The sequence below is a fragment of the Paenibacillus sp. J45TS6 genome (assembly GCF_018403285.1).
Taxonomy (GTDB): Bacteria; Bacillota; Bacilli; order Paenibacillales; family Paenibacillaceae; genus Paenibacillus.
The window spans coordinates 57672-115342 of sequence record NZ_BOSJ01000011.1 but is presented as its reverse complement, the minus strand read 5'-3'; the positions used below and the strand labels follow the sequence as shown (position 1 = coordinate 115342).

Below are 57671 nucleotides of genomic sequence, written 5' to 3'. Positions count from 1 at the left end.
ATTACAGCGAGGTAGTAAGCAAGGTAGCAGAGGATAAGATAAAAAGAACGATAGCTCTTAAAGGGCTTCGTTCTTTTTTTATAGGATCTTATTGGTATTTCTCATTTCGCTCAAATCATGAACAATTCCAAGTTTCCATAGAGCGAATCGGTGCCGGTAACTCACATCAAATATACGCGGTCTCCTTGGAAGGTTGAGGTGGCCAAGTGTGTCTGTATGAGGAGTATGCGTAAGCCAGTCTTCACGGGTTATTTTCTCATAGGGCATATCATACCAAGCTTTATATAGTGTAGGACTGTATATTTTATTGTCTGTAGAAAGAACATCTTTATTACTTAGTGCAGCTGTGAGAAGGGACTCCTCCCGTTTCTGACCATAGAGTGAAGTATAATATTTAGGCCAATATTCACTTCGGGAACCTTCGTGAGGTATTTCTTTAGAAAAGGCGGTGGCTCTCTCTAGTACCTGCGAATACCCGAATAGCAGGGCATACAGTGCTTTGCCGAACTCAATCCGTTCATGCAGTTTGTTGAAATGAGTAATGGTCAAACCGACCAATTCCTGATCCACGCCAAGCGGAATAATAATATGATTAAGCCCAGCCAGTTCATGAGAACGAAAAGAGAGGGTAGCCATGACATGATGCTGATAATAGGGATTGCGAATGACCCGGTTCTCGATATAATTTTGCTCGTTAATAATGAGACCGACGGTCAAGATCTCGCTGCTACGTTCAAGCCAGAATTGTTCCCAAAAAGGACTCATAAAGGCAGAAACATGAAACTCGGATAGCAAATGAAAATAGCTTCGACCTTTTTCCCGGCTTTTCATATATAACATCAGCTGCGGATAGGCATCTTGAAAAATAAGTGCATTACACCGTTCTAAGAGAAGATAAACTTGTTTATTATCCTGATTTTTAAGTACATTAAGCAAAAGCTCGCTCTTTAGATCGGTCATATTGTAGCCGCCGTTACGAGATACAAAATGAGCAAGCAGAGCCCAGTGAAGCTCCGGGTAAGCTTCATAGCAAGCCAGATAAGCAGCAGTTCTTGTTAAATTGCTTTGATTATGCTGCTGAGTTTGTTCCATGATCTCGCGCACGAGATTCAGCTCTTCCACACTATAAGGATCGAGCTGACTGCTCCGCATGGAAGCAGGCTGGACTCCGCTGGCCCGTACACTAGCAAGGGTTTGTTCTAGTTCATTCTGTATCCAGGAAGCGGATGAAGTAGGCCAGGTGAGTGGACGAAGCGGATGACGCAGCCTTTTCGATGACCGAATAGCGGCCTGTTTCCCGCGAATCACTTCTGCTGCAGTTATAGGCAAGGTCTTTAACATTTGCCAAATTGCGTCTAAAGAATGGACAGAAGATTGCTGACTTTTCATCTATTTCTTGCCTCCTCTTTTGCTACAGACTTTGCCTGGTTATATAATAGTATGTACGAATGATTTGACTTCCACTCGTCAAGAATGATTCACTAAACCAGAAAGTCTATACGAGCTGTAACTAGAGAGGATGAATAAGGATGAAAAAAATTACTTCTAAAGCGGAATTCGATGTGTTAACCCAATCTTCTAATTTGACGGTCGCTGTCTTTAAAGCAGACTGGTGCGTAGACTGCAGATTTATTGATCCTTTCATGCCGGAGGTAGAGCAGGAGTTTTCCCAGCTGCTTACCCTGATTGAAGTCGATGTAGAACAAACCGGTGATCTAAGTCAGGAACAGAACATTCTAGGAATCCCTAGTTTTGTGGCTTATGCTGATGGACGCGAGCTCATTCGTTTCGTAAATAAAAATCGCAAATCACGTGAGGAAATTGTAGAATTCCTTAAGCGGGCGGTTGAAGTGTATCAAACAATGCGCAGCTAAAATGATCATAAAGTAATTAAAACACCGTACTCTTCGATAAGGAGAGAACGGTGTTTTTTGTGCTGGATAGAATAAATTTGGATAGGATCTGGGGAAACAATGAAAAATGTTACGTTTTAACAGCCGTTAAGATATTGTCACAATCCCCTTATGTTTCGAATTCTTTTATCCGTTATAATAATTAGAGTTGCTGAGAATTGCTTATACAATCAGCATGCGGAGAGTTTTCTCCGCCATATCATATAATTGCAGGTGAATAAGGTTGAAGCATATCAGACTTTTAAAATGGTTTAGTTTTGTGACTACGCTGTTCATGTTTTTTGCTACATTTGGCGGCGGGGTAGTTACACGTACGGATTCGGGCCTTGGTTGCGGGAATGAGTGGCCATTATGTCACGGGGAATTTGTGCCTGCGCATACACTTGCTTCGCTCATTGAATATTCACACCGGATTGTCAGTACGTCAGCAGGGCTGCTTTCCATTACCACATTTGTACTCTTTATGCTGTTTGCTAAACAGCGCCGTGATCTACAAATTTTTTCACTTTTAACATTGTTCTTCGTTGTTATTCAAGGGATGATGGGAGCACTCGCAGTTGTATTCTCTCAGGTACCCGCTGTTATGGCACTACATCTTGGTTTTGCCATTATTTCGCTTGCAAGTTCCTTGATGACTACCCTTGGTGCAAGGCAAGAACAGAAATTTGGCGGACTTGCTAAGTTCGACAGCCTGCCGCGGGTAAGCAAACAATTTCGTAATTTAGTGTGGCTAACGATGATTTATTCTTATATCGTTGTTTATACAGGGGCTTTCGTCAGCCATACCGAGTCTGCAGGCGGCTGCAGCGGATTCCCGCTCTGTAATGGAGCTGTGATTCCTGAACTCTCCGGCGGTGTAGCTGTTGCATTCCTGCATCGTGTTGCTGCATTTTTCCTTGTCGTCATTATTGCAGTCCTCAGTTACTATGCTTACCGTTATAATAAAGGGAACAGGGAGTTACAAATGCTTGGGATTACAGCGATCTCGCTCGTAATTATACAAGTGTTGTCCGGTGTAGGCCTTATGCTGACCATGGATCGTCCTGAGATTTACATGTTTGTTGTACTTGCTCATATGACCATTATTTCGGTATTGTTCGGGCTTCTTGCCTACATGAGTTATGTAGTGTGGAAACTGGCTAAACCGGCAGGTATTCATCGCTCATAAAAGGTAGATAAATAACTGGATACAACAGATGTATCTTGGAAAAAAATAGCGGGACAGTGTACAATAAATGCTAGTGCCTGTCCGAAGGCTGCATATGTAAATGACAAAGTCCACGAATTAGATTTCGCAGGGCTTTGTTTTATAAAGGAGGATCTTCCACATTGATTTATTCAAATTTACGTGAGTTTGTAACCAAATTACAACAGGAAAAAGACCTTGTTATTATCGACGCGCCTGTTGATCCTTACTTAGAGATAGCAGAAATCCATAGACGTGTCATTGAGGAGCAGGGACCTGCTTTGTTATTTACAAACGTAAAAGGAACTCCTTTTCCGGTACTCACGAATATGTTCGGCACGAGCCGTAGAGTAGATATGGCATTTGGACCAAGACCTGAAGAACTCATGAAATCCATTGTTGGTGCAACGAAAACGCTTATGCCCCCTACACCAAAAGCACTCTGGAATGAACGAGGCTTGATTAAAGAGGCGCTAAAAGTAGGTTTAAAAACAGTGCAGCGAAGTGAGGCACCCATTTTATCTGCAAATCAAACAGAAACCCCGCTGAAGATGCTTCCGAAGGTAACGAGCTGGCAGCTGGACGGAGGTCCATTTTTAACATTGCCGCTTGTTTATACAGAACATCCGGATGATCATAAAGATCATAACCTTGGGATGTATCGGATTCAAATTTATGATGATCATACAACAGGCGTGCACTGGCAGATTCAAAAAGGCGGCGGATTTCATTACCATGAAGCTGAACAGCGCGGGCAAGGGTTACCGGTATCTGTCATTCTAGGTGGACCTCCCGCTCTCATTGCGTCTGCGATTGCTCCTATCCCGGAGAAACTTCCGGAACTGCTCATGGCATCTCTAATCATGGGGGACAAGCTGAAAATGGTTGATGACCCGTTCGGGGGACACCGCATGCCGGCTGAAGCAGAATTTGTAATCAAAGGAATTGTGCCGCCTCACGAGCGTAGAATGGAAGGGCCATTCGGCGACCATTTCGGTTATTATTCTTTGGCTCATGAGTTTCCCATCTTGAACGTGGAACGGATGTGGCACCGCAAAGATGCGATTTATCCGATGACGATTGTGGGTAAACCACGTCAAGAAGATTACTATCTCGGAGAATTCGTGCAGCGCTTATTATCTCCCGCTTATTCCATTGTCATGCCGACGGTGAAAGATTTGTGGGCCTATGCGGAAAGCGGAGTTCACGCGCTTGCTTCTGCTGTTGTACGGGAAAGCTATTCGCGTGAGGCATTAGTCTCCGGATTCAGCATACTTGGACAAGGACAATTGTCTTTGACCAAATTTTTGATTTTAACCGATCAGGCGATTGATTTATCTAACTTTACGACATTGATTGAAACGGTACTAGAACGGTTTGATCCCAAGACGGATCTGTTTATTTTTGATCATACTTCACATGATACGCTGGATTATACCGGTCATAAGCTGAACCATGGAAGTAAAGCCATCCTAGTCGGTGTTGGAGAAAAAATGCGCGATCTTCCTCGCACATACGAAGGTGGATTTGTGAATGAAATATCCGATATCAAACCTTACTGCGGCGGGGTATTGCTTGTAGAGGGAGCTTCCTATGAGGAAGAACCAGAACTTGCAGGCCGGCTCGTAGAACGTTTTGGGGCACTCGAACAGACTTGGCCGCTCGTCATTCTGGTCGATCATGCACAAGAAACAGCGAAAAATCAGATGTCCTTCTTATGGACCGTGTTTACTCGCTTTAATCCAGCAAGTGACATGTATGCAGATACTTCAGTGAAACGGAATCATATTGGGTACTCCTTGCCGATCGTGATTGATGCACGGATGAAGCCGGGTTACCCTGAAGAAGTCATTCCGCGGGAAGATATTGTGGAACTCGTCGATTCGCGCTGGAAATCATATTTCGCAAAGGTCCAATAAGAAGCAGGGATTCTGTGTGCCTGGATGGGGAAAAATGAGGTGCAGGGAGGATGTTCATATGCTGCGTACTTTATTAGGTGAACCACCCCGGGTGAACTCGGGATACTTGAAAGAAGCCATGGATGCAATGGCGCGTATGTTGCAGTTACTTATGAATGAAATAAAAGAGAGTACTGACCCAACACATGATTATCGTGAATTGGAAATATGGACCCGCGGACTAATAACATCTTTAGATGAGCTCGAACAAAGTTCGTTTGCTGCTTCTATTTATGCGGCGAAGGTCCATGCTGCATCAACGGATGATATGGGGCCGGATGAAAAAGCCGATTATGCCAGATACGTATACTTTTACAAGGACGGCTTCATCCGTATGTTTGCAACCTTAGACAAACTGGGTAATGTTCTAGATGACTGGTATCATTTAGAAACATCCAGAATCAAAGCACATTTTTCCTATTTCACGGTTCTGAAACAGCTCGAAGGGCAACCAAAGCATAAGACGCTTCTCATCAAATTAAGCAGCCTGAAAGATAAGTATCATCAGCCCATGAACCGTCTTCGTAAAAGGCGAAACACAGAGATTCATCATATGAATGTGGAGATGCAAGATGATTTATGGCAAAGGCATCAAGCACTGCATGGAAAAGTGAAACTGGAAGACCTTAAAGCATTTACTTCCGATCTGGAACTTGGTGTGGATTTAGTCTCGAGAAGTTTACATGAATCCTTTGAGTACATGATTAGCACTTGGAAAAAACAAACGGTTCGCTCTTAATATTTTCCTTTGACAAGTGTTATGAAATATCATATACTTTCACTAAGTTTCTGAAACAATTAATTTGTTTAGCAAACGTCAACATTCGACATTATCATTATTCATAATTGCATATCATTCTTATCGAGAGTGGCGGAGGGACAGGCCCTATGAAGCCCGGCAACCGATTCTTTATAGATCGTTTTTCTATATAGGATGACATGGTGCTAAATCCTTCAAGATCATACGTTTTGGTCTTGGCAGATGAGAAGGAGTCGTTTAACTATTGATGCCCTCTTTTTCTGTGAAAAAGGGGGTTTTTTGTGTCTATGAGTCAAAATGAGAATGACCGCAAGGCAAGGAGGTACCGTATTGATTGAATTAAAAAATATCCGCAAAGATTACGGACAAGGAAAGCAGGTAACCACTGCGCTTTCAGGGCTTGATTTGTCTATTCATAAAGGCGAAATCTTTGGTGTGATCGGTCATTCCGGAGCAGGGAAAAGTACACTGATTCGGTTGATTAACTTATTAGAGCGTCCAACATCGGGTGAAGTATATGTAGACGGCATTAATATGACGAAATTAAATAAATCGCAACTTCAAGCGCAGCGGCGCAAAATAGGGATGATTTTTCAGCATTTTAATCTGCTGAGTTCTGCTACCGTTTACGAAAATATCGCATTCCCGCTTCGTTTAGTAAAAACGGACAACAAGAAAGTGGATCAAAAGGTGAAGGAATTACTTGAACTGGTTGGACTTACAAACCACAGTAACAAATATCCTTCTCAACTGTCCGGAGGACAAAAACAACGTGTAGGTATTGCAAGGGCGCTGGCAAGCGATCCTCAAGTTCTGTTGTGTGATGAAGCGACCTCAGCGCTTGATCCGCAGACAACGAACTCCATACTTAAGTTGTTGCTTGATATTAATCAGAAGTACAATCTTACGATTGTACTCATCACCCATGAGATGCATGTAATTCAGACCATCTGTGATCGGGTGGCTGTTATTCATCAAGGCGGGATTGTAGAAGAAGGACCGGTGGCAGAAGTATTCCTGAAACCGCAACATCCCGTTACCCAAGAATTTATTTTACGGGAAACGGAAGTTAGCGATCTAATGGTGGAAGCCATTCAGGCTTCGCATTTAGAGCATTCACAAACGGTAAAAATCACCTTTCTGGGAAGTAAAACCTATGATTCGATTTTATCGCAGACTGTGCGGCAAACCGGAGTGGATTTTGCAATCTTGCAAGGAACAATCTCTACAATCAAGCAGATGCCGTATGGTCAGTTGATGGTTCGTTTAGAGGGACATCCTGAACAGATTTTAAGAACGGTTGAATCCTTGACAATGCAAGGTCTTGAAGTGGAGGTGCTAAATAGTGGGTCTTGATTTTTCCGTAATTAACTGGGATGAGATTCAAAAAGCTACCTTAGAGACACTAAGTATGCTGCTTGTATCCGGTATCTTTACTTTTATTATTGGATTGCCGGTGGGCATTATCCTGTTTTTAACTTCACGATCTGCTTCTATGCCAAATCGTGTCATATACACTGTACTTTCTTTTATCGTAAATATCTTACGTTCGGTTCCCTTTATTATTCTGATTGTTGCCATGCTTCCGATTACAAAAGCGATTGTTAGCACAACAATCGGGGTGGTGGGAACAATCCCGCCGCTGGTCGTAGGTGCGGCACCTTTCTTTGCAAGGCTCGTGGAGACTTCTCTGCGTGAAGTAGACAAAGGTGTTATCGAAGCATCGCAAGCGATGGGTGCTTCAACTGGGCAGATTATAATGAAGGTGCTCATGCCCGAAGCTCTTCCTGGGTTACTTGCAGGAATTACGATCACGGTGGTCACACTCATATCCTACACCGCAATGGCCGGGATGGTTGGCGGCGGGGGACTTGGTGCTCTAGCCATTAACTATGGATATTACAGGTATGAACGAGAAGTGATGATTGTTGCGGTTATCGTTATGATTATTCTGGTACAAGTCCTGCAGATGGCAGGGGACAGATTAGTCAAACATTTTACACGTAAATAGCAATTCGCTTTAAGAGATAGGGATTTACTAAATTAGGAGGGTTTAACGATGAAAAAATGGTTATTGTCTGGTCTTACACTCGCATTGGTACTAGTTCTAGCTGCATGTGGAAATGATTCTGCTGGTAATGATACGACAGGAAGTGGCGATAGCGGTCAGACAGATAAAAGAGTCACCCTTCGAGTAGGAGCATCACCTGTACCGCATGCTGAAATTTTGGAGCAAGTAAAGCCGATCCTTGCAGAAGAAGGTATTGACCTGGAGATCACCATCTTTAACGATTATGTACAGCCTAATGTGCAATTGTCTCAAAGCCAACTGGATGCAAACTTCTTTCAGCACAAGCCTTATCTCGACGATCAAAATAAAACACGTGGTTTGAATTTGGTTGCTCTTAACAATGTTCATGTAGAACCTATTGGAGCTTATTCCAACACCGTTACATCTGCAGATGAATTAAAAGAGGGTGCGAAGATCGCCATCCCTAATGATGCTACGAACGGTGGTCGTGCCCTGATGTTGCTTGATAAAAACGGAATTATTAAACTGAAAGACAACACGAATGTAGAGTCTAAAATCAGTGACATTGCGGAGAACCCGAAAAATGTGAAAATCGTTGAACTGGACGCAGCTATGCTTCCAAGACAACTGGGTGAAGTAGATCTCGCTGTAATCAATGTGAACTATGCACTTGAAGCTGATTTAAATCCACTTGAGGATGCCTTGTTCATTGAAGATGAAGAATCTCCTTATGCGAACTTGCTTGTCGCTCGTGAGAACAATCAGAATGATGAGGCTGTACAAAAGCTTAATGCTGCTCTGAATTCCGATGAAATCAAGAAGTTCATTGAAGATAACTATGCGGGAGCGATCGTTCCTGCATTCTAAAAATGACGAAGAACCTGCGCTCTGTTCACAGAGGCAGGTTCTTTTTCTGTAGAAATCCTTCCTTTCTTTTCTTATTACTCCAGCTATATTATACTGAGTAGGAACCGCTCTTTTTAGGAGGAGGAAGGGATATTGGACAACAAAGTCGCTCTGATTACAGGAAGCGCAAAGGGACTTGGCAAGATGACAGCACTTCGGCTTGCAGCAGAAGGGTATGATATTGCTCTGAATTATGTGCATAGTCAGAAGGAAGCAGAGGAATTATGCGCCGCCGTCAAAAAGCTGGGAGTTCGTTGCATCGCAGTACAGGCGGACATATGTAAGGCAGAAGATATCGAACGGTTGATCTCAACAGTAGAGCATAAGCTTGGTGTAGTGGATATACTTATAAACAACGCCGGTCCTTTCATTAGGGAGCGGAAGCTGTTTTCGGAATATACGCAAGAAGACATTATGATGTTAACGCAAGGAAACCTGGTAGGGACGATGTTGTTAGATCACCGGGTGCTTCCGGGTATGCGGAAGAAAAATTGGGGACGTATTATCCATTTCGGATTTAGTCATGCGGGTGAAGCGAGATCTTGGCCACAGCGAGCGGTTTATGCCTCCGCGAAGGTAGGGCTTGTTTCTTTTACAAAGACGCTTGCGGTCGAAGAAGCACCTTATGGTATTACCGTAAATATGATTTGCCCTGGTGATATTCGGGGAGCGCATAAAGAGATGACCATTGAACAAGTAAGTGGGTTAATTGATAAGGAGACACCAAGAGGAAGACCAGGAAGCGGAGAAGATGTGGCAAGAGTTATTCATTACCTATGTCAGGATCAATCGGACTTTATAACTGGGAATATTATGGATATATCGGGAGGACTCGATCCTATTCGTCCAACCATTACAGAATAAAGAAGAGAGTCCCCTATTCGGGACTCTCTTATATGCTGAGGGGATGATTAGAATACTTGAACTACTTCTTGTACGCCCTCTACTTCTTCAACGAGTGCGCGTTCAATCCCTGCTTTTAATGTAATGGTGGAGCTTGGGCAACTACCGCAAGCACCCATTAGTTTCAGCTTAACGATGCCGTCTTCAACATCAACCAATTCCACGTCACCGCCATCGCGTTGCAGGAATGGGCGAAGTTTATCAAGAACTTCTAGAACTTCATCATACATGGTGCTGCTTTGTACGTTTTCGCTCATATTGTCAACTCCTTTCCTTCCCTTTATTATAGTACAATTGAAGTCAAAATAAAATGGTCAAAACTAAAGCAGGTGAATAATTTGAGACCCATTATTGAATTTTGTACCAACAACATGCATTTTGGAACGGATGAGGTCTTTGAGGCACTGGAAGAAAACCTCGAATATGATGTAATCGAATACGGATGCCTCACTAATTGCGGACAATGCAGCAGTACTCCATTTGCTCTTGTGAATGGGGAAGTTGTCACAGCAACAAGTGCAAAGGAACTACATGAAGCCATTTTGTCCAAAATTGCAGAAATTGACGCATGGAATGACCTGGATCTTTAAAGGGAGAGCCTCTCTTTTTTAACCCAGATGACGTTTTGACATCCAGAGGACACCGCTTTTCAGAATCCGCGGAACACGTCCCATCATCGATGTCTTACCCATAAGCCCAAAACCAGCTTTCTTGCCAAGTGCTCCTAGAGTACCGCGCAGTTTGAGAGCTTCGGTTTTGGGTTTTTCATTCTTCCAAAATGCATGAATGATATGTGCAATTTGTTCTCCTTGCACTTCTGCAGCCTGTGCGCTTGGTGCAAAAGGAAGGCTCGCACAGTCACCCACAACATATACTTCAGGATATTCAGGAATTTGATAATACTCATTAAGAGTAACTCGGCCTTGGGGATCTTTCTGTACATTTAGATCACGGACGATTTTTACAGGCTGAATTCCTGCTGTCCATATTACCGCATCAGTTACGATTTCTTCATCCCGATTATAAATGGCATGGGGTTCAACCCTGGATACCGAAATATGATTTTTAATCTCTACCTGATGTTCTGCAAACCATTCTCCTACATAAGCAGATAATCGCTGCGGAAAAGCAGAAAGAACACGATCACCTCGGTCTAAGATGGTTACATTTAGATCTGAACGGCTTTCTCTGATTTCAGCAGCGATTTCGACTCCGCTGAGTCCTCCTCCTACAATGTGAACTTGGCCATAAGGCTTGATTTCACTAAGGCGCAGATAGGTCTCACGTGTGCTTCGGAAGCTTTGAATGGTATTACTATATTCTTCTGCACCCGGGGTTCCATGAAAACGGTCTGTGCACCCAAGACCAATAACTAATTGATCATAAGGAAGGGGGTCCTCATTTTGAATTTGAATCACTTTTCCTTCTAAATCAATAGATTCAACTTCACCATATTTATAGGTCAGACGTTCATGAACAGGGTACTGCACACGCAGATCATAATCAGATACAGTCCCTGCAGCAAGTGCGTAATATTCAGTTTTAAGCCCTTGAAAAGGCATGCGGTCCACGAGGACAATTTGGGTATCATTTGGGATAGAGCCTTCAAGAAGATGTTTAATTACGGTAAGACCGCCGTAGCCGCCTCCGAGGATAACGATATTTTTCATGACGATATAACTTCCTTTCTTATGCGATCTTGCAAAGATGTTAGTTTACGCTCGGTCATGATAATAAGGCCGATGGGATGATGGGATAATGAATGTAAATTGCGGAAACAATAAATTGGATTCAGCTCTTTGGTAAAGAGCTGAATCCAAGTGGGAACTCTTTCAAGTATCAGATCATTATTCGAAAACTTCAATCTCATTGTAGAAGGTGTCGCGTTCAACGGGAATACGGCCCGCACCTTTTACAAGCCAGATCAGTTCTTTACGAGTCAGCCCTGCAGGTGTAAGCGCACCAGCAGCGTGGCTGATCTGTTCACGTACAATCGTACCATGCACATCAGAAGCACCAAAGCTGAGTGCTACTTGCGTTAATTGAGGACCAATATTAATAAAATAGGCTTTCACATGATCGATGTTATCAAGCATGAGTCTAGATATCGCGATGGTTTTAAGATCTTCATAGGCTGAGTTACGGCGCATAATACCGGCATTTTTACTTTTCGGCTGCATCGAGAGCGGAATAAAGACCATAAATCCACCCGTTTCATCTTGGAGCTCACGAATTTGAAGCATATGCTGAATTCGATCTTCGTAGGATTCAACAGAACCATAAAGCATGGTTGTGTGTGTCTTCATACCAAGCTGATGAGCTGTCCGGTGGACTTCGAGGTAGCGATCAACATTGGCTTTGGTTACTTTCATTTTCTGACGATATTCATCAGATAGAATTTCTGCCCCGCCACCTGTGAGGGATTGGAGTCCTGCGTTTTGCAGTTCTTGCAAAACTTCTTTGACACTGAGGCCGCTAATTCGTGTGAAGAAGTCAATTTCAGCTGCCGTATACGCTTTAAGCGTAACATTCGGATATTTTTCGTTCAGAGCGCGCAGGGAATCAACATAATACTCGAATGGCACATGAGGATTATGTCCACCAACAATGTGGAACTCCCTAACACCAGGATGGATGTGCTGTTCTACATAGTCAATCATCTCTTGTCCGGAAAGAGTATAAGATCCTTCTTCCCCCTGGTCTTTTCTGAAGTTACAAAATGCACAGCGTGCTTCACATACATTCGTAAAATACAAACTCATATTTTCGATGAAATATACTTTTTTACCGTTTTTGCGAAGATTTGCTTCATTGGCAAGTTGTCCGATCGTAAGAAGATCATCGCTCTCATAAAGATAAACACCGTCTTCCAGTGTCAAACGCTGTCCATTCTGTACTTTTTCGACGATGGCAGCCATTTTGGTATCTGTAAATGGTGTGATTAATGTAGACATGCTAATTCCTCCTGAGTCATGACTTTATGTTTTCCATAATAAAATGATTCAAAGACCAAACGGTAGTCATGTTAAGAATGTGAAAAAAGTTACAACTAAAATTACGGCTACAAAAGCAGATTTTTGTGACAATTCTTCGACATTTCCATGTACAATTCCCTACTATTATAAACCTCACATCCGAGCGGTTCAATACATAGGTGTAAAAAGCTTGTTTACTTAGGGCCTTTATTCCATGTTCATCTCTTGAGGTAGGAGAACAGGTGGAGTATAATTCTACATAAGATATAGGAATTCAACTTATTTTTACGTCACTTTGAACGTGAGATGATTGAATCTTATTAGATAGAAGGAGGTATGACCGATGATTACCATTAGTGATACAGCAGCAGAGCGTTTGAAAGAGATGCTCGAGCAACAAGAAACACCAAATATGTTTTTGCGTCTTGGCGTAGCACCCGGTGGCTGTACCGGATTTTCATATGCAATGGGATTTGACGATAACGAAACAGATCAAGATGTATTTATGACGATTCAGGATATGAAGGTAGTTGTGGAGAAAGACAGTCTTCGTCTGTTAGAAGGTCTGGAAATCGACTTTGAAGAATCCGGTATGACCGGGGGATTCACGATTCATAACCCGAACGCGATTGCCACTTGTGGCTGCGGATCTTCTTTCCGTACGGCAACAGATGCAGGCAAACCAAACGAAGAGCCTTGCTAAAAGCGGTTTTCATACAATAAAAATTTCATATTGGTTTTAAAATGTGTAGGACAATACCTCCTGAACCTGAGTATAGCGAAAGTGATGCTTAGTTCAGGAGGTTTTTTGTTTTTTTATGAATGATTTAGACTCATCATAATGATCGTACTCACCGATATCTTTTATATAAGCAGGTCTTTGTACATAGAAAAAGGGGATAATATGATGGCGAATAACATAAATAGGGTCCTACGAACTATCCTTGTCATGCTGATTATTTGTGCAGTTCTATTGATTCTGGTGAAAAAGGTAGTTGAACCTGTATTTTCGGATTACATTGCACAGCCCATCTCAGAACATATAGTAAAAAAAGCTTCAGATTACTTAGAGTTTCCGCCCTCATCTGTGGCGCTTAGCGAGTTTAAACAGGAAGCACTGGATAATGATTGGTATGATTCAGAAGGTCAGTTAATCGTGGAGTATAAGCAGCTTCCAAATGCTACAGAAGGAACGATTACGGTATCGTACACTGAGACGTTTTTGAGCTTTATGAGACTAAGCTCTTCTTCCAATAAGGTGGTTTATTATCAGGAACCTTATACTACGGAATTTCTTGTTTCGACAGAAGATGGGGATATAGAGCAGATTACGACTGAATATGCAGATGGTACAGATACGGATCAGCCTGAAAAGACCGATGAGTTTACTACAGAGAGTGAAACCGTAGAGAGTGAAGCCGTAATAGCAATAGAAGAAACTGCGCCGCTACTGAACGTATTCTCGCAAGAAACAGAACAACCCAGCAAGGACAGCGCAGAGGCAATTTTGACGAATGCAGAAACTTCTACCGAAGTGCCTTCCGAAGAACATGGTGTTGCTTTATATGTAGATGGTTCCTATTTTGATGCTTTTTTAAATAAACAGGATGCGTTACAGCTTGCCGCTTTTGTCGAAAATGCAACAATTATCGATTTGGTCACGAGTCGTGTCGTGTGGGAGAGTAAATAATAGGGTTCTTATCGTACCTAACACCTATGATCCATCCACTGGATGGACTCTAGGTGTTTTTTTATATTGTTTTATTATACAAAGGTTTATTCAAGGATAAGAAAATATTATCCCAGGATTGCAGGTTTATTCCCCTTTTTATTTTTTTATATCAGATCCATTATTAAAGTAACTCCAGTTGGTCATTTTACAGCCGTACGGAGAGGAGGGAATAAGCAGGAAATGCCACATTTACGGAGGCGGTCATTAGTATTGTAGATAATCTAGTAAACGCTTTCAAAAAAAACGTCCTACATCGCTCGTATTCAATCCTCATGCAGGTACTTCTTTAAAAAATTCAATTCACACCCACGCTAAATTTCCGATAACAACCTACCAAATCTATGAACGGCTTCAGAGGTTAACTTAATTTACAAATTTAATAACTTGATAGAGGTGAAAAAAATGAATTCATTTTTGAGGAAAAAAGAAACCAAATGGATTAATTTCTTCCTTGCATTTATCTTAATTTTCACACCCTTGGTCCAACCTTCTTATGCTCATGCGGAAGAAGGAATAACATCTGCTTCATCTGCCCCTGTCACAACTTCAGCGGATGATGCTATTTCTGAAAGTGAATTGCCAAGCGAAAGTATAGTGCCGGATGAAAGTGGAGTACCACCAAGTGAAACTGAAGTTACTGATGAAAGTGAAGTCACTGTTGAAGATGAAGTTCTTGATGAAGAAGTTGATATGACCGCTCCTCAGCATCTAAGATTGGCAGAAGATGGTCTGAGGCATAATACAGCTAAAATCGAGTGGGATTTCCGGGAAGATGTCGAGGATAACGACATTCAAATCTATAATGCGGATACAAATGCCTGGATCACATGGGGAAGTTATTACACGCGAACCCTTACCGGACTGAATCCGGAAACTACATACCGGATCTACATTACTTGGAACGGCGATGCGGGGAACAAAAGTGATATTCTAGAGTTCACAACTCCTGCGGATACAAGTGAATATCCGGATACACCGCTCACACCACCGAGCTCATTAACGCTTAGTGATGTTTCGTCTGATGCGGTGAACCTCAGCTGGGGAGCAAGCCCTGGAGCAACCGGATATGATGTCTATGTAAATGGAGGATGGGTCGGTGGAACTTGGAACGAACAGGATACATTGTATGAGTACAAACCTGACGGTGGACTCACCCAAGGAAAGACATACAAGTTTGAAGTTGCTGCTCAGAAGACAGATTACCCTGTCTCAAAGAACAGCAATGCCGTAACGATCACATGGGGGGAGCTGGTTGCTCCTAAAGGACTTAGTGTCATTACTGCTACGAGGTCGGAGGTAAGTCTTGGCTGGGCGCCTGTCCCTGGAGCTGCGGAGTATGAGGTATACCAGAACGGAGTTCAGATCGGAACGACTGCAGACGTTCGTTATGTTGCAGATCATGCAGCGGAAGGACAAAAGTATGAATACTACGTTATTGCCAAAAACAGTCTTTGGACATCAGAAGCAAGTGGCAGAGTTTCTGCGGTACCTGGAAGCAGCTACAGCCATGTGTCTTATTTTCCTGCCTGGGCTGTATATCCCGATGGACGTAATTTTCAGCCTGAAGATGTAGCCGTTACAAAGCTTACTCATGTCAATTATGCTTTTGCAGATCTTTGCTGGAAAGGCATCAATAGTAAAGGAGAGCCTTGTCAGGATGCAGCCATTCCACTCCAATCAGATTATGTGTTTGATGGGGAGATGATTATCGGTGATAAGGAGAAAGACATCCAAAATTTCAATCGCTTTAATGCAAAAAAATCGGAAAATCCGGACTTCAAAATGATGATATCTGTTGGCGGTTGGTCCTGGTCAGATTATTTCTCATTGATGGCGAACTCCGAAGTTACTCGTCGGGCTTTTGCGAACTCTGCAGTAGATTTCCTGAGAGCATACGATTTAGATGGGCTCGACATTGACTGGGAGTATCCAGTAGAGGGCGGGGAAGACAATAATTCACGCGGTCCGGAGGATACGGAAAATTTCACACTTCTCATGAAAACTGCTCGTGAAGCTTTGGATGCAGCGGGTGCTGAAGACGGCAAGTATTATTTACTAACGATTGCATCAGCACAAGGAGATAATTTCGTGGTAAATGCGGATTTGCAAAACTCCGTCACTTACCTTGATTTCATCAATATTATGACCTATGACTACAGCGGAACGTGGGAACAATTAGCGAATCACAATGCGCCGCTGTATTATGATCGTAATCTTCCTAAAAGTTCTGCTCCTCGTAACAATGTGCTGGGTGCTTTACTCGGTCATTTAAACGGAGGTGTTCCTGAGTACAAGTTGTTAGCAGGCGTACCATATTACGGTAAAGGCTGGTCTGATTGTCCTTCGCCAGGAGAATATGCAGTATGTACTGGCGCTCCGCCGAAAGGATCTTGGGAAGCCGGCATCTATGACTTTACGGATATCGAGAACAACTATGTGAATAAAAATGGATACATTCAAACGTGGAATGAGGCAGCCAAAGTATCTTACGTATACAATCCAGAGACGAAGATATTCTTAACTTATAATGATGAAACCACAATGAAATATACAGCTTCCATGGTTAGATCACTGGATATTGCCGGTTCAATGAACTGGGATGTAACAAGTGATCGCAGTCATACACTAATTAATGAACTGGCCTCCAATCTTCCAATGGACGGGTCTGTGAATACAGAAGAGCTTAAGGCTCCAACGAATGTTAGCTTTGAAAAAGTAGAAGATCAGAAGTACCAAATGCATTGGAACACTGTGCCAGGGGCGACCCATTACGAAGTATTTATAGACAATGAATATATCGGGGCAACGGAGAAAAATAGCTATACCATTTCTGTAGATGCAAGCAAAGATCATGTGGTACGGCTGCTCGCAACAAAGAGATCGGGCGATTCCGTGGAAAAAGTATCGAATTTTATAACTCAAAAAGTAAAAGTGACTTCCCCTGGATCTGACCCGCAGCCGAATCCAAATCCTAACACCAACACAAGCCCATCTACTCCTGTTACTGTAACGCCAGCTCCACCAGCACAGGAACTGGGGACAAATCAGCTAGAGACGAAAGTGGTCATGGATGGAAGTACAGCAAAAATTACAGTCGTTACAGATCAGGCTCTAAAAACCATCCGTAAAGCAGCGGAAACGAACTTTAGGGTGATCGTAAAAACCAATACGGATCAGAATGAAGTTACACTTCCGCAAGCAATAATTGAAGAAATCCGTAAGAAATCTGCATCAGCAAAACTGATCTTGGTCATTAACGGAGCGGAACAACATATTCCTGTGTCCCTATTATCAAAAGCAGGGGATAGCAGAGTAATGGTTTCAGCAATTTCCGAAACAGAGGATAAGGGACTAAATGCTTGGCTTAAAGACCTGAGGACTGTGAATAAGCCAATGCACCTGAAGGTAGAGCACATGAAAGCTCAAGGAACAGCAGAGGAGGTCAGTAGATTCGGCACCTTTTATATCAGCGAACTCATTACACTGGATGCAAAAGAAGTAGATAAGAAAAAACTGAGCGGGTTCGTTTATCTTCAAAGTACGAATGAAATTCGTCCTGTACCGACATTGGTAACGAGCTCTGCTAATGGCAAGGTTATGGTAGAGATGAAGAAAACAGCAAGCGGTATTTACTTCTTGGCACAAAGCAGCAGTATATTCACAGGTTCAGTCTCGAAGTGGGCAGGGGAAGATGTGGAACAGGCTTTGATGAAGCAGATTCTTCTGTCTGATGTAAAAGGCAGTATTCAAGGTAAAGAAACGATTTCACGCGAAGAGGTCATTTCTATTCTCGTAAGAGGTCTAGGGCTCCTTCCAAATGCAAACGACACTAACTTCATTGATGTAACTAAGGGATCAAAGTATGAGAAAGAGATTGCTGCCGCCAAAGCAGCATCCCTTGTAAAAGGAAAAACGGATGGTACATTTAATGGAAAAGCGGATATCACTCGTCAAGAGCTTGCGGTGATCATAGTGAATGTACTTCATTATGCAGGTAAGCACGAAGAGGCTGACGCAGCTTCCCTTGCACCATTTAAGGACCGTGGAGATATTTCACCTTATGCCCAGACGTCCGTAGCACTGCTTGTTGAAAAGAAACTGCTGAATGGAGTATCTTCGAGTCAGCTGGCTCCACATAAAAAGGTAACGAAAGAAGAAGCCGTTGTCATTCTGATGAGAACACTTCGTTATTTGCAACTGTCTAATTAAATTTATTATGGATTACAAGGAAAGGCTGTCACCATCACTACAGAGATGGTGACAGCCTTTCTGTATTTTTTACCTGCATCATAAAAAAACAAATAGTATATCGATAATCCGTGATTTTATGTCAACAAGAAGCGCAGGATGTGTTAGCATAGCATTACAGACTATTTTGTAATATATTTCCTATATAGATACACAAAAGAAATAGAAGAGGTGTAACCATCGTGATTGAAATGGAACGAATCCATCATGTGAGTTTGGCTGTTCGAGACTTAACGAGGGCTCATCAGTTCTATTCTGAAAAATTACAATTAAAACAGATAACGCGGCCTCCTTTTGATTCAACAGGAGTTTGGTATGCGATCGGAGAAGGGTATCAGCTGCATCTATTGCAACACCCCACAGGAGAGACACTTCGGATCAGCGGCGTGGATACAACTGACGGACACTTCGCTGTGTGGGTAAAAAGTTATGAAAAGACAAAACATTGGCTTGAATCAGTAGGAATCCCCTACGAAGCAAGACCAAACAGTGTGGCTGGATTTGCCCAAATTTTCATACTCGATCCTGATCAGAACATCATTGAATTTGATGCACCCTATTCATCCTAACCTGTAAGTAATAAAAAACGACTACATTACAACGGATAACTGCTTCGTGTCGTGTAGTCGTATCTATATATTAAACCTCGGTTTGAAATATAACGGTATCTCTGGAGTAATGGTGTTCCATCCCATCCTCACTTCTAACTCGAACCTGATCATTAGAAAACATTTCTACATATCCGCGAGCGATTTCGCAATATACGCCTGCGGAATCTTCCTGCCAGACGGAAACGACGGTTTGAGATAAGGCGGCGGTAAAAAACTCTATGTTTTTTTGCAGCGTTCTAGATTTGTTAGAATTCATCGTATCCTCCTTCTATTAGGTGTTAATTACGTTCTAATGCCCTAAAGAGAGCTGACGTAAACACTTTACCTTCTCTCTACTCTATTGTAAAGCATTCGATAGAATTTGGCAGATTCGTGCTCGAAACTTTATGAATTCTTCATTCTATCTATGATATATATATGCAACTGAATGGAAGATTTTACATGATATTTACATAAATTTAACATAGGGCTGATGATTGACTCTTTTAAGAAGGTTTACAATAGAATAAGCTACTACAATGATTCTTACTGTGAGGGGTCTTATGAAAAAAGAGAATGTGATTCTAGAAAACAGGACGGAACGTGAAGTATATTCTTATTTGAATCGAGATTTAAGCTGGCTCGAGTTCAACCGAAGAGTACTTCAGGAAGCACAAAATGTGGATACACCTCTATTAGAACGTGTTCGTTTTTTATCCATTGTTACCTCGAATCTAGATGAATTTATGAGTGTGCGGGTTGCCGAAACGAGAGAGAAGATAAAGGCAGAGCTGATGAAAAAAGATTTTTCGGGTTACACACCAACGGGTCTATACAAACGATTAATGAAGCGGATCTCTAAGATGATTCAGGAACAGTACCGCTCCTATCGGGATCTCATGAGACAGCTCTCCAAAAAAGGCATTGTATTTATGGAGTATACAGATCTGAATGCAACCCAGCAGAAGGCAATGGAGCAATATTATCATGACATTGTTTTTCCTGTGCTAACACCTATGGCTGTAGATCAAAGCAGACCTTTTCCCCTTGTGCATCATAAGTTTGTTTATCTCGCTGTCGTCTTGCGGAAAGAAGGAGACGCAAATGAATTTTATTTTGCTATCGTCCAAGTCCCTTCCAATATTCCAAGAGTGATTCAGGTTCCACTCCGTTCGAACAGTAAGAAAAAATCATTTATCCTTACCGAAGAGCTGATAAAACATCATATTCATACGCTGTTCAGCGGGTACATACCAGAGTCGGTTCATGGCTTTCGGTTAACCCGAAATTCGGATCTTTATATTAATGAAGAAGAAGTAGAAGATTTACTGGAAGAAATAGAAAAAGAGCTAAGACGCCGCCGGCGGGGAGCTCCGGTATGCCTTGAAGTGGAGGAGGGCATTCACCCGAATGCGCTTGCGTACTTAAAGCATGAATTCGGTATTAAAGACGACCAGATGTTTGAGATTCAGGGTCCGCTGGATCTTGGGTTTCTAGGCAGTTTTGTTGACCAGCTTGAAGGATACAATCATTTAAAATATCCGAATCTGAAACCGGTATATCCAGAAATTTTTCATACGGACGAAAGCTTTTTTAAAATTTTACGCAGACAAGATGTTCTCTTATACCATCCCTATGAATCTTTTGATGCGGTGACAGATTTTCTGGAAGAAGCAGCAGAAGATCCAGATGTAATGGCGATCAAAATGACGTTATATCGGGTCAATGGAGACTCACGGTTAATTCCTGCATTGGCACATGCTGCGGAGATGGGGAAACAGGTCACCGTCGTCGTAGAACTCAAAGCAAGATTTGATGAAGAACGAAATATAGCTTGGGCCAGAGAACTTGAAAAAGCCGGCTGCCACGTAGTTTATGGCTTATTAGGTCTCAAAACGCATGCGAAAATCATTCTAATTGTACGCAGAGAACAAGATACACTTCGCAGATATGTTCATGTAGGCACGGGTAACTATAACGCGAACACGGCACGGATCTATACGGATATCGGGTTATTAACCTCGAGTCCACAGATTGGTGAAGATGTTTCACAGGTATTTAATGAGATTACCGGTTATTCAGAAGCTCAGGGGCTGGGTGAAATTCACCTCGCACCAGAGGGTCTGAAAAATAAATTGTTTGAGATGATCCAGCGAGAAGCAGTAAATGCCAAGAACGGCAAACCGGCAAGAATGATTGCCAAGGTGAACTCTCTTTCTAATCAGGAAATGATTGATGAACTATATGCAGCTTCACAAGCAGGAGTACAAATTCAGCTTATCGTTAGAGGGGTTTGCTGCCTGCGTCCGGGCCTTGAAGGGATCAGCGAGAATATACGAGTTATCAGTATTGTCGATCGTTTCTTAGAGCATTCGCGTATATTCTACTTTGAGAATGGAGGAGACTTCGAAGTTTATTTATCGAGTGCAGACTGGATGACAAGAAATCTGGATCGCCGGATCGAACTCATGTGCCCGGTTAATGACCGCAAATTAAAAGAAATACTGGTGAATACGCTGGAACTTTCGCTTCAAGACAATGTAAAGGCCCGCCTGTTATTATCTAACGGAACCTATGTCCCGGTGAATAACAAGGAGCCTTTACTTCGGAGTCAATTTGAGGCGATTCAGATTAAGACTTGGAAGAAATCGAGATAGTCCAATATAAGTGTATTTTCCAAGCTTTTTCTACTTCTTTTTTTATGTCTTCCATTTCTTTCTGTTCCATAGACGGCATTCTGCGGCAAGTTAAATGTAGCTGCAGGAAGTCGTCCTTTTTGTCTATTGTCATCGATTCTACGGCAGTTCCTCCGTTTCCATACAAGGCAGAAGCAAGTTTTAGCAGTGAACCAAGGCGAATAATTCGTTTATAGTCTTCTGAATATAAGATGTCTTGATGAAAATCGATCTCAGCAGGAGTACGGCCTTTTGGATGATAGTCGGCTATGATGGCAGTGATGATCGTTTCACGGTGGCTAAGGCCCCATACTCCGTGATTCTTAATCCAGTAGAGTGAGTGCTGGCTTGCTTTATGATGCTGAATTTGTTCCCCAATGCGATACAGCATGGAGGAGGCATACATAATTCTGCTGTCGGATACCGAAGCTTCCCCTTCAAGCATCTGATACAGCTGCTGCATACAGGAATGGACTTGGTTCATATGCCCTGCGGGGGCAATGGAATGAAAATGAAGCAGATTCCAAATACTTTTTGTTAATACTTCCTGTTTCATGTAATCAGGATAGTCTTTTTGCATGAGTTCATAGAAGAGCCCATCCCGAAGCCCTGCTCCACTGACGATGTAATGTGTAGATTCCAACCAGTCGAAGATCGTTTGCAACAAAATTACACCAGGTATGATCAGGTCAGCCCGGTCTTTTGATAAGCCGGGTGTTTTTTTTCGTTGATCTGAAGGAATATAAGGAAGGGTATTATAAAATACGCGAATATCTTCCGGTTCCATTCGGTAATTGTGCATGACGGGAAGAGAATATTCTTGTTTTTTCTGTACCATCTTAGCTAGAGAACGAACCGTGCCTCCAAGACCAACCAGTGTAAGACCTGGATGCTGCTGTGTCCAATCGTGTTCTTTTAAAAAGGTATGTATGGAACTACGAAAATCGTCTACCATCTCACGACTCCAGTGAGTAGAAGTTCCATAGCGGGCATGCGCATTTACAGCACCGTATGGAATAGAAAGACTTTCCTCATATTGCCCGTTTAGAAAAAGAGTAATCTCCGTACTTCCTCCGCCGATATCAATAATAAATCCGTCAGATAAGGAAATGGACTCAATGACACCCAGAAAGCCGAGGCGCCCTTCATCTTCGCCAGAGATCAGTTGGATTTCAAGACCAGTTTCTTCCTTAATCCACTTCGTTATGTCGCCGCTATTCTGTGCATTGCGTATCGCCGCTGTAGCGGCTGCTCTGACATGAGTTACTTGGTAGCTTGCACATATATCCTGATAACTGCGAAGTACCGGCAGAATAGAGCTGATTGCTTCATAGCTGATCGTCCCGTCCGTATTTACCTTTTGACTCAGTCTTGCCGCATACTTTTTCTCAAATAAAACCCGGTAGGCTCCCATATTCAGCACTTCATAGATTACAAGTCTGATGGAGTTTGATCCGATATCAATGATTCCCATACGCTCCGACATAGGTAGCACAGCTCCTTCTTTCCTCGTTTTTGTTATTGTAACCGAAAAAGAGATATACGAAAAAACCACCTCTCTCTTATTTGGAGAAGATGGTTCCCTGTGATCCAATGCTTAAGCGCTAACTAACTTAATGGCTTCTATAATAATTACGGTAAAAAGAATGGAAAAGCCAATACAGCCGATTCCAAATCCGATATGTTTTTTATCACGAATAAACTTAATGCCGGTGATAAAGGTGAGGAGGGTGACCGCCACGAGTACGATGGCCATGGCAAAATAGGCAACCCCATAAAAACTTTCAATAAATTGAGCCACGAAGTAATAAGCTCCTTTCCTAATCGTAATCTACCTCTTAATATAGCCTATCTTTGGTAAAAATCCCAATTCTCTTTTCCCTCATAAAAAGGCGTTTCTATAAGGACAGACATACAAGAGAAGAAAGAGTTACAGAAATATATATATATGAGGACTCGATCTGACTTCATTTTTTATGTTCTGAAGGAGGGAAACGTATGAATCGAACTATTGGAAGTAAGTGGATCAAAACAGAAGTTCTTCAGACAAATCCTTATATCGCAAATCATATCCCAGAAACAGCGATATTTACCGAGCAACATTTGAAAGATATGTTACAGAAATATGGAATGGTATTTGTTAAGCCTGTGCATGGCGGGGGTGGGAACGGAGTTATCCGTGTGAGTAAAGAGGGAGAGAAATATTCCTTTACGAAAATGTCTCATACGTATAGCTTCTCTAACTATAAATCGATGTATCGTTCACTTGCAAAAAATAAATTGAGAAGAACTTATCTTATTCAGCAAGGCATTACTTTGGCTCGTATGAAGGGACGTCCTATTGACTACCGAGTAAAATTTGTGAAGAAAGAGACAGAGTGGAAGATTACAGCCATGCTTGGAAGGCATGCTCGAAAAGGTCTCGTCATAACCAATGTATGTAAAGGAGGAACGCTTCTGAAATGCCGGGAGGCTTTACGTCGTTCCTTACCTCATATTGATGCGAGAGTGAAACAGCAAGAGATGCGTAAACTTACACGGACCTGCACCGTACTTCTAGAAGAAAGGTTCCCAGGCATTGGTGAACTTGGCTTTGACTATGGGCTCGATCACTCCGGTAAAATATGGATTCTGGAAGTGAACACGAGACCGCAATGATTTGATAAAAAAGTGATTAGGGAAGATAATTAATGGTTAATAAGTTCGGGTGTTTCTTTTTTTCTAGTCATTTCACTTTGAATCTAGCTAATTTCTCTAATAATAATTAAAATATATTTTTTTGGAAAATGACTTTATTGTCCTGTGTATAAATTTTGTCCACATATCCTTCCTTTTAGAACTTCGGATTTTTCTATTTATTAACAAACTATACACAGGATTTCCACATTTGGTTGTGGATAACAGAACGCTTGTTCTACTTTTTGATCTTTGATAGAATAGAGACGAGGAAAATAAAGAAAGGTTGTGTCGGAGATGGCTATGCTTTCAGATGAGATGTTGCTCGATTCTTATCACATGGCAATCGAGCTTCAGCTTGAACGCGATTTCATCGAGTTATTATTAGGTGAGATCCTCAGGCGTGAACTGAACACCGACGTCCCTGCCATTTTTCATTAGAGATCCTCGTGGTTTGACGGTCTAATATGACCTTGCACTTCCCATGTTTCTACAGCATAGGAAGACTGCGTCAGACAGTGAGGACAGAACATGAGGTGAATGCAGTAGCCTTTAGCTTCTGGTATCGTAAGATAATCGGAAGATGACACATATGGGCTGTAAGGCCCGGCGTAATCTTCCGTTAATCCGTAATCCACGATAGGCTCACCACAGGTGGGGCAAGGTTGTGCAGCAGGTATATTAAGACCGTTACATAGTGGGCACATATAAGACAAAGGGTATCCCTCCTGAATGGTTGTCAGGAGTAAGATACCCTTTTTTATTGGTGTATTATTCTTCAATTATCATTTAACTAAATATTACATTTTCATATTGCTGCTGTGTCCAGGAGATAATTTGGCACTCGGGTCCACATATACTTTGGCATTATTGACCGCTGTAGGTGCTTCACCGAAGCCGACAGCAATCAGTTTTAGTTTGCCTTCGTATGTGGTAATATCGCCCGCTGCAAATATGCCAGGTATGCTTGTCTCCATTCGAGTGTCAACAACGATGGAGTTACCTTGAATATCAATTCCCCATTCAGCAATAGGACCAAGAGAAGAGATGAAACCAAAGTTTACAATGACATCATCGACTTCGATTTCTTGTGTTTCTTTGGTTTTTACATGAGAGAGAGTAACTTTTGTAATGCGATCTTCTCCGTGCAGCTCAGCGATTTCGGTAGGAGTGATCACATTTACTTTGGAAGCCATCAGATTCTCAACACTATGTTCGTGTGCACGGAATTTGTCTCGGCGGTGGATTAGTGTAACTTGTTCAGCAATGGGCTCAAGCATAAGTGCCCAGTCAACAGCCGAGTCGCCGCCGCCGCTGATCAGCACTTTTTTACCTGCGAAACGGCTCAAGTCACTTACAAAATAATGAAGATTTGCTTTTTCGAAACGTGCTGCGCCCTCTAGATCCAGTCTGCGTGGTTCGAAAGCGCCTACACCTGCTGTAATAATGATGGATTTTGCATGATGAACATCTTTGTCTGTCGTAACAACGAAGTGCCGTTCTTCTTTTTTCTCTACAGAAATGACTTTTTCTTCAAGTCTAATGTCTGTATCAAAACGATCCATTTGTGTGAGGAGATTATTCACCAGTTCTCCTGCTGTAATTTTAGGGAAGCCGGCTACATCATAAATGAATTTCTCCGGGTATAAAGCGGCAAGCTGGCCTCCCAGTTGAGGCATACTTTCCACAATTTTTACAGATGCCTGACGCATACCGCCATAAAAAGCAGCAAACATTCCGGAAGGACCACCGCCGATAATGAGTAAATCGGTCATCTCGTAAGTAGTTTCAGATGCAGAGGTCGTCATTTTATAGAACACACCTTTCTCTATATGTTATTGTGAATCAATAACGTCACGGATATCCACGAGATTGTCGATTCTTAAGTTTAAAGTCATTTTCATTATAGACACTACCGCAATTTGTTGCAAAGGTGACTTCCATTCTGTTTTACCTGTATTTAAAGTAGTTGTTCATTATTTTACACCTATAAAAGGGTATATTTTCACTTGCTATTTTAAGGTTGTATCGCTATCATTTTTGTTGCGTGAATTTTTTCTTGATTTTTACGTATTTTCCGTTTATTTTATAAAGTTTTGAAACCTCATGACATAACATGTCGTTTTAATGAATAGGGATAGAACTATCTTTGTCTTTAGGTGGATCGTAATCAATTTTTATAAGTTGGGATTATAGGATGCCTAAGCAATCCTTACTTGGAAATTATCGCTTTCACGCGTTAATTTCATGCTATATTCTTAGGCCTTTTATTAATGAGTTGAATGATTTTGGAGGGGTAGGCGCATGAGTAACATTCCTAAGATCGTCATCCTTGGCGCAGGCTATGGCGGTATATTAACCGCACAGCGACTTCAAAAGGAACTGAACTACAATGAAGCAGATGTCACGCTTGTAAACAGGCATGACTACCACTACATAACAACGCATCTGCACATGCCAGCTGCTGGAACGGATACTATTGATCATGCAAGGGTACCCATTTCTAAGCTGATTGACGAGTTCAAGATCGATCTTGTGAAATCTGCTGTAAAAGATATTAGGCCGCACGAGAAAAAAGTAATACTGGAAGACGGCACCTTATCGTATGATATTTTGGTCGTCAGTCTAGGCGGAGAACCCGAGACATTTGGGATTCCCGGGATGAAAGAACATGCAATGACGATTCGCAGTATTAATTCCGTAAGATTAATTCGAGAACATATTGAATACCAGTTTGCTTGTTATAAAAATGACAACGTAGCAAGCCGTCTGCGATTTGTGGTTGGAGGAGCTGGTTTTAGCGGAGTAGAATTTGTATCTGAACTGGCAGACCGCTTACCTCGTCTATGCAAAGAGTTTGATGTAGATCCAGAAAAAGTTGAACTCTATAATGTCGAGGCAGCTCCCACGGCGCTTCCCGGCTTTGATAAAGAACTAGTAGAGTATGCTATGGATGTACTAAAGAATAAAGGGATTATTCTTCGAATCGGCGTGCCGATCAAAGAGTGTTTTGCCGGTGGTGTCATCATTGGAGATGGCGAACGAATTGAAGCCTCTACCGTGGTGTGGACGGGGGGAATTCGAGGTAACAAGCTGATCGAGAATGCCGGATTTGAGGTGACACGCGGACGTGTCAAAGTAGATGAGTATTTGAGAGCGCCAGGTTACGATCATATTTACATTATAGGAGACAGCTCACTCGTACTAAACAAGGATGGCCGCCCTTATCCACCGACGGCTCAAATTGCTATGCAGCAAGGGGTTAATTGTGCGAAAAATATAGCCCTTTCGATTCGCGGGAAACAGCTGAGCAAGTTCACATTTAGCCACAAAGGAACGGTCGCTTCACTCGGTAAAGGGGAAGCCATAGCGATTGTGAACGGGAAGAAGTGGAAGGGATGGAAAGCAGCACAGCTGAAAAAAGCAGTGGATATTCGCTATCTATATGTGATTGGCGGTATACCGCTTGTACTCCAAAAAGGAAGGTTCTTTTAAACCATGAGACATTGCAGTGTACAGGTAAGAGGACTACTCAAAAGAGATGAACTGGATCGATATCATGCCTTAATGGAAGTTGGCAGTTATCTCGAAGAGCAGGAAAAGTATGATCTATCCTATATCGTGCAAAAGGAAATCGACATTTTGATATTACCCGCTATTGAAAGATTAAAAGAAAAAGGTCGGGACCGGGATCGGGCCACGGCTGAATTCCTGGAATCCTTAAAAAAGCTTGAAGAAGAGAATGACTAAACGAATAAACATGCAAAAAAGGATGCCGCATAAGGGCATCCTTTTTATTATATGAGCTCATTTACATTATACTTTTAACATACTTTCGAAAGATTCCGGATTCAGCAGGCTACCTACGTAGAAAGAACCGAATTCTCCGTAACGTGCGCTAACTTCATCAAAACGCATCTCGTACACCAGCTTTTTGAACTGAAGAGCATCATCGGCGAAGAGAGTAACGCCCCATTCCCAATCATCGAAACCAACAGAACCGGTAATGATTTGTTTTACTTTGCCTGCATAGCTGCGTCCAATCAGACCATGACTTCTCATCATCGCTTTACGCTCGTCCATAGAGAGCATGTACCAGTTATCGCTTAGTTCACGCTTTTTATTCATTGGATAGAAACAAATATATTGTCTTTTTGGAAGAATTGGCTTCAGACGTGCTACAATTTCTGGATTTTGCATCGGATCAGCATCTTTACCAGCGAGGTAATTACTCAGTTCTACTACACTGACATAAGAGTAAGCTTTGGTCGTAAAACGAGCAAAAGTCGTTTTGTTAAATGCATTTTCAAGTGCATTCAAGTCTTCCAAAGATTCACGTAAATGCATCATTACAAAATCAGCTTTTTGGCCGATGATCGTATATACGGCTGAGCTGCCGTTCCCAGCTTCTTCAACAGAAGTCCACTCTTGTAAAAATTCTTGCAGATCGTCTAAAGCAACAGCGCGTGCTTCCTCATCAGCAGAACGCCAAGCGGCCCAGTTAATGGATCGGAAATCATGAAGAGCATACCAGCCTTCCAGAGTCGATGCAGCTTCGTTCATTTGTTTCACTCCTATATGATATTAAATTTTGTATATCAGATTATTTCATCTATCAAATCAATGACTCTATTGTATCAAAGGCGGAAGGAGCAGGGCAAATGAAGATCTCATTAAAAGTCGGTATACGCTTGCGGAACCTAGAAAGTTCATTGCCGAGACACCTATTTTCGGTTACACTATTTATTATCTGTTATGGATGGTAGTTCATGATTTGGTAGAAAGAAGGAGGATGTAAGCGAATGCAGTTTTTACCTGTGCTCGTGCTTATGATCTTGTTTTTTGTTATGATGTTTGGAATCGGCTTTATTTTGAATATGCTCATGAAAACGACTTGGTTTCCTGCTTATCTATTTATCATTGTCCTTATACCCATTGTCATTTTCTCCATGTGGGATCGAAGCAGCAGTTTCGGTACACATCTGAGTTCTTATGGACCTGTTGATTATTTAATCGGACTCAGCGGTGTGGCAGGTGCGATTCTTAGTGGATGGACGATCCAAAAGCTGCGTTTAGGCGGCTACAAAATGTTTTGATTTTACAATATTATATCTAGGTGTATACTGGCCCTCTTTTCATATCTTGAGAAGAGGGTTTTGTCATGAAACGCTTTCCTTTTCATAGAATAGTAGAGTACAATGAAACACCCTATTTCAAAAACAGAGGGAATGCGAACATTTGTCAGATAAGAGGGAATAGCGGAAAGATTAAGCAGGGATTTTGGCTATATTTGAAGATTTAAGCCGGCCCTTTTTATGATAGAATAGAGTTCACTACAAATCGGAGAGAAGGAGTAATGAGCAATGCGCGTGAAGAATATGCTTCACTTTACAGAAAATCATCGTTACTGCGTTTTCCGTGAGTTTGGCCTTAGCAGCCTGGACGAACGGATGCTCAGCTCTGCCTATCAGCCGATGGTAGGCGCGTTTGCCATCAGTCTGTACCATTTGCTGTTTCAGCATGTAAGAGCTGATCAGATTGGTTATTCAGGGATGGAACAGCAACGTAAATTATTTCTGACTTTGGGAATAGATCCAAGTGAAAAGGGGCGGTCGTTCCTGATGGAACAAACTTCCAAACTGGAAGCGGTCGGTCTTTTACAAACATCACGGGTGTATGTACCAGAGACAGATGAATATACCTATGAATATGAGCTTAGTCCACCGCTTTCGCCTGGAGAGTTTTTCAGGACACAGCATTTGACTTTGCTTCTCAGAGATCGAATTGGCAAGTTTGCCGTGCTGGCTTTGCGGTCCCAGTTGTGGACAGAAGACGCCCCGGATCTTGGAATGCCTGCTATGAATAAAGAAAATATTTCGGTCCCTTTTTACGAGATTTTCGAGCTGAATACGCATGTAATTGATTATGAGCTTGAACAAGCTTTGTCCGAAGTATCCAGCGGCAGAGCCGATCAAGCGATTGTTTCTGTACCGGAAGAAAGCAAACTGAACTATTCAGATATTATTCTTCGGTTCCCGAAGGAATCCGTAAATCGTCGTCATGTGGAACATCTTAGATTTGATACCGAACAGCTGGGGATTATTAATTATGTAGTCCATAAATATAGCCTAGGTGTTCAAGATGTATGCAGATTGCTTGATGAAGATGGTGTGTTTAATCAGCAGGGCGAGGTCATTCTAGATCGACTTCAGCAACTGGCGAGTCAAACATTCCGGCAAGGGAAGAAACGGAAAGAAGAACAAAGTATCCATGCAGCCAAAGTGGTTAATCTTCGTCAGGTAGCGCAGAGTGAACCAAGCGATGAACTGCCTGTTGAACATGTCGTTGAAATGGAGTACTATCTGGAGGTTCCACCTCAATTTGCGACCAAATGTGATATTCATCAATATAATATGATGCTTAGGAACGAGCCTTATTTACGTCTATTACAAACGTTCTTCCCAGGTTCTGTTCCGGATAATTTGATTGATATTTTTGAGAAGGTTGATCTGAGCTATAAGCTGCCAGCAGAAGTGATCAATGTACTGATCCATTATCTGATGACGATGCTTGTAACAGGTAGCGATCAGCGAATCAATCGTAATTTTGTGGAAGCTATAGCTTCAAATATGCTGCTAAAACAAGTTTATACTTATGAAAAAGCAGTTCAATATATTCGGGATCAAGCGAAAATAAAAGGGAACAAAGAAAAAACGGGAGCTGGAGAACGGACTTCTAAACCAAGCCGTCCTCGTTCATATCAACAGCAGACAAGATCAAAACCCGAAATTCCTATTGTTCAAGATACAGGCAACACGGATGTAGTAAGTGAGGAAGAACTGGAGGAAATGATTCGTTTTGCAGAGGAAATGCAGGCGAAACGAACTACTTTTTCTTGAGTTTCGGTTAGGTACGCTTGGCGGAGCTGAGCGAGTTTAATTAACAATCTAAGAAGAAAGGTGGGCGCAAACTATACCTATGGAATCTTTAGGCCCCATTTTGCAACAGTTGAATCCATCCTTTCGTCAGCAATCAAAGCGCATTGAAGATCAGGTTAAAGCAGATCCCTATGTGCAAAAATTCAGGGAAGAACATCCTGAAGTGGATGATATGAAGTTTAAGCTCTCATTAAGTAAATTTTATCAATACGCCAAAGACCGTAATCATTGTGCTAATTGTCCGGGACTTGCGAATTGCCCCAATGATTTTCAGGGTCATTATTCCAAACTTTCGGTTGAATATTTTAATGGACAACCTGAAATTATAGATAAGAAGACACCTTGTTCTCTACAGCTGAAAAGCGATCATGACAAGCAGGTGAAAGAGCGAATCCGCAGTTTCTATGTGGATGAGCGTACTTTAAGTGAAGGATATAATGTCGCAGAGATTTTACGTAAAGATCTCCAGCGTGCTCCTGCTGTGAATAAAGTGTTCCGTTATATTAATGATACGAAGCAAAATGGTTTATCTCCAGAAGGGCTTTACCTGGAAGGAAGTTTTGGAACAGGGAAGACATTTTTAATGGGGTATTTGCTTCATGAACTTGCTCTTCTTGGTTATACGGGTGTGATCGTCTACATGCCTGATTTTGTGGAAGATCTGAAATCCATGATTCAGGAAGGACAGAAGCTAAAAGAAACAACGGAAATGTTAAAAAATTGTGATTTGCTCATTTTCGATGATATCGGGGCAGAGAACTTAAGTCCATGGGTACGCGATCATGTTCTGGGGTCCATTTTAAACTACCGAATGAACCGTAAACCAACGTTCTATACCTCCAATTACAGTTTGGAAAGTTTGGAACAACATCTGAGTTTTACAAGCAAGGATGGGGAAGAGAGACACAAAGGGCAACGACTCATGGACCGTATCCGGCCTTTTGTTGAAGTTGTTCCTGTACGTGGAGAGAATCAGCGGGGAAAACATCGAGGATAAAGTTAGATAAGACAGTGGAACTTTCTTTTTGAAAAACTGAATAATAAATCGCTCTAAGCAGCAAAATAAACAAAGTCTGATCCTATCTCTTCATAGAGAAAGAATCAGACTTTGGTGTCTCCTGGATCTTCGGTGCCTAACTGATCAGGAATTTAATAATGACCATTCCAAAAAAGATGACCGTCATGAACAGGAACATGCCAAAAAATCCACCCATAAGATCGAATAAATCATTACGGGGTTCTTCATTCTTGTGGGAACGTGGATCATAAGGACGAAGCACTTTTGGTTCCATGATGGACCCTCCTTCATAAGACTGTATACGCTGAAGATCTTTCAGATAACAGCGTGTACGAATTTATTCAAGTATAACGGTTATAGGAAGATTTTGTAAAGAAATTGTAAGGTTAGGAAATGATCAAACGTTTCGCATTACACATCGTTATATGCTATAATAAAGTAATCGTTTATGATAACGATAAGGTGTTTAAATAATACTTGTGCATGATATAGAAGGAGGACTTTCTCATGGCTATTGTAAATGTATCCGATCAATCCTTTAACACTGAAGTTGAAGGTACAGGTACGGTTCTTGTAGATTTCTGGGCGCCTTGGTGCGGTCCTTGTAAAATGCTTGCTCCAATCTTGGAAGAGCTTGCTGCTGACGTTGGCGATGACGTTAAAATTGCTAAGGTGAACGTAGATGAGAACCCTGAATCTGCTTCCCGTTTTGGCGTAATGAGTATTCCAACTTTGATTCTGTTCAAAGATGGTCAGCCCGTTGATAAAGTTGTTGGACTGAACTCCAAAGAAAACCTGAAAAACCTGATTTCCAAGCACTAATACCGCTTGTGATTAGGGAAACGCCTCTGGCATCTATGCCAGGGGCGTTTTTTATGTAATCCATAGGCTTCCACTTGAATAGAAGAAACAGAAGTTATACTATGAGATAAGAACATGTATTCGATAAATGATTTAGGATGAGATCCTTTTTTATATAAAGCTTAGTTCATGGTTAGGAGGGGAAACCGCGATGGATTCGCATTTGGAGAGCATAGAAGAACAAGAAAAAGCACTTGAGAATATCAGGCATAAGCTCGCTTTACTTCCGGATCTTCCCGGCTGCTATCTCATGAAGAATGCACAAGGAACGATTATTTATGTAGGTAAAGCCAAAGTTTTGAAGAATCGGGTACGGTCTTATTTTACAGGCAGTCATAATGGAAAAACACAAAGACTCGTTGCGGATATTCGCAACTTCGAATATATTGTCACAAACAGTGACAAAGAAGCATTGTTACTTGAGCTCAATCTCATAAAAAAACATCAACCGAAGTATAATGTGCTTTTAAAAGATGACAAGACATTTCCTTATCTAAAAATAACGAATGAACGCCATCCCAAGTTAGAGGTGACGCGGAGAGTTCTCAAGGATAAAGCAAAGTATTTTGGTCCCTATCCAAACTCCTATGCCGCACATCAGACGAAAAAGCTGCTCGACCGGATGTATCCACTTCGTAAATGCGGTGTGATGCCTAAAGACGTTTGTCTTTATTACCATATGGGTCAGTGTATGGCTCCATGTGTGAAAGAAATACCGAAGGAAACGTACGAGGGCATCAGTCAGGAGATCGGCTCTTTTCTTAGCGGTGGTCATGAAGAAATAAAAAAAGATTTAGAGAAAAAAATGCATGAAGCCGCAGAAGATCTTTATTTTGAACGGGCAAAAGAATTACGTGATCAGATCATGAGCATAGATGCGCTTATGGAGAAACAGAAAATTACGACCGCAGATAATAAAGACCGGGACGTATTTGGTTTTGCTGTGGATAAAGGGTGGATGTGTGTTCAAATTTTATATGTCCGCCAAGGGAAAATGATTGAACGACATGTGACGACTTTTCCGTTCTATGGGGATGCTTACGGTGATTTTATATCCTTCGTAACGCAGTACTATAGTGACAATCCTGCATTACCTAAAGAGATTCTCCTTCCTGTAGCAGAGGAAATGGATCATAAGGAAGATCAAGAAAAAGATGAAGCCGAAGCGTTATTGAGATCCGAAAATGCGGAATCCGTTGGAACGCATGACCCGATTTCTGCGGCTGCACTTTTGCAAGATTGGCTTGGTATAAAAGTGCTTCTGCCAAAACGCGGACTCAAGCGTCAAATGGTAACCATGGCGATTCAAAACGCGAAAGTTTCTCTTGATGAGAAATTCCGTTTAATTGAACGGACTGAAGAACGGACCTCCAAAGCAGCAGAACGCTTGGCTGATGCCCTTGGATTACCGTCATTAAACCGGATTGAAGCGTTCGATAACTCAAATATTCAAGGTTCAAATCCCGTATCTGGTATGGTGGTATTCATTGACGGAAAACCAGAGAAGAAAGAATATCGGAAATATAAGATTCGGACAGTACAAGGACCTGATGATTATGAGACGATGCGTGAAGTGATACGGCGCCGATACGAAAGGGTGCTGAAGGAAGACTTGAAGCGACCTGATCTAATTATCGTCGATGGCGGGAAAGGTCAAATATCAGCAGCTCAGGAGATTTTGCATGATGAGTTAGGGTTATTTATTCCGGTTTGCGGACTTGTAAAGGATGCAAAACATAAGACTGCGCAGCTAATGAAAGGCGATACCTACGAAACGGTGCAGCTTGCTCGCGACAGTCAGGAATTTTATCTTCTTCACCGGATCCAGGAAGAGGTTCACCGCTATGCCATTACGTTCCACCGTGAGCAGCGGGGTAAATCCATGGTTGTCTCTAAGCTGGATTCCATTCCAGGAATCGGGGAGAAGAGACGCAAGATGTTACTCAAACATTTTGGTTCTTTACGCAAAATTAAAGAGGCCAGCATTGAAGACTTCCGGCCTCTTTCCATTGGCGATAAACTAGCCAAACAAATTATTGATTCTCTTCAAGATGAGGAGCCGTGAATAACGGCTTCTTTTTTTTAGGTGCGGGATTAAATCGGTATATAATGTAACCCACAATAGCGGGAAGAATGATCCAGAAAACACCCGCGAACACATTTACTGTATCCATCATCATGATCAAGCTTACTCCCATGAGAATGCTGTTAAATATAACGTGACTAAACATGGAAGTAATAAATCCGTATCGTATCATAATAAAGCTGAACACGAGTCCGATAATGGTAAGTTCAATCGGTCTTGTAATGACAGGATAGATCGGGTACAGCGTATGTCCCATTGCCCAGATCACAGAAGTGATCAGACTTGCGAGAATGGTGCTGCGCACCATTTTTTTGAACATACGGATACCGAACAGACGATATACAGCTTCTTCTCCAATGCCAGCCATCCAAGCAAGTAGAGGCATAAGCCATGGATAGAGCATGTTATACGGTGACTGGCTTGCATCAGTTGTTGACCAGGAACCAAGACCCTTTTCCAAAAAGATAAAAATGATGGATTGGAGCCCTAACAAAGCGAATGCCCAGAGGTAACCGGAAAACATACTGTTTAGTACATAACGTCCATACCCTTCTTCATTGGCCTGCGGCCATAGATTCATTCCTTCTTTACGCCAGAGTCCATTACCAGCCACAAGGGAGAAGTACACGAGACAAGTCATCGCCAGTGTAAACAATGCTTGTATACTAAGCAGTATGATAAGCATCGCCGTTGAATAGCCTTCTGCCTGAAACGTGGGAAGCAGGTTAAAGGTACCGATCATGGTAAACAGGAAGTACAAAATGGATAGCCAGATTCCTCGTTTAAAAGAGGTGTATGCTCGGGTACGGACACTGTAGACAATGGCTAGAACACCAAGCAGTAAGGTGAATAAACCGTAACCGACAAGCGTCATTATGGTGGCTTGAGACGTTTGTTTTTCTACATAGGCTGTATGAGCTGCCGGAACAGAGAACTGAGGCTCATATGAACGTATTTCTCCATTCTCAAAGGTGAATCGAAGTTCAAGAACAGAGTCGCCAATTTTCATGGAAGGATCCGTATAGATAAGGCCTGTATCCGATTCATCCGTATTTTTAAGGTTCAGCTTACTGGGTGTATAACCTGCAGCGGCTAAGATGGGAGCAGCTAGTTGCTGCTTTTCTGATAAGGTAATACCTCCTTCTGCCATTCGGTTGATTAGCAGCGCTTCTTCTACTTGAGATGCGGGAAGCACTTCGGGGTCCACATAAGAAGAAGAAGGGGACTCATGAGTATAGCTAACGGGTATCCCCGTATTCATATGTACATCGACAGTCACCTGCCCGCCTTCTGAATCCGGTATCCTTACACTGTATAGATCATAAGGATATTGCTGTTTAAACTGTTCGTTATAAGAAACAAGCAACTTATTATCTACCAGATAGCCGTAGAGATCGGAGTGAGACTTATAGGTGACAAGTACATCTTCATATGAGACATTGGCTGCTATAATTCCTACTTGCTGCTGTGCATAAGGCAGAGCTGCCTCAAAGGCTTCTTGTTTTGTAATCACCTTCTGTGTCTGCTGTTCAGTGGACTGCATCGCAGTTCCTGGTAAAATCTGAAAGACAACAAACAAAATAAGGCCGATAGCTCCCAGCACGCAAAGCCGCTTAAAATTGGGGGTAAGCACAAGGGGTTGCCCTGTTCGATTCATGTTATTCCTCCTTGTAATTTGCAGGTAAATCGCCATAATAAGTTTACTGTAAAGATAGCATAGCCACTTAGTGAAAGCGAGTGGATCGAGCAAATCTATGATAAAGCCTTTATAAGCTTGTAAATATACAATAATGTCTTATAATCTAATCTTTATGGATGAATTTATGCTAATTTGAATGAATTTCTTTTAAATTATCGGTTCTTTCATTTTGTGTTCATGATTGGGAAAGACTTATAATCGGGGATGAACTTCTTATGGTCATGGGCAGAATAAATCCTAAAAAGAAAAAACAGGGGGAACCATTACCTAGAGCTATACAAATTGCTCGGAAAAGGTTCTCTTTTTAATTGAAGCTAATGAATGAGGTGAACATGTGTTTAACATGACTGCCCGTATCTTTAAATTAAACCCGCCTCAAATATTAGTGCTCGGCTTTGCAGCAATTATTATGGTTGGTACTTTGCTGCTGATGCTTCCGATTGCTAATACGACAGGGGAAAGGATCGCATTTATAGATGCTTTTTTTACGGCAACATCGGCAACATGTGTAACTGGACTTGTCGTAATGGATACGGGACATTATTTTTCTGTATTTGGCCAAGTGGTGATTGCTGTACTCATTCAGCTTGGCGGTCTGGGATTTATGACAATGACGACTCTGATCGCGATTGTCTTTCGGCGGAAGATATCCCTGCGTGAACGGCTTATTTTACAGCAAGCTTTAAATCAAAATTCGATAGAAGGCATTGTAAAACTGGTAAGGAAAGTATTATTTTACTCTATTTCTATAGAGTTGATTGGAGCACTCATCTTAACAATACGCTGGTCTTTTGATATGCCGTTTGGCAAAGCCCTCTATTTTGGTGTGTTTCATTCGATCTCTTTGTTTAATAATGCTGGGTTTGATTTGTTTGGCGATTTCCGCAGTTTAACCCTGTACGTAAATGATCCGGTCATCAATATCGTTAGTATGGCTATCATCATTCTTGGCGGTCTTGGATTTGTGGTTTTGTCTGATTTAGTCGGAATACGTCAGATTAGAAAATTATCTTTACATTCTAAAGTAGTCATTTCTGTGACTTCGTTTCTCATTATTTTCGGAGCTGTCGTATTTTTTATTCTGGAGGTTACCAATCCTAGGACACTGGGACAAATGGATGCGGGGGGCAAAATACTCGCTTCATTCTTTCAGTCAGTAACCACTCGGACAACGGGCATGAATACGGTCGATATTGCCGGACTCCGGCAAGCAACTCAGTTTTTCATAATTATATTGATGTTTATTGGTGCTTCCCCGGGCTCAACAGGCGGAGGGATCAAGACTACAACATTTGCGATTCTTATAGGGGCAGTTATCTCCATGGTTAAAGGACAAGATGATGTGGTGATGTTCCGTTATCGAATTCCGCAAGAACGAATATTTAAAGCATTGACGATTACGATGTTATCTTTGGTGGTGGTTATCGGAGTAACGATGATTCTATCGACAACGGAAGACAGTCAGTTTTTAGCAATCTTATTTGAAACCACTTCTGCCTTTGGGACGGTCGGTCTCTCCATGGGACTTACACCGGATCTCTCAACGATTGGGAAATTATTGATCAGTTTAACGATGTTTGTCGGTCGTCTTGGTCCGATTACACTAGGTTACGCGCTTAGCAAAAAAAATAAAGAACTATACAGGCACCCTGAAGGCAAGATCATTATAGGGTAAGGGAGTTATTAATATAAAGATGAAGAAACAACAATTCGTAGTGGTGGGGCTTGGTCGTTTTGGATCGAGCCTTGCAATGGAACTCGTTGAAAAAGGATATGAAGTACTCGGTATAGACCGCAATGAAGAGATCGTAAATGACATGAGTGATGTGCTGACTCATACCGTTGTAGCGGATGCTTCAGACGAGGACATGCTGCGCTCGCTTGGTGTCCGAAACTTTGACTGCGGAATTGTCGCTATTGGCGATGATGTGCAGATGAGTATTTTAAGTGCGATTTTGTTAAAAGAACTCGGTGTAAAAAAAGTCATTGCTAAAGCAATTTCCTTACTGCACGGCAGGGCGCTGGAGAAGCTCGGAGTCGATCGTGTAGTTTATCCTGAAAGGGATATGGGTAAGCGGGTCGCTCATCAGCTTGTTACTCCCAATCTGCTCGATTATATTGATCTGTCGGATAACTACACGATCGTTGAAATTACAGCTCCAGAGCATTTGAACGGTAAAACTCTAAGTGAGGTAAATACAAGAGCACGTTTCAATTGCAGTGTGGTCGCTCTGCAAAAGAAAGATGGCGTAATTATCGCCCCTACTGCACTTGATGCCATTAACAGCGGAGATATTATGGTCATTATCGGTACCCATTCCAATATTGATCGTTTCGAAGAAGAAGTAATTAACGAGTAAAAGGAAGACGCATCATCGTGAGCGGCGGGCATGCAAAAAATTCAGTCGTTTCCTGAATCCACTGCTTGGCGGTTGCGCTGAGCTCTTCTTTTTTTCCGTAAATCATACAGGTCGTACGCAGCGTCTGCTTCAGCTCGGCGATCTGAACGGTGACAAGATCATTGTCTAACAGTAGCTGCGGTCTTACATAGGATTTAGGGAGTAGAGCAGCTGCTTTACAAGTAGGAAGTAGTCGGATAATAGCCTCAAAGGAATCAATCTCCATACGAATGTCAGGCATAATCCCTGTTCGGTGAAACAGATCATCGGTTAATTTACGGTACCATGTCCCCTTGGAAAAAGTAATCATCGGCAGTTTCTGTAAATCTTCCATGAACGATTCTTTTCCGCTCAGCGGATGAGTGCTGGGGACTACAAGTTCAAGATGATCCTCAAATAAAGGACAACAATTTAGACCTGGCTCACTGATGGATGAAGCAACGATGCCTACATCCGCTCGCCGATCTCTTACTGCCGATACAATCTCATGTGTTTTCCCTGTGACGAGCTTAATCTCTGCATGGGGATGGTTATCCATAAAAGCCGAGATCAGGGGAGGCAGCGTGGTTTGAAGCGTTGTAAGACTTGCTCCTAGTGTGATGATACTGTCGGTGTCATCCTTAAACTGAGCCAAGGACTGCAGAAATTTTAATTGATGCTGACGCTGCTCCAGTGCAAAATCATAAGTAAGACGACCGATGGTTGTCAGTTCAAGCCTTTTTCCTTTCCGATTAAAGAGTGTCACGCCAAGCTCACCTTCGAGCTTGGCTATTTTGCGTGATAAAGCCGGCTGGGATAGATTTAGTAATTTGGATGCCTGATTCAGACTGGATTGTTCTACAACGGTAGCAAAGGCTTGCATTTCTTCAAACATATACGTGCACCTCCAATAGATCCTTTGGATCAGGAATGTATGCTTATACCTTTTAGTTATAACATGTAATAATTATATTGCAATTCCATTATAAGAGAAAAAGAGGTAACATAAAACAAGACACAAGTTGTTCACAAGTAGGAATATGGAGCAATTTGTCGATCCCTTTGTACGCAAAGGGTAATGCGGTGATCTTTCAATTCAAAATATGAAAACGCTGTACATGGGAAAGGGGAACGTCAATTTATGAAAGGGTTTTATTCGAGAAAGCTCCACTCGCTTCTTGGTGTCATCCCGCTGAGCTTGTTTTTCCTCGAGCACTTAATCACGAATTTTTCAGCCGTTGAGGGCGGCCCGCAAGCGTTTAAGGATTCGGTTGCTTTTCTGAACAGTCTTCCGCTCGTAATTGTCCTGGAGATGTTCTTAATTTGGCTGCCGCTTCTGTTCCATGGTGTTTACGGGTTGTATATTGCTTATCAGGCGAAACCGAATGTGGGACGCTTTGGTAACGAACGTAACTGGAGATACACTCTGCAGCGGATTTCCGGTGTCATTACGTTTGTATTTGTAATCTGGCATCTATACGAGACACGAGTTCAGGTAGCTCTTGGGAATGTAACACATGAGCAGCTGGGCAGTGTGATGCACGATATCGTGATGAATCCAATCTTCTTTGTTATCTATTTGATCAGTGTAGTATCCGCATCATACCATTTTGCAAACGGTATTTGGTCTTTCTTGGTAAGCTGGGGGATCACACGCGGACCACGTTCGCAGCGCGTATCTTCTTATATTTGTATGAGCATGTTTGCACTCGTTTCCGTTATGTTTATCGCATCATTATTCGCATTCCGCGGCGTGGAGTTCGATGAAGCGTCCGCTTTTATTCAAATATTGAAGACAGTCTGAGGTTTAAGGGAGAGTGAACTGAATTGGCTACAACTAACGTTATCGTAGTGGGCGGTGGTCTGGCAGGTTTAATGGCTACCATTAAGGCAGCTGAAGCCGGCGTCCATGTACATTTATTTTCGATCGTACCTGTAAAAAGATCTCACTCCGTGTGTGCACAGGGCGGTATCAACGGAGCCGTTAATACCAAAGGGGAAGGGGATTCACCTTGGGTACATTTTGATGACACCGTATACGGCGGAGACTTCCTGGCAAACCAGCCACCCGTTAAAGCGATGTGTGAAGCTGCGCCGGGTATTATCCACTTGATGGACCGGATGGGTGTTATGTTTAACCGTACGCCGGAAGGACTTCTTGATTTCCGCCGTTTTGGTGGAACGAAGCATCACCGTACTGCGTTCGCGGGTGCAACGACAGGACAACAGCTCCTATATGCACTGGATGAGCAAGTACGCCGCTGGGAGACAGCAGGACTCGTAACCAAGCATGAACATTGGGAGTTCCTACAAGCTGTTGTGGATGATGAGGGAGTGTGCCGCGGAATCGTAGCTCAGGATCTGCGTAACATGGAAGTTGTTACTTTTGCAGCAGATGCAACCATTCTTGCAACAGGCGGCCCTGGTATTATTTTCGGTAAAACAACAAACTCCGTAATTAACACAGGAACAGCTGCAAGTGCTGTGTATCAACAAGGTGTAAATTATGCGAATGGTGAATTCATTCAAATTCACCCGACTGCGATTCCTGGCGATGACAAACTAAGACTGATGTCTGAGTCTGCGCGTGGTGAAGGCGGCCGAATCTGGACTTATAAAGACGGCAAGCCATGGTATTTCCTTGAAGAGAAATATCCTTCTTACGGTAACCTTGTACCGCGGGATATTGCGACTCGTGAGATTTTTGATGTGTGCGTTAGTCAGAAGCTTGGAATCAATGGCGAGAACATGGTTTATCTTGACCTGTCTCACAAAGATCCGAAGGAACTGGATGTAAAACTCGGCGGAATTATTGAAATTTACGAGAAATTCATGGGTGATGACCCGCGTAAAATTCCAATGAAAATTTTCCCTGCAGTTCATTATTCTATGGGCGGCATGTGGGTGGATTATAACCAAATGACAAATATCCCTGGTTTGTTTGCAGCCGGTGAATGCGAATATCAATATCATGGTGCAAACCGACTGGGTGCAAACTCTTTGGTATCAGCGATCTACGGTGGCATGGTTGCAGGACCGAAAGCAGTGGAATACATCAAAGGAATGAAGAAATCGACACAAGATGTTTCTTCTTCTGTTTTTGATGGATATAGAAAACAACAATCAGAGAAATATGATCAAATTACTAAAATGCAAGGCAGCGAGAATGCCTATGTTATTCATAAAGAGCTGGGCGAGTGGATGACAGACAACATGACGGTTGTTCGTCACAACAACAAGCTTGAGCAAACGATCGGTAAGATTAAAGAACTGAAAGAACGTTATAAGAACATCAATGTTAACGATACATCGAGCTGGAACAATGCGGGCGCTTCGTTTACAAGACAACTTTGGAACATGCTTGAGCTGTCTGAAGCGATGACACTGGGTGCTTTATTGCGTAACGAAAGCCGCGGGGCGCACTACAAACCGGAATTCCCAGAACGTGATGATGAAAACTTCTTAAAAACAAGTATCGCTACATGGAGTAAAGAAGGACCTAAGATTTCTTATGAGGATGTTGACGTATCGCTCATTCCGCCGCGTATTCGCGACTACTCTAAAGACTAAGTCAGGATATCAGCAGCAATCTTGCAGTAATAAGTGAGGAGGGAAACATCATGGCAGAAACTACGGTGACAAAACAATCATCTAAAACTGTGAAGTTTATTATTACCCGTCAAGATAAGCCGGATTCCGCTTCGTATAATGAAGAATTCGAGCTTCCGTACCGCCCGGGGATGAACGTAATTAGTGCTTTGATGGAAATTCAGCGGAACCCAGTGAACATAGAGGGCAAACAAATTGCCCCTGTCTGCTGGGATTCCAACTGTCTGGAAGAAGTGTGTGGCGCTTGTTCTATGGTCATTAACGGGAAACCCCGCCAAGCTTGTGCGGCGCTGGTGGATCAGCTCGAACAACCGATCAGACTTGAGCCGATGAAGACCTTCCCGGTCGTTCGTGACCTGGTTATCGATCGTGACCGGATGTTTAAAGCGCTCAAACGCGTTAAGGCATGGATTCCAATTGATGGCACCTATGACCTGGGTCCAGGTCCTCGGATGCCTGAGAAGAAACGTCAGTGGGCTTACGAGCTGTCGAAGTGTATGACATGCGGTGTATGTCTTGAAGCTTGTCCAAACGTAAATGAAAAAACAGACTTTATCGGTCCTGCTGCCATTTCGCAGGTTCGCCTGTTTAATTCTCACCCAACAGGAGAGATGAACAAGGAAGAACGACTGGATGCACTCATGGACGACGGTGGTATCGAAGGCTGTGGTAACTCTCAGAACTGCGTACGCGCTTGTCCAAAAGGAATTCCGCTCACCACTTCCATCGCGGAGATGAACAAAGACACAACAAAACATATGTTTAAACGTTGGCTTGGCGCGTAACTTACGAGTAGTAACGATAGAGCATGAACCCCGTTCTTTATGCACGGGGTTCTTTTGTTTGGAATAACAAAGATAAGTTTCTATATAGGGGATACAGCATGTTATCCTGCAGTACCTAAGTTCCTTACTTAAATTTAGATTATGGTATAATTTGAATCACTAGAAGGGAAGTGCATCTCTATGGCAGACGCCATTATAGAAAGACCCGTCACACGTTCTGAAATAGCGGAAGGACTTACGAAACTTGGACTGAGGCCCGGAATGACGATTCTTGTCCATTCTTCAATGAAGAGTCTTGGAGGTTGGGTCCCAGGCGGTCCTCCAGCGGTTGTTTTAGCGCTCCAAGATGTGATTGGACCGGAAGGAACAATAGTTATGCCTACCCAATCGATGGATCTGACAGATCCTTCTACATGGATGAATCCACCGGCTGATTCCAAATGGTGGGATTTGATTCGGGATGAGATGCCAGCCTATGAACCCGATCTCACGGAAACCGCAGGAATGGGCGTCATTGTAGATGCATTCCGGCAGTCTAAAAATACCCGCCGCAGCAGACATCCGCATGTGTCTTTTGCTGCATCAGGACCGATGGCTTCCTATATATTAGAAGACCACAGTTATGATTACAGTCTCGGGGAACAATCCCCCTTAGGACGTCTATATGAACTGGATGCACACGTTGTCTTACTTGGCTGCGGACATGAGCGGAATACTTCATTTCATCTAGCTGAATATCGAGCCCATTATGCAGGTAAGGAAGAAGTCCAGCACCGTGCACCTGTTCTATCGAATGGAGTAAAGCAGTGGATTACATACCGAGACTACAACATTAACTCTGATGATTTTCAAAAGCTGGGTTCGGATTATGAGCAATCCGCAGTTTCGCCTTATAATAAAGTTCAGATTCGCTGGGCTCCATGTTTTATGGCACCGCAGCGTGCCTTGGTTGATTATGCAAAAACATGGTTGAGTACAAATAGAAAGATGGATAAGGAAACCTAAGCGATGGGCTAGGTGAAGAAAGGGGACCTCCAATGAAGGAAAAACGAGTGCATTCAGAGCAGAATGACCGTAAACCGGTGCGACCACAAGATGGACGCGAAACGGTCCCAGCGATTTTCCCAGGAAAAGAGAAAGTGCATGATCCCTCCCGTCGGCGTTTTCTTAAAAAAGCAAGTAAACTTGCTCTTACAGCAAGTGCCGGCATTTTTACAGGAGGATATGCGTGGTTATGGGAGCCAAGGCGACTTGAAGTAGAGCATGTGGAGCTTACATTACCGCGGCTGCCCAAAGCTTTTCACGGTATGAAAATTGCTCATTTCAGTGATATGCATCTGGGATTTCATATGGATCTATCGGATATGGAGCGTCTTGCTTCAGCACTAGCCAGACAAACTCCCGATCTAATCTGTTTTACTGGAGATATGTTAGAAGGCAGAGCGGAGCCCATGGTAGAATGTATTCCACTGTTACAATCAATGAAAGCCCCGCTAGGCAAGTATGCCGTACTCGGTAATCATGATTATCGGGGACGTGAATATGAACGACTCGCTCAAATGTACAGGGAAGCAGGGTTCACATTACTTGTGAATCAGCATATCACTGTGGAGCGCGAGGGAGAACAAATAGCCATCGTAGGAATAGATGATGCACTAAACGGAGTACCTGATCCTGAAGCGGCCCGCAAAGGGCTGGAAAAAGGAACGTTTGCTATCCTGCTCATGCACGAGCCTGATTATGCAGATATCGCGAAGGATTACGATTATGATCTGCAATTATCAGGACATAGCCATGGAGGTCAGGTTAGAGCACCTTTTATAGGGGCACTTACCACTCCAAGGGGTTCTCAAAAGTACATTCAAGGACTGTATTATACAGGTGAAAAAGGAAAATCCATGCCTGTTTATGTGAATCGTGGAGTCGGAATGACTCAGCTGCCTATACGGTTTCTGTGCAGACCGGAGCTGACCATTTTTCATGTGTAACATTTATGGCATCGTAGAAGTAAAGCTCGGCAAAGAGGGCAGAAAGGAAGGATAACATGCAGCGAATCGCTATTGTTTCCGATATTCATGGCAACATGACGGCATGGAATGCCGTTCTGGAAGATATTCGTAAAAGAGGGATTACCCGCATCTTTTGTTTGGGTGATCTGGTTGGCAAAGGTCCTGACTCGATCTCTGCTGTGGATTCTGTTCGTCAGAATTGTGAAGTTGTTGTGCGTGGTAATTGGGATGAACTTGTTGCAAAGAGACAGCCAGGTCCACATTTTGAGTGGCATGCGGAGAGTCTCGGGGAGGAGCGGTTATCCTACTTGGCAGCACTTCCTTTCAGTTATCACTTTCGGCTAAGCGGCAGACTGATTCGGCTCGTTCATGCTTCGTCTACGAGTGTATATCACCGAGTACAGCCATGGGATACACTCGAAGAAAGAATGGGGATGTTTGGGGCTATTTCAGAGACTGCCTCACAGGAAATGGATGCTGGAGAGCCGGATGTCGTTGCTTATGGTGATGTCCACAATGCCTACTTACAGTATTTGAACGGTAAATTGTTATTCAATGTAGGCAGTGTCGGCAATCCCCTTGATTTGCCGCAGGCTTCCTACTGTATTATGGAGGGAACTAGCGAAGAACAAGCTGAACTTGAAACCAATGCTCCAAGCGAGCCTCTGCCTTTTAATGTGCAGTTTGTTCGTGTACCTTATGATATTGAAGCTGAAGTATCGAAAGCACTACAATCGGATGCACCTAATATTGATCTATACATCAATGAGATTCGAACTGGAGTTTATCGCGGATTACAAGGCAAGTAACTTTTTTCGAAGAAGGAGTACACTCACTTTCATGTTTACAAAACTTGCGCTGAGACAGGGTTTGCCGGTACTGACTTCAGAGCGCTTGCGTATGAGAGCTTTGGCGCCTGAAGATGACGAGGTAATCTTTCAATTTTTAAACGATAGTGAAGTGATTCAATATTTAAATCGTGTAAACTTGCCGACCAAGATCCGTGCAAGGCGCATTATGAAAGAAATTCGGTTATCTGGAGCAAAACTGGAATCCATACACTACGGAATTTGTTTGCAGGAATCAGGGCATCTAATCGGGGTTATCTCCTTTCAGCAGTGGAAAGAGTCGCAAAAGCAAGCACAGATTGGCTATATGTTTAATCGAGCGTATTGGGGTCAAGGATATGCGGCAGAAGCATTAGAGCGGCTGATCCGGTTTGGTTTTGAGGAGTTTGATTTTACTCAGCTGGAAGCAAGAATTCATGAGCAGAATGATCGTTCCAAGAAACTGCTGATGAGAAGCGGTTTTACCCATAAAAAGACACAACAGCACTTTTCCCTGCTTCAAATGCAGAAGCAAGACATTCTTGTCTATGAGATCGACAGGGAACAATACAGACATAATAGAAGAGGTTATCATGAAAGCGGAAAATTGGTTTAGACATCCGGCAGGCATTGTCGTAAGTTCAGCAGTGGCCACGTTACTGTGGGGCAGCGCGATGCCTGTCATTAAAAAAGGTTATGCAGCGCTTGATATCGAGGCGGCTCATGTTAGCGAGCAGTGGTTGTTTGCAGGATACCGTTTTACACTGGCAGGATTACTGCTAATCCTATTTCACTATCTGTTCCAGAGAAAGAAGAGCGGAGCGGGTCAAAGAATAAGAAAGAGACGGCTTGGCCGGCTCGCACTCATTCAGACATTTCTTCAGTATCTGCTGCTCTATGTAGGACTTAGTTACAGTACAGGAATACAAGGGTCTATTATCGTCGGCTCCACTTCCCTATTTCAAATGTTATCGGTTCGGATGTTTGACTCATCAGAGCGACTTACTTTGATGAAAATATCAGGTTTGTTCCTTGGGTTTGCAGGTATTGCGGCTGCCGGGATCGGAAATGGGAATATGGAGATATCTTTTGGATGGGGAGAATTATTGCTGCTCGGTTCTGCGATGTTTGGCGGAGTAGGGAACGTACTCGCTAGGCAGGAAAGTAAAAATGAACCCGTCTTATCTTTGACGGGAAGACAGATGATGCTCGGCGGAGTGATGCTGCTTGCCGTTAGTGTCCCTGTTACTGGACTTGCCCCATTTCCAATGGACGGAACAACATTCTTATATTTATTTTATCTTGCCTTGTTGTCAGCTGCTGGTTTTGGATTATGGAATACCATTATGAAATATAATGAAGTAGGCCGGGTCTCGATGTACTTATTTCTCATTCCCGTATTCGGAGTGATTTTATCTTCTCTGATCCTCGGGGAACAGCTGTCAGGCTGGATTGCGGTATCTCTATCGCTCGTGGTCAGCGGTATAATCATTGTGAATCGATCGGTTTCGGACAAGCGTTTGAAGCGGCTAAAAACAACGAATAACACCCCATGATATCGCATTAACATATCTTGTTACACAAATGAAATATTGCTGACACTAAACTCTAACAGAGACAGGGTAAACTGATCTCATGACCCCCTTTTTGATAATATAAAATGCAGTTAGGACCCGTGAGCGAGCTCACCGGGTCCCTTTTTTTATCTGGAGTCAAGCTAGAGCGGAACAACTTGCATTTCTTTTTGTTTGAAATAGACCCAACTTTCAAATCCGATTTCTTTCAGCTTGCTGCGAACCTCTTCCCATTCATCACCGACACGCTCTGGTTTATGCGCATCAGAACCAAATGTAACATACACACCGTAGTGATGAGCCCGTTCCAGAATCTCATCAGAAGGGTACCAGCCGCCGCTAAGTTTGGTTTTGCCGGATGTATTAATCTCAATAGCAATCCGTTCTTCCGCAATCGTCTGAAGCGTATCATCAATTGCTTTTTCCGCCGGTATTTTAGAAAAGTCAGGGTAATTCCCTTTCATTGCATCAATATGTCCAAGGATTTGGAACATCCCGCTTTTGGCAGATTGTCGAATCAAATCATAATACGTTTCTTTGACTTTGATTCTCGCCTTTTCATCGTGATTCTTCCAACGATTTTTGTTAAAAATACTAACTCCTCCCGTACTATGTACGGAACCAATAATATAGTCGAACGGATACTTGTTTAGCGTCTCGCGATACACTTCGGCAAACTCCGGAAAAAAGTCTGACTCAATGCCAAGCAGAACATCAATTTTTCCTGCATATTCTTTCTTGAGAGAGAGTACTTCTTCTACATAGTTTACAAGTTCGCTTTTTGCCATCGCAATTTTGGGAAAAGCCTGTTCTTCTTCCCTTCCAAAGTAAGGGGTATGATCAGAAATGCCGATCACTTGAAGGCCTGCAGATATTCCTGCTTCAACGTAATCCCTTATGGTTCCGTTTGCATGACCACAGCGAACGTGGTGCGTGTGCAGATCAAATTTCAAGGGTAGAGTCCTCCTATTCTATTCGGAACTGACAAACTGAGTTTCTGGCATGCCTTTCAGGTCACTTAAAAACTGCTGCATCGCGGAGTTTAAATATCGGGTGGATTTGTAGATGACGCCAACGGGATGAGCGACACCAAGCTCGCTAAGCGGGATCATAACTAGGGAGCCTGAGCGGAGTTCACTTGCTGTTGACTGTTTGGAGATGACTGCCGCGCCCAGGTTAAGCTCCACCATTCTTTTGATCTCTTCACTGCTGGATAATTCCATAACGACATTGGGTTCAATCTGATGCTTCTGCAGAATGTCATCAACAAACTTTCTTCCTACGGTATCAGGAGAAAGCATAATTAAGGGGGTTGTGCCTAATACATCAATGGTTGCATGTTTTTTCTGTGCTAATGGATGATGCGGCGAGACCACAAGCTCAAACGTATCATAGTAAAGTACAGACGTATTTAAATTCGGGTTACGTTCAATAAGATAACCGATTCCCACATCGATCATGCTATTTTCTACTTGCTGATAAATTTGGGAGGAGGGCATGGACTGAATACTGGTTTTAATTAAAGGAAATTGATCCTGAAAATAGGACAGAATTCGCGGTAGAATCTGAATTGCGATCGAAGTCGTTGTTCCAAGCACAATATGTCCTTGCGGATTTTGATCGAGGTCGGAGAGCTTAAGTTTGAGTTCATCCACAATATCAAGAATCCGTTCCGCATGATTTAGAAATACCATGCCGCGATCGGTTAATGTTACGGGCTGCGTACGATCAACCAGCACCGTACGAAACTCGTCTTCCAGACTTTTTATTTGAGCCGACACAGCAGGTTGCGTTAGATTGAGTAGCTCTCCGGCTTTGCGGAAGCTCATCGTTTTAGAAATGGTGATCAGTGTCTCCAGTTGACTGATGTTCATAACGTGCCTCCTGACGTTGAAGAGTGCATAAGATATCGTTCTTTTATAAATTATAGGGGAATGAAAGGTGGAGGGCAACGCTGTCATGTTTTCATTTTTAATAGAAAGCTTGAATATATTTCATACATCTCCTGTAAAGTGGCCTATATCAAAGATTAGTATAAAGATGGAGGGGTTTAGGTGAACCAAAAAAGGGCAAGAGCCTGGGCGATGTATGATTGGGCTAATTCTGCGTTTGCAACGACAATGATCGCAGCTGTGCTTCCTGTGTTCTATCAAACAGTGGCTGCAGCTGATCTTGATGGGGCGGTAGCTACGAGTTACTGGGCTTTCTCTCAAACCATAGCGATGATTCTTGTTGCTGTGCTGGCTCCTCTGCTTGGTGCGGCGGCTGATCAAGGGGGAAGGAAAGGACTTTTTCTTCTGGTCGCTGCTATTGTAGGAGCTGTTGCAAGTGCACTTATTGGCTTTACAGGGAGAGGAGATTATGTAGCTGTCTCTGTCCTGTTTATTATTGCAACGCTTGGTTTCTCCGGCGGAAATACATTCTATGACGCTATGTTACGTGATATCGCGCCGCCAGATCAGCGTCATGCTTTGTCTGCACGCGGTTATACGTACGGTTATCTTGGAGGCGGCCTCTTACTTCTTGTGCACATTGTGCTCATTCAAGGATGGGCGAGCTTTGGATTTACTTCTCAAATTCAGGCGATGCAAATCGTCTTTATGACCGCCGGTTTATGGTGGCTGCTGTTTTCGATCCCGCTTTTTCGCAACGTACCGCTGATTGAGCCTAAACATAAACATACAGATCCTTCCCAATCATCTCCCCAGACGGGGGTATTCCGCACCGTAAAACAAAGTGTAAAAAGTGTTCTTCGTACCTTGTTACATATCAAAAAATATCCCGAACTATTCAAATATTTAGTAGCTTTTTGGCTTTTTAATGATGGAATCAGCACGATCATTAGTATGGCTGCCATTTATGGTGCCGAGATTGGCATTGGGGCTACGCATCTGATCGCGGCGTTATTGATTACTCAGTTTGTGGGTGTACCATTTACTTTTCTATTTGAGAAACTGCCGGTGAAAATCGGTGCTAAAAATGCACTTTATTTATCCCTTGGGTTTTATGTGTTGATTGTTATTGTTGGTTATTTTATGAACAGTCCGCTTCACTTCTATATTCTCGCGGCGATGGTCGGTATGGTGCAAGGAGGAAGCCAGTCCCTCGCAAGGTCTATTTATAGTCAGCTTGTCCCTGCAAGCAAAGCTACTGAATTTTTTGGCTTTATGAGTCTGTCCGGAAAAGTATCTGCCGCGCTCGGCCCAGCCGTATTTGGCCTTACCGCAGCCTTAACAGGCACAAGCCGGCTTGCGATCTTGTCCGTTATGTTCTTTTTCTTAGCAGGGATGTGGTTCTTAACGAAGGTCGATTTATCAAAAGGGGAAAGAGAAGCAGCAGAGGATGATGATCCCTCTGTACCACCGGACCGTTATACACCTAGTGGTTTCACGTGGTAAGAACAGGAATGGAGGTCTTTTGAACTAGGAAAATGAGCTGGTGAATCGTTGGACTTACCTAATTGTTTGCTTTCGATGGATACGACTTTCTTATTCATGTATAAACAATCCCTTCTGATCTGTCGATAACAGTTATTATGGGCCTTTAGATTTAATTCGTGATGAATTGAAATGTGGCTTAAAGTATAATAATGTTAATTATAATGGGACTTTTGGGTCGTGACCATTAACTCAGTAAGGGGGCAAAATTGTTGAAAGCCGAAGTGATTAATCCGTTTTTGGAGTCCGCACGGCTCGTATTTGAACAATTGATTCAAAAATCACCTTCCACCGGTCAACTGGGTATCAAAAATGTGGAGTACTTAGAGGACCATATATGGATCATGATCGGAATGACAGGACAACTGAACGGCAACGTTGTTTTTGGAATTGAGGAACAGGTGGCACTACGTATCGTATCCGCTATGATGGGCGGATTTATCATTGCTGAGATGGATGAGATGGGGCAGAGCGCAATTTCAGAACTCGGTAATATGATTAGCGGGAATGCAAGTACGATCCTATATAACCAGGGATACTCTGTTGATATTACTCCGCCGCAGGTAGTGAAATCCTCTCATCCCGGCATGGACCTCGTCAGTCAGGCACTTTGTATTCCGATCTCAATGGACGGCATTGGAGAGCTGGATATTCAAGTTATGATCTCTTAAACCGTTCTCTAAGCAGCAGCTCGCTATTCTAGTTTTGTTTTTTACATACGGGTGCATTATCATAATAAGAATAAGCGAACTGCAGGCTGGAGGATAAATGGCGATGAGGTTACAAGGCAAAGTGGTACTGATTACAGGAGCATCAAGCGGTATTGGCGCTTTATGTGCACAGAAGCTGAGTGCGGAGGGTGCGATTCCGATCTTGACGGCAAGATCAGAGAAAAAGCTAACTGATATCAGTCAGTCCATAGGTGGTACTCATGAATGGCTGAAGATGGACGTAACAGATGCAAGGGAAGTACAGTCTTGCGTAGAGAAAATTATAGAAAAGTACGGGAAAATTGATATCGTACTTAATAATGCGGGCTATGGACAATTTGAATCGTTCGTTAATATGCCTGTTTCTTCATTTGAAGATATGATGGACGTGAATTATATGGGAACAGTACGGGTAACGAAAGTCGTATTGCCTTATATGCTGGAAGCAGGGCAGGGTCAAATCGTAAATGTTGCCTCTATGGCAGGAAAGATTGGAACGGCAAAATCGGTTTCCTACACAGCGACGAAACATGCGGTTCTCGGCTTTAGCAATGCACTGAGACAGGAATATAGAAAATCGGGCATTCACGTAACAACGATTAACCCGGGCCCCATTGACACCCCTTTTTTTGAACAGGCAGATCCGGACGGCGGTTATATGAAAAATCTAGGCGGCTTCATCATGAAACCCGAATACGTTGCTGATAAGATTGTACAGGCGATCATCCGCCGCAAGGAAGAGGTAAATCTCCCCCGATCAGCGGCTTTTGGCATGCGGATTTATCAGTTGTTTCCCAGATTTGCAGATAGGTTGACCTATGGACTCATGAACCGAAAATAAAGGGAAAGCTCCTGGCTAATTATAAGCTTAGGGGCTTTATTTTTTGTTTTTTTATGGCGCGAAAAAAGATCGCATTTGGTACAGCGCCTGTTTTCGCATATAATGAAATATAATCGATTTTCAAACAAAGGATGGACTATTAAAAATGACAACAAGTTTTGATTCACTCGGGTTACACCCGGATTTAATACAATTGCTTTCGGATAAAGGGATTACAGCGCCTTCTCCTGTACAGGAACAGACGATTCCTGTGATACGTGAAGGAAAAGATGTCCTTGCTCGTTCCCAGACCGGAACTGGAAAAACATTAGCGTACCTACTGCCGCTTCTGGAAACGGTAGATACGAATGTAAAAGGTACACAAAAAGTCATTCTTGCTCCGACACAAGAGCTTGCTATGCAAATTGTACGAGAAGCAGAAGTGTACGGCGCATATAAGGGAATTAAGACACTCGGCCTTATTGGCGGTGCTGCCATCAAACGTCAGATCGAAAAGCTGAAAGAGCATCCGGAGATTGTCGTAGGGACACCGGGCCGAGTTCGTGAATTAATTGAAGTACGTAAACTCAAAATGCATCAGGTCAAAACAATCGTTATCGATGAAGCCGATCAAGTATTTCAGCTGGGCGGTGCAGGTGATGTGAATCATATTCTGCGCAGTGCACTCAGAGATCGCCAGCTCGTCTTTTTATCCGCTACGGTGGATGAAGGAACACGGAGACTCGCTGAACGTGAAATGAAAGATTTTGTTTCGATTGGTATTGATCCGGAGCAAATGACGGCAACAGGACTGACACATTTGTATTTTGTAGCAGGTGAGCGCGAGAAAATTGATATGCTTCGCCGCGTGGTGCGTCATTTTGATCCAACCAAAGCGATTGTGTTCGCTAATAATGCGGAGACGATTTCGGAAGTAGAAGCCAAAATGAACTACATGGGTATCTCTGCTGCTGCTCTTTACGGTGATGCGGATAAAATGACGCGGACCCGGGTTTTAAGTGCATTCCGTGATGGACAGATTAAACTTCTCATTGCCAGTGATGTAGCTGCACGAGGTCTTGATATTCAAGATTTACCGCTCGTTATTAACTTTGACCCTGCTTTTGACTCCGATCATTATGTTCACCGTGCAGGCAGAACAGGACGGATGGGCAAGACGGGGACTGTTGTATCCATCGTTGGGGAGAAAGAGACCTTTATCATGCGTAAATTCGCTAGAGAACTTGGCATTGAGCTGAATGAACGAGCAATGCAAGGTGGAGAAATAAAAGATGGACCGGCGGTTTCCTCCAATAGACCTCAGCGATCATTCACTAAAAAAGGAGCTTCTTCTTTTGCTTCCTCTTCACATGGAAAACCAGCGGTTCGCACAAGCAGTGCGAAAGACCGTGAGCAATCCTCCGCTGTTCCTGGACGCAAGAACGAGAGAGAACGCGATCGGAAGAACAAAGGGGCTCCAAAATGGCTTAAGGACAAGAAAAAAGAGCAATAAGCCTAATATAGAAGAAAGCGGGGGATATCATGGAACAATCACCGATTCTGCAAATTAATGATCTTAGCGGAGGGTATAGTGCCAAAAAACCCGTGCTGCATCATATTGATTTTCAGGTGGCTCCTGGTGAGATGGTAGGCCTGATTGGACTGAACGGGGCGGGAAAAAGTACGACCATGAAGCATATACTCGGCCTGATGGTTCCGCAGCAAGGGGAGGTTCTGATTCAAGGGAAACGAAGGGAAGAAGATCCAGAATCTTATCAGAGCGGGATGGCCTTTGTTCCTGAATCACCGGAACTGTTTATGGAAATGACCGTTATGGAGCATCTGGAATTTACAGCACGTGCTTATAATGTGACCAAAGCAGAGTTTAAGGAACGGGCTGATCATTTGCTGGACATGTTCCGAATGAGAGATAAGAAAGATACCTTGTCTTCTCATTTGTCCAAAGGGATGCGGCAAAAAGTGATGATTATGAGCGCTTTTGTCGCTAGACCGCCGCTTTACATTATCGATGAGCCTTTCCTTGGTCTTGACCCGCTTGGTATCCGGTCTTTACTGGATTTTATGATGGAAATTCGCGCATCGGGCGCTTCCATTTTGCTTAGTTCACACATTCTATCGACTATTGAAAATTACTGTGACAGGTTCATCATTCTTCACAGCGGCAAAATTATTGCCCAAGGAACACTCACAGAACTGCGTGAACAGTTCGGGATGAAGCAAGCTCCGCTTGAAGATCTATTCTATCAACTTGTACAAGGCAGGGATTGAAGATGGATCTGAAGCAGCTATGGAAAACAAGGCGTTCTGCATTCTGGAATCAGATTACTCCTTATCTAGGATATGTAATGCAGAGCGGGGTAGCGGTGATGATGGGGTTCGCCCTGATTGCTTTTTCCGCATGGTATACCGCTCTTGTTCAGGATATTCCTGAAGGATTTCCGATTGGTCTGGTAATGCTTGTTGTACTTGCTCCTCCCGTAATTTTCAGCAGCTTTAGAACCTATCTACAGCAGGCAGATATCGTCTTCCTAAGACCTCAGGAATATCGAATGAATCTGTATTTACAGAACAGTTTTGTAAGAGGGATCGTCTATAAGTCGGTAGGTCTGGTTCTATTAATCATTCTTCTATGGCCGCTTTATATTCGCAGTGAAGGAGAGCCGAAGCCCTTTTATCTATTCTTAATTGTGCTTCTATTGCTTAAATACTTCGCCAGCTACGGAGGCTGGATCGAGCAGCAGATGATATCACGGTCCGCTCGATTAGGATATCGAGTATTAAGATATGGCTTTATTGTAGTAAGTTTATATGCATTTCTATGGCATTCGCTTGCGCTAAGTCTGATCTTTATTGCCTTGCTTGCCGGATTATATCTGGTTTCTCTTCGATTTCCAGTGAAGCTGCCTGTACACTGGGAATATCTGATCGAGACAGAACAAAACCAAAGTTCACGAGCAATGAAGACGTTAGGTTGGTTTGTGGAAGTTCCTGCTTCTCGTCAGCGGGTTCATGCCCGGAAGTGGCTGGCACCGCTTGCTGATCGGCTTCGGTGGGGACAGCAGGCCGCATTTCAGTATCTTATCTTCAAAACGTTCCTGCGCAGTGATTTGCTTGGAATTACCGTAAGGCTTATGGTAATTGGCGGATTATTCGTATATTGGACAGCAGGCAGTTTATGGGGAAGCGGAGTGTATTTGTTCTTCTTATTCTTGCTAGGAATTCAGCTGTCTGGACTTCGGCGAAATCACCATGATTCGTTTTGGATTCATATTTATCCTGTGACACCACAAAGCCGAAGAGAGCAGGTACTTGGTTTTGTCTATGTATTACAGATGGCGGGAGCAATCTTATTATTCATCCCTCTATTCATTGGGGGGTGGGGCAGATGGGTAGAGACCTTAATTACGTTAGTAATAGGTATACTCATCGCCCGCTGGTTCCGAACTTCGGAACGTAAGAAGTGGTCAAACGAGGAAGATGCGGAATAAACGGAAGGTGCAGGGAGGATCAACATGATGATATAGGTCCCTGCCATTTATCCGCTTGGAAGTAAACAAGGCCGGGATATCCCGGCCTTTTGTCTTGTAATGGTTACAAGAACAGGTCTGTGATTAGTAGCTGTAGCTCATGAACGATTTAGCGATAATCACGAGCAAGATAAAGAGTACGAGGATTGCACCAATGCTTTTGCCATCACCGTGACCTCCGCCGTAACCTCCACCGTATCCATATCCGCTTCTTTCTTCAGATCCAGACATTGTACATTCCCCTTTCAAATCGGTTTGTCGTGCGCCTCTTAACGAAGCGTACAACGTATTGTATGACAGGTGTACCTTGAGGGTTTGGGCTTACGCCTTAATGTGTGAAAAAAAAGGGAACTCCGTGCTGAAGAGCAACGGAGTTCCCTTTTATGATTGTTTAGAGCGTAGTCTGGAATCTGGAACAGGAAGTGTGGAATTCTACTCCTGAATTAAATCTTGAACAGCCTGATAAATGAGATCAAACAGATCCTCTAGCTGCTCTTCTTCAAGGGAAGAAAATGCAATTCTAAGATCGTGTTCGCCAATGGCAATCGTGCCGATTCCGTACTCATTCAGCAGATGAGTTCGCAGTTCTTCAGCAGATACTTTTGTAAGCTTGAGACACATAAAATAACCGGAGTTAAACGGGTAGTAATCCCAAGCACCGCTGTATTTTCCACTATCGAGCAGAGCTTTTACTTTATTAGCTCTTGCTTTCATGATGAGAAACTTCTCTTGTTTTTGTTCAGAGAATTCTGGCGAATTCAGTGCATCGAGTACAAAAGTCTGGGATGGGTGTGGACCGCTTGAAATCGTTGCCCGAA

General features: G+C 42.9%; 57 protein-coding genes and 1 riboswitch (2 of these 58 cut by a window edge). Of the genes, 40 read left to right on the top strand and 17 right to left on the bottom strand.

Going from position 1 to position 57671, the window contains the following annotated elements:
• Positions 1-37, top strand: the final stretch of a protein-coding gene (locus KJS58_RS16670; RefSeq protein WP_213534086.1) for a putative polysaccharide biosynthesis protein. The gene continues 1595 nt to the left of window position 1, outside the view; 37 of the gene's 1632 nt are visible here — the last part of the coding sequence; its start codon lies beyond the left edge, outside the window; the stop codon is at positions 35-37.
• Between the two features lie 41 nt (positions 38-78).
• On the opposite strand, the gene KJS58_RS16665 is transcribed toward KJS58_RS16670, so the two are convergent.
• Positions 79-1389, bottom strand: a complete 1311-nt coding sequence (locus KJS58_RS16665) for a DUF2515 family protein (RefSeq protein WP_213534084.1) — start codon at positions 1387-1389, stop codon at positions 79-81.
• Between the two features lie 140 nt (positions 1390-1529).
• Here KJS58_RS16665 and KJS58_RS16660 point away from each other — a divergent pair, with 140 nt between their 5' ends.
• From KJS58_RS16660 to KJS58_RS16625, 8 genes are all read left to right on the top strand, one after another.
• Positions 1530-1874, top strand: coding sequence for a thioredoxin family protein (locus tag KJS58_RS16660; protein ID WP_213534082.1), 345 nt, complete (start codon positions 1530-1532; stop codon positions 1872-1874).
• Between the two features lie 298 nt (positions 1875-2172).
• A complete protein-coding gene (locus KJS58_RS16655) occupies positions 2173-3081 on the top strand; it encodes a COX15/CtaA family protein (protein WP_374705827.1) in 909 nt (302 codons plus the stop codon).
• A 161-nt stretch (positions 3082-3242) separates the two neighbouring features.
• Positions 3243-5018 carry a UbiD family decarboxylase gene (locus tag KJS58_RS16650; RefSeq protein WP_213534080.1) on the top strand — a complete coding sequence of 592 codons (1776 nt, stop codon included), beginning with the start codon at positions 3243-3245 and terminating at the stop codon, positions 5016-5018.
• A 58-nt stretch (positions 5019-5076) separates the two neighbouring features.
• Positions 5077-5796 carry a Cthe_2314 family HEPN domain-containing protein gene (locus KJS58_RS16645; RefSeq protein WP_213534078.1) on the top strand — a complete coding sequence of 240 codons (720 nt, stop codon included), beginning with the start codon at positions 5077-5079 and terminating at the stop codon, positions 5794-5796.
• Between the two features lie 117 nt (positions 5797-5913).
• A riboswitch (SAM riboswitch) is annotated at positions 5914-6046 on the top strand.
• A gap of 101 nt (positions 6047-6147) precedes the next feature.
• Entirely contained in the window at positions 6148-7173 is a 1026-nt protein-coding gene (locus tag KJS58_RS16640; RefSeq protein WP_213534076.1) for a methionine ABC transporter ATP-binding protein, read from the top strand.
• Positions 7160-7828: a methionine ABC transporter permease gene (locus KJS58_RS16635; RefSeq protein WP_213534176.1), complete on the top strand. Its 669-nt coding sequence runs from the start codon at positions 7160-7162 to the stop codon at positions 7826-7828. Before KJS58_RS16640 ends, KJS58_RS16635 begins: the two co-directional genes overlap by 14 nt.
• A gap of 48 nt (positions 7829-7876) precedes the next feature.
• The gene (locus KJS58_RS16630; RefSeq protein WP_213534074.1) at positions 7877-8716 is read left to right on the top strand and encodes a MetQ/NlpA family ABC transporter substrate-binding protein; all 840 of its coding nucleotides are present in this window, start codon (positions 7877-7879) and stop codon (positions 8714-8716) included.
• A gap of 132 nt (positions 8717-8848) precedes the next feature.
• Positions 8849-9619 (top strand): SDR family oxidoreductase, encoded by a 771-nt coding sequence (locus tag KJS58_RS16625; protein WP_213534072.1) that lies wholly within the window; start codon positions 8849-8851, stop codon positions 9617-9619.
• A gap of 47 nt (positions 9620-9666) precedes the next feature.
• On the opposite strand, the gene KJS58_RS16620 is transcribed toward KJS58_RS16625, so the two are convergent.
• Positions 9667-9915, bottom strand: coding sequence for a NifU family protein (locus KJS58_RS16620; protein ID WP_160034785.1), 249 nt, complete (start codon positions 9913-9915; stop codon positions 9667-9669).
• Between the two features lie 81 nt (positions 9916-9996).
• Between KJS58_RS16620 and KJS58_RS16615 the strand changes: the two genes are divergently transcribed.
• On the top strand, positions 9997-10248 hold the full coding sequence (locus KJS58_RS16615) for a YuzB family protein (protein WP_213534070.1): 252 nt from the start codon (positions 9997-9999) through the stop codon (positions 10246-10248).
• Positions 10249-10266: 18 nt separating this feature from the next.
• On the opposite strand, the gene KJS58_RS16610 is transcribed toward KJS58_RS16615, so the two are convergent.
• Positions 10267-11328 (bottom strand): NAD(P)/FAD-dependent oxidoreductase, encoded by a 1062-nt coding sequence (locus KJS58_RS16610; RefSeq protein WP_213534068.1) that lies wholly within the window; start codon positions 11326-11328, stop codon positions 10267-10269.
• Positions 11329-11505: 177 nt separating this feature from the next.
• The gene (gene mqnE / locus KJS58_RS16605; RefSeq protein WP_213534066.1) at positions 11506-12612 is read right to left on the bottom strand and encodes an aminofutalosine synthase MqnE; all 1107 of its coding nucleotides are present in this window, start codon (positions 12610-12612) and stop codon (positions 11506-11508) included.
• Positions 12613-12976: 364 nt separating this feature from the next.
• Here mqnE and KJS58_RS16600 point away from each other — a divergent pair, with 364 nt between their 5' ends.
• From KJS58_RS16600 to KJS58_RS16585, 4 genes are all read left to right on the top strand, one after another.
• Positions 12977-13336: a HesB/IscA family protein gene (locus KJS58_RS16600; RefSeq protein WP_191801981.1), complete on the top strand. Its 360-nt coding sequence runs from the start codon at positions 12977-12979 to the stop codon at positions 13334-13336.
• 246 nt (positions 13337-13582) lie between these two features.
• Entirely contained in the window at positions 13583-14323 is a 741-nt protein-coding gene (locus tag KJS58_RS16595; RefSeq protein ID WP_213534064.1) for a hypothetical protein, read from the top strand.
• A 456-nt stretch (positions 14324-14779) separates the two neighbouring features.
• Positions 14780-18574, top strand: coding sequence for a glycosyl hydrolase family 18 protein (locus KJS58_RS16590; RefSeq protein ID WP_249717469.1), 3795 nt, complete (start codon positions 14780-14782; stop codon positions 18572-18574).
• Between the two features lie 230 nt (positions 18575-18804).
• Positions 18805-19182 carry a VOC family protein gene (locus KJS58_RS16585; RefSeq protein WP_374705829.1) on the top strand — a complete coding sequence of 126 codons (378 nt, stop codon included), beginning with the start codon at positions 18805-18807 and terminating at the stop codon, positions 19180-19182.
• Between the two features lie 70 nt (positions 19183-19252).
• Here the strand turns inward: KJS58_RS16585 and KJS58_RS16580 are convergent, their stop codons facing one another.
• Positions 19253-19480 (bottom strand): hypothetical protein, encoded by a 228-nt coding sequence (locus KJS58_RS16580; protein ID WP_160034799.1) that lies wholly within the window; start codon positions 19478-19480, stop codon positions 19253-19255.
• Positions 19481-19766: 286 nt separating this feature from the next.
• Here KJS58_RS16580 and ppk1 point away from each other — a divergent pair, with 286 nt between their 5' ends.
• Positions 19767-21860 (top strand): polyphosphate kinase 1, encoded by a 2094-nt coding sequence (gene ppk1 / locus KJS58_RS16575; protein ID WP_249717466.1) that lies wholly within the window; start codon positions 19767-19769, stop codon positions 21858-21860.
• Here the strand turns inward: ppk1 and KJS58_RS16570 are convergent.
• Positions 21835-23364 (bottom strand): Ppx/GppA phosphatase family protein, encoded by a 1530-nt coding sequence (locus KJS58_RS16570; RefSeq protein WP_213534058.1) that lies wholly within the window; start codon positions 23362-23364, stop codon positions 21835-21837. The two genes, ppk1 and KJS58_RS16570, sit on opposite strands and share 26 nt — an antisense overlap.
• 111 nt (positions 23365-23475) lie before the next feature.
• Positions 23476-23679, bottom strand: coding sequence for a hypothetical protein (locus KJS58_RS16565; protein WP_213534056.1), 204 nt, complete (start codon positions 23677-23679; stop codon positions 23476-23478).
• A gap of 197 nt (positions 23680-23876) precedes the next feature.
• Between KJS58_RS16565 and KJS58_RS16560 the strand changes: the two genes are divergently transcribed.
• Together KJS58_RS16560 and sda are read left to right on the top strand one after the other, a co-directional pair.
• Positions 23877-24536, top strand: coding sequence for a YheC/YheD family protein (locus KJS58_RS16560; protein ID WP_213534055.1), 660 nt, complete (start codon positions 23877-23879; stop codon positions 24534-24536).
• A 315-nt stretch (positions 24537-24851) separates the two neighbouring features.
• Entirely contained in the window at positions 24852-24995 is a 144-nt protein-coding gene (sda, locus tag KJS58_RS16555; protein ID WP_160034807.1) for a sporulation histidine kinase inhibitor Sda, read from the top strand.
• Here sda and KJS58_RS16550 read toward each other — a convergent pair.
• Together KJS58_RS16550 and KJS58_RS16545 are read right to left on the bottom strand one after the other, a co-directional pair.
• Positions 24992-25270, bottom strand: coding sequence for a hypothetical protein (locus KJS58_RS16550; RefSeq protein WP_213534054.1), 279 nt, complete (start codon positions 25268-25270; stop codon positions 24992-24994). The two genes, sda and KJS58_RS16550, sit on opposite strands and share 4 nt — an antisense overlap.
• 84 nt (positions 25271-25354) lie before the next feature.
• The gene (locus KJS58_RS16545) at positions 25355-26362 is read right to left on the bottom strand and encodes an NAD(P)/FAD-dependent oxidoreductase (protein WP_213534053.1); all 1008 of its coding nucleotides are present in this window, start codon (positions 26360-26362) and stop codon (positions 25355-25357) included.
• A 496-nt stretch (positions 26363-26858) separates the two neighbouring features.
• Between KJS58_RS16545 and KJS58_RS16540 the strand changes: the two genes are divergently transcribed.
• Both KJS58_RS16540 and KJS58_RS16535 read left to right on the top strand, forming a co-directional pair.
• Positions 26859-28049, top strand: coding sequence for an NAD(P)/FAD-dependent oxidoreductase (locus KJS58_RS16540; protein ID WP_213534052.1), 1191 nt, complete (start codon positions 26859-26861; stop codon positions 28047-28049).
• A 3-nt stretch (positions 28050-28052) separates the two neighbouring features.
• Positions 28053-28304 carry a hypothetical protein gene (locus tag KJS58_RS16535; protein ID WP_160034815.1) on the top strand — a complete coding sequence of 84 codons (252 nt, stop codon included), beginning with the start codon at positions 28053-28055 and terminating at the stop codon, positions 28302-28304.
• A 66-nt stretch (positions 28305-28370) separates the two neighbouring features.
• On the opposite strand, the gene hemQ is transcribed toward KJS58_RS16535, so the two are convergent.
• The gene (gene hemQ, locus KJS58_RS16530; RefSeq protein WP_213534050.1) at positions 28371-29117 is read right to left on the bottom strand and encodes a hydrogen peroxide-dependent heme synthase; all 747 of its coding nucleotides are present in this window, start codon (positions 29115-29117) and stop codon (positions 28371-28373) included.
• 239 nt (positions 29118-29356) lie between these two features.
• Here hemQ and KJS58_RS16525 point away from each other — a divergent pair, with 239 nt between their 5' ends.
• From KJS58_RS16525 to dnaI, 3 genes are all read left to right on the top strand, one after another.
• Positions 29357-29650, top strand: a complete 294-nt coding sequence (locus KJS58_RS16525) for a YuiB family protein (protein ID WP_213534048.1) — start codon at positions 29357-29359, stop codon at positions 29648-29650.
• 267 nt (positions 29651-29917) lie between these two features.
• Entirely contained in the window at positions 29918-31453 is a 1536-nt protein-coding gene (locus KJS58_RS16520; protein ID WP_213534046.1) for a DnaD domain protein, read from the top strand.
• A gap of 79 nt (positions 31454-31532) precedes the next feature.
• A complete protein-coding gene (gene dnaI, locus KJS58_RS16515; protein ID WP_213534044.1) occupies positions 31533-32489 on the top strand; it encodes a primosomal protein DnaI in 957 nt (318 codons plus the stop codon).
• 136 nt (positions 32490-32625) lie between these two features.
• Here the strand turns inward: dnaI and KJS58_RS16510 are convergent, their stop codons facing one another.
• Positions 32626-32784: a YqzM family protein gene (locus tag KJS58_RS16510; protein ID WP_191802010.1), complete on the bottom strand. Its 159-nt coding sequence runs from the start codon at positions 32782-32784 to the stop codon at positions 32626-32628.
• 233 nt (positions 32785-33017) lie between these two features.
• Here KJS58_RS16510 and trxA point away from each other — a divergent pair, with 233 nt between their 5' ends.
• A complete protein-coding gene (gene trxA, locus KJS58_RS16505) occupies positions 33018-33332 on the top strand; it encodes a thioredoxin (RefSeq protein ID WP_191802012.1) in 315 nt (104 codons plus the stop codon).
• Positions 33333-33522: 190 nt separating this feature from the next.
• Complete coding sequence (gene uvrC, locus KJS58_RS16500; RefSeq protein WP_213534042.1) at positions 33523-35436, top strand: excinuclease ABC subunit UvrC; 1914 nt, start codon at positions 33523-33525, stop codon at positions 35434-35436.
• Here uvrC and KJS58_RS16495 read toward each other — a convergent pair.
• Positions 35405-37114: a CPBP family intramembrane glutamic endopeptidase gene (locus KJS58_RS16495; RefSeq protein ID WP_213534040.1), complete on the bottom strand. Its 1710-nt coding sequence runs from the start codon at positions 37112-37114 to the stop codon at positions 35405-35407. The genes uvrC and KJS58_RS16495 overlap by 32 nt on opposite strands.
• A gap of 385 nt (positions 37115-37499) precedes the next feature.
• Here KJS58_RS16495 and KJS58_RS16490 point away from each other — a divergent pair, with 385 nt between their 5' ends.
• Both KJS58_RS16490 and KJS58_RS16485 read left to right on the top strand, forming a co-directional pair.
• The gene (locus tag KJS58_RS16490) at positions 37500-38831 is read left to right on the top strand and encodes a TrkH family potassium uptake protein (protein ID WP_191802018.1); all 1332 of its coding nucleotides are present in this window, start codon (positions 37500-37502) and stop codon (positions 38829-38831) included.
• 19 nt (positions 38832-38850) lie between these two features.
• Complete coding sequence (locus KJS58_RS16485) at positions 38851-39516, top strand: potassium channel family protein (protein ID WP_213534038.1); 666 nt, start codon at positions 38851-38853, stop codon at positions 39514-39516.
• Here KJS58_RS16485 and KJS58_RS16480 read toward each other — a convergent pair.
• Positions 39506-40429, bottom strand: a complete 924-nt coding sequence (locus KJS58_RS16480; RefSeq protein WP_213534036.1) for a LysR family transcriptional regulator — start codon at positions 40427-40429, stop codon at positions 39506-39508. The two genes, KJS58_RS16485 and KJS58_RS16480, sit on opposite strands and share 11 nt — an antisense overlap.
• A gap of 246 nt (positions 40430-40675) precedes the next feature.
• Between KJS58_RS16480 and KJS58_RS16475 the strand changes: the two genes are divergently transcribed.
• The 8 genes from KJS58_RS16475 to KJS58_RS16440 all read left to right on the top strand — a co-directional run bounded on the left by KJS58_RS16475 (position 40676) and on the right by KJS58_RS16440 (position 48320).
• Positions 40676-41338 carry a succinate dehydrogenase cytochrome b558 subunit gene (locus tag KJS58_RS16475; protein ID WP_213534034.1) on the top strand — a complete coding sequence of 221 codons (663 nt, stop codon included), beginning with the start codon at positions 40676-40678 and terminating at the stop codon, positions 41336-41338.
• Between the two features lie 23 nt (positions 41339-41361).
• A complete protein-coding gene (sdhA, locus tag KJS58_RS16470) occupies positions 41362-43104 on the top strand; it encodes a succinate dehydrogenase flavoprotein subunit (RefSeq protein WP_213534032.1) in 1743 nt (580 codons plus the stop codon).
• Positions 43105-43154: 50 nt separating this feature from the next.
• The gene (sdhB, locus tag KJS58_RS16465) at positions 43155-43928 is read left to right on the top strand and encodes a succinate dehydrogenase iron-sulfur subunit (protein WP_213534030.1); all 774 of its coding nucleotides are present in this window, start codon (positions 43155-43157) and stop codon (positions 43926-43928) included.
• Between the two features lie 180 nt (positions 43929-44108).
• Positions 44109-44933: an AAC(3) family N-acetyltransferase gene (locus tag KJS58_RS16460; RefSeq protein WP_213534028.1), complete on the top strand. Its 825-nt coding sequence runs from the start codon at positions 44109-44111 to the stop codon at positions 44931-44933.
• A gap of 32 nt (positions 44934-44965) precedes the next feature.
• A complete protein-coding gene (locus KJS58_RS16455; protein WP_213534026.1) occupies positions 44966-45916 on the top strand; it encodes a metallophosphoesterase in 951 nt (316 codons plus the stop codon).
• Between the two features lie 56 nt (positions 45917-45972).
• Positions 45973-46746 (top strand): metallophosphoesterase family protein, encoded by a 774-nt coding sequence (locus KJS58_RS16450; protein ID WP_213534024.1) that lies wholly within the window; start codon positions 45973-45975, stop codon positions 46744-46746.
• 31 nt (positions 46747-46777) lie between these two features.
• Positions 46778-47380 carry a GNAT family N-acetyltransferase gene (locus KJS58_RS16445; RefSeq protein ID WP_213534022.1) on the top strand — a complete coding sequence of 201 codons (603 nt, stop codon included), beginning with the start codon at positions 46778-46780 and terminating at the stop codon, positions 47378-47380.
• Entirely contained in the window at positions 47358-48320 is a 963-nt protein-coding gene (locus KJS58_RS16440) for a DMT family transporter (RefSeq protein WP_213534020.1), read from the top strand. Before KJS58_RS16445 ends, KJS58_RS16440 begins: the two co-directional genes overlap by 23 nt.
• Before the next feature lie 161 nt (positions 48321-48481).
• Here the strand turns inward: KJS58_RS16440 and KJS58_RS16435 are convergent, their stop codons facing one another.
• Both KJS58_RS16435 and KJS58_RS16430 read right to left on the bottom strand, forming a co-directional pair.
• The gene (locus tag KJS58_RS16435; RefSeq protein WP_213534018.1) at positions 48482-49291 is read right to left on the bottom strand and encodes a histidinol-phosphatase; all 810 of its coding nucleotides are present in this window, start codon (positions 49289-49291) and stop codon (positions 48482-48484) included.
• A gap of 18 nt (positions 49292-49309) precedes the next feature.
• The gene (locus KJS58_RS16430; protein WP_160034853.1) at positions 49310-50212 is read right to left on the bottom strand and encodes a LysR family transcriptional regulator; all 903 of its coding nucleotides are present in this window, start codon (positions 50210-50212) and stop codon (positions 49310-49312) included.
• A 180-nt stretch (positions 50213-50392) separates the two neighbouring features.
• Between KJS58_RS16430 and KJS58_RS16425 the strand changes: the two genes are divergently transcribed.
• From KJS58_RS16425 to KJS58_RS16400, 6 genes are all read left to right on the top strand, one after another.
• Complete coding sequence (locus KJS58_RS16425) at positions 50393-51736, top strand: MFS transporter (protein WP_213534017.1); 1344 nt, start codon at positions 50393-50395, stop codon at positions 51734-51736.
• Positions 51737-51987: 251 nt separating this feature from the next.
• Complete coding sequence (locus KJS58_RS16420) at positions 51988-52446, top strand: chemotaxis protein CheX (protein WP_213534015.1); 459 nt, start codon at positions 51988-51990, stop codon at positions 52444-52446.
• A 103-nt stretch (positions 52447-52549) separates the two neighbouring features.
• Positions 52550-53326 carry an SDR family NAD(P)-dependent oxidoreductase gene (locus tag KJS58_RS16415; RefSeq protein WP_374705826.1) on the top strand — a complete coding sequence of 259 codons (777 nt, stop codon included), beginning with the start codon at positions 52550-52552 and terminating at the stop codon, positions 53324-53326.
• Positions 53327-53471: 145 nt separating this feature from the next.
• Positions 53472-54818: a DEAD/DEAH box helicase gene (locus tag KJS58_RS16410; RefSeq protein ID WP_213534011.1), complete on the top strand. Its 1347-nt coding sequence runs from the start codon at positions 53472-53474 to the stop codon at positions 54816-54818.
• A 29-nt stretch (positions 54819-54847) separates the two neighbouring features.
• Positions 54848-55594 carry an ABC transporter ATP-binding protein gene (locus KJS58_RS16405; protein WP_213534009.1) on the top strand — a complete coding sequence of 249 codons (747 nt, stop codon included), beginning with the start codon at positions 54848-54850 and terminating at the stop codon, positions 55592-55594.
• A 2-nt stretch (positions 55595-55596) separates the two neighbouring features.
• The gene (locus tag KJS58_RS16400) at positions 55597-56814 is read left to right on the top strand and encodes an ABC transporter permease (RefSeq protein ID WP_213534007.1); all 1218 of its coding nucleotides are present in this window, start codon (positions 55597-55599) and stop codon (positions 56812-56814) included.
• A 123-nt stretch (positions 56815-56937) separates the two neighbouring features.
• On the opposite strand, the gene KJS58_RS16395 is transcribed toward KJS58_RS16400, so the two are convergent.
• Both KJS58_RS16395 and KJS58_RS16390 read right to left on the bottom strand, forming a co-directional pair.
• Positions 56938-57084, bottom strand: a complete 147-nt coding sequence (locus tag KJS58_RS16395; protein WP_191802052.1) for a sporulation protein YjcZ — start codon at positions 57082-57084, stop codon at positions 56938-56940.
• A 201-nt stretch (positions 57085-57285) separates the two neighbouring features.
• On the bottom strand, positions 57286-57671 hold the 3' end of the coding sequence (locus KJS58_RS16390) for an aminotransferase class I/II-fold pyridoxal phosphate-dependent enzyme (protein ID WP_213534006.1). 913 nt of this gene lie beyond the right edge of the window; the window shows 386 of its 1299 coding nt (coding positions 914-1299); the start codon falls outside the window, past its right edge; the stop codon is at positions 57286-57288.

Bases quoted from the DNA above. Each gene is read 5' to 3' on its own strand.
- KJS58_RS16570 (WP_213534058.1), bottom strand. From the start codon at position 23,364: ATGTCGGAGCGTATGGGAATCATTGATATCGGATCAAACTCCATCAGA.
- KJS58_RS16545 (WP_213534053.1), bottom strand. From the start codon at position 26,362: ATGACGACCTCTGCATCTGAAACTACTTACGAGATGACCGATTTACTC.
- uvrC (WP_213534042.1), top strand. From the start codon at position 33,523: ATGGATTCGCATTTGGAGAGCATAGAAGAACAAGAAAAAGCACTTGAG.
- KJS58_RS16395 (WP_191802052.1), bottom strand. From the start codon at position 57,084: ATGTCTGGATCTGAAGAAAGAAGCGGATATGGATACGGTGGAGGTTAC.
- KJS58_RS16410 (WP_213534011.1), top strand. From the start codon at position 53,472: ATGACAACAAGTTTTGATTCACTCGGGTTACACCCGGATTTAATACAA.
- KJS58_RS16440 (WP_213534020.1), top strand. From the start codon at position 47,358: ATGAAAGCGGAAAATTGGTTTAGACATCCGGCAGGCATTGTCGTAAGT.
- KJS58_RS16610 (WP_213534068.1), bottom strand. From the start codon at position 11,328: ATGAAAAATATCGTTATCCTCGGAGGCGGCTACGGCGGTCTTACCGTA.
- KJS58_RS16430 (WP_160034853.1), bottom strand. From the start codon at position 50,212: ATGAACATCAGTCAACTGGAGACACTGATCACCATTTCTAAAACGATG.
- sdhB (WP_213534030.1), top strand. From the start codon at position 43,155: ATGGCAGAAACTACGGTGACAAAACAATCATCTAAAACTGTGAAGTTT.
- KJS58_RS16535 (WP_160034815.1), top strand. From the start codon at position 28,053: ATGAGACATTGCAGTGTACAGGTAAGAGGACTACTCAAAAGAGATGAA.
- KJS58_RS16400 (WP_213534007.1), top strand. From the start codon at position 55,597: ATGGATCTGAAGCAGCTATGGAAAACAAGGCGTTCTGCATTCTGGAAT.
- KJS58_RS16445 (WP_213534022.1), top strand. From the start codon at position 46,778: ATGTTTACAAAACTTGCGCTGAGACAGGGTTTGCCGGTACTGACTTCA.
- hemQ (WP_213534050.1), bottom strand. From the start codon at position 29,117: ATGAACGAAGCTGCATCGACTCTGGAAGGCTGGTATGCTCTTCATGAT.
- mqnE (WP_213534066.1), bottom strand. From the start codon at position 12,612: ATGTCTACATTAATCACACCATTTACAGATACCAAAATGGCTGCCATC.
- KJS58_RS16630 (WP_213534074.1), top strand. From the start codon at position 7,877: ATGAAAAAATGGTTATTGTCTGGTCTTACACTCGCATTGGTACTAGTT.
- KJS58_RS16525 (WP_213534048.1), top strand. From the start codon at position 29,357: ATGCAGTTTTTACCTGTGCTCGTGCTTATGATCTTGTTTTTTGTTATG.
- KJS58_RS16665 (WP_213534084.1), bottom strand. From the start codon at position 1,389: ATGAAAAGTCAGCAATCTTCTGTCCATTCTTTAGACGCAATTTGGCAA.
- KJS58_RS16580 (WP_160034799.1), bottom strand. From the start codon at position 19,480: ATGAATTCTAACAAATCTAGAACGCTGCAAAAAAACATAGAGTTTTTT.
- KJS58_RS16455 (WP_213534026.1), top strand. From the start codon at position 44,966: ATGAAGGAAAAACGAGTGCATTCAGAGCAGAATGACCGTAAACCGGTG.
- KJS58_RS16560 (WP_213534055.1), top strand. From the start codon at position 23,877: ATGAATCGAACTATTGGAAGTAAGTGGATCAAAACAGAAGTTCTTCAG.
- KJS58_RS16595 (WP_213534064.1), top strand. From the start codon at position 13,583: ATGCTGATTATTTGTGCAGTTCTATTGATTCTGGTGAAAAAGGTAGTT.
- KJS58_RS16490 (WP_191802018.1), top strand. From the start codon at position 37,500: ATGACTGCCCGTATCTTTAAATTAAACCCGCCTCAAATATTAGTGCTC.
- KJS58_RS16450 (WP_213534024.1), top strand. From the start codon at position 45,973: ATGCAGCGAATCGCTATTGTTTCCGATATTCATGGCAACATGACGGCA.
- KJS58_RS16475 (WP_213534034.1), top strand. From the start codon at position 40,676: ATGAAAGGGTTTTATTCGAGAAAGCTCCACTCGCTTCTTGGTGTCATC.
- KJS58_RS16660 (WP_213534082.1), top strand. From the start codon at position 1,530: ATGAAAAAAATTACTTCTAAAGCGGAATTCGATGTGTTAACCCAATCT.
- trxA (WP_191802012.1), top strand. From the start codon at position 33,018: ATGGCTATTGTAAATGTATCCGATCAATCCTTTAACACTGAAGTTGAA.
- KJS58_RS16415 (WP_374705826.1), top strand. From the start codon at position 52,550: ATGAGGTTACAAGGCAAAGTGGTACTGATTACAGGAGCATCAAGCGGT.
- KJS58_RS16495 (WP_213534040.1), bottom strand. From the start codon at position 37,114: ATGAATCGAACAGGGCAACCCCTTGTGCTTACCCCCAATTTTAAGCGG.
- KJS58_RS16600 (WP_191801981.1), top strand. From the start codon at position 12,977: ATGATTACCATTAGTGATACAGCAGCAGAGCGTTTGAAAGAGATGCTC.
- KJS58_RS16540 (WP_213534052.1), top strand. From the start codon at position 26,859: ATGAGTAACATTCCTAAGATCGTCATCCTTGGCGCAGGCTATGGCGGT.
- KJS58_RS16585 (WP_374705829.1), top strand. From the start codon at position 18,805: ATGGAACGAATCCATCATGTGAGTTTGGCTGTTCGAGACTTAACGAGG.
- KJS58_RS16460 (WP_213534028.1), top strand. From the start codon at position 44,109: ATGGCAGACGCCATTATAGAAAGACCCGTCACACGTTCTGAAATAGCG.
- ppk1 (WP_249717466.1), top strand. From the start codon at position 19,767: ATGAAAAAAGAGAATGTGATTCTAGAAAACAGGACGGAACGTGAAGTA.
- KJS58_RS16620 (WP_160034785.1), bottom strand. From the start codon at position 9,915: ATGAGCGAAAACGTACAAAGCAGCACCATGTATGATGAAGTTCTAGAA.
- KJS58_RS16520 (WP_213534046.1), top strand. From the start codon at position 29,918: ATGCGCGTGAAGAATATGCTTCACTTTACAGAAAATCATCGTTACTGC.
- KJS58_RS16480 (WP_213534036.1), bottom strand. From the start codon at position 40,429: ATGTTTGAAGAAATGCAAGCCTTTGCTACCGTTGTAGAACAATCCAGT.
- KJS58_RS16510 (WP_191802010.1), bottom strand. From the start codon at position 32,784: ATGGAACCAAAAGTGCTTCGTCCTTATGATCCACGTTCCCACAAGAAT.
- KJS58_RS16485 (WP_213534038.1), top strand. From the start codon at position 38,851: ATGAAGAAACAACAATTCGTAGTGGTGGGGCTTGGTCGTTTTGGATCG.
- dnaI (WP_213534044.1), top strand. From the start codon at position 31,533: ATGGAATCTTTAGGCCCCATTTTGCAACAGTTGAATCCATCCTTTCGT.
- KJS58_RS16405 (WP_213534009.1), top strand. From the start codon at position 54,848: ATGGAACAATCACCGATTCTGCAAATTAATGATCTTAGCGGAGGGTAT.
- sda (WP_160034807.1), top strand. From the start codon at position 24,852: ATGGCTATGCTTTCAGATGAGATGTTGCTCGATTCTTATCACATGGCA.
- KJS58_RS16645 (WP_213534078.1), top strand. From the start codon at position 5,077: ATGCTGCGTACTTTATTAGGTGAACCACCCCGGGTGAACTCGGGATAC.